General features: G+C 64.1%; 48 protein-coding genes (1 of these 48 cut by a window edge). 19 read left to right on the top strand and 29 right to left on the bottom strand.

Annotated features, from left to right (window positions below):
• Positions 1-286: the 3' portion of a rhamnogalacturonan lyase gene (locus BLQ01_RS12620; protein WP_091552072.1), read on the top strand. The gene continues 1,748 nt to the left of window position 1, outside the view; only the last 286 of its 2,034 coding nucleotides appear in the window; the start codon falls outside the window, past its left edge; it ends in the stop codon at positions 284-286.
• 88 nt (positions 287-374) lie between these two features.
• Here the strand turns inward: BLQ01_RS12620 and BLQ01_RS22360 are convergent, their stop codons facing one another.
• The 4 genes from BLQ01_RS22360 to BLQ01_RS12605 are packed head-to-tail and all read right to left on the bottom strand — an operon-like array spanning position 375 to position 4,064.
• Positions 375-914 (bottom strand): hypothetical protein, encoded by a 540-nt coding sequence (locus BLQ01_RS22360; protein ID WP_175493432.1) that lies wholly within the window; start codon positions 912-914, stop codon positions 375-377.
• 34 nt (positions 915-948) lie between these two features.
• Entirely contained in the window at positions 949-2,181 is a 1,233-nt protein-coding gene (locus tag BLQ01_RS12615; protein WP_091552071.1) for a metal-dependent hydrolase family protein, read from the bottom strand.
• Positions 2,182-2,670, bottom strand: coding sequence for a GAF domain-containing protein (locus tag BLQ01_RS12610; RefSeq protein WP_091552457.1), 489 nt, complete (start codon positions 2,668-2,670; stop codon positions 2,182-2,184).
• A gap of 5 nt (positions 2,671-2,675) precedes the next feature.
• Positions 2,676-4,064: an MFS transporter gene (locus BLQ01_RS12605; RefSeq protein ID WP_091552069.1), complete on the bottom strand. Its 1,389-nt coding sequence runs from the start codon at positions 4,062-4,064 to the stop codon at positions 2,676-2,678.
• Positions 4,065-4,173: 109 nt separating this feature from the next.
• On the opposite strand from BLQ01_RS12605, the gene BLQ01_RS12600 reads away from it, so the two are divergent.
• On the top strand, positions 4,174-5,052 hold the full coding sequence (locus tag BLQ01_RS12600) for a MurR/RpiR family transcriptional regulator (RefSeq protein WP_091552067.1): 879 nt from the start codon (positions 4,174-4,176) through the stop codon (positions 5,050-5,052).
• 107 nt (positions 5,053-5,159) lie between these two features.
• Here the strand turns inward: BLQ01_RS12600 and BLQ01_RS12595 are convergent, their stop codons facing one another.
• Positions 5,160-7,886, bottom strand: coding sequence for an exo-rhamnogalacturonan lyase family protein (locus BLQ01_RS12595; protein WP_091552066.1), 2,727 nt, complete (start codon positions 7,884-7,886; stop codon positions 5,160-5,162).
• A 148-nt stretch (positions 7,887-8,034) separates the two neighbouring features.
• Between BLQ01_RS12595 and BLQ01_RS12590 the strand changes: the two genes are divergently transcribed.
• From BLQ01_RS12590 to BLQ01_RS12580, 3 genes are all read left to right on the top strand, one after another.
• Positions 8,035-8,400 (top strand): ArsR/SmtB family transcription factor, encoded by a 366-nt coding sequence (locus tag BLQ01_RS12590; RefSeq protein WP_091552064.1) that lies wholly within the window; start codon positions 8,035-8,037, stop codon positions 8,398-8,400.
• Positions 8,397-8,885, top strand: a complete 489-nt coding sequence (locus tag BLQ01_RS12585) for an SRPBCC family protein (RefSeq protein WP_091552062.1) — start codon at positions 8,397-8,399, stop codon at positions 8,883-8,885. Before BLQ01_RS12590 ends, BLQ01_RS12585 begins: the two co-directional genes overlap by 4 nt.
• Positions 8,886-8,987: 102 nt before the next feature.
• Positions 8,988-9,566 carry an adenylate kinase gene (locus BLQ01_RS12580; protein ID WP_091552061.1) on the top strand — a complete coding sequence of 193 codons (579 nt, stop codon included), beginning with the start codon at positions 8,988-8,990 and terminating at the stop codon, positions 9,564-9,566.
• Positions 9,567-9,581: 15 nt separating this feature from the next.
• Here the strand turns inward: BLQ01_RS12580 and BLQ01_RS12575 are convergent, their stop codons facing one another.
• From BLQ01_RS12575 to BLQ01_RS12565, 3 genes are read right to left on the bottom strand one after another with little or no spacing between them, the layout of a single operon-like run.
• Positions 9,582-10,349, bottom strand: a complete 768-nt coding sequence (locus BLQ01_RS12575) for a glycosyltransferase family 2 protein (protein ID WP_217638384.1) — start codon at positions 10,347-10,349, stop codon at positions 9,582-9,584.
• Positions 10,346-11,704: a bifunctional PIG-L family deacetylase/class I SAM-dependent methyltransferase gene (locus BLQ01_RS12570; RefSeq protein ID WP_091552059.1), complete on the bottom strand. Its 1,359-nt coding sequence runs from the start codon at positions 11,702-11,704 to the stop codon at positions 10,346-10,348. Before BLQ01_RS12570 ends, BLQ01_RS12575 begins: the two co-directional genes overlap by 4 nt.
• Entirely contained in the window at positions 11,698-12,780 is a 1,083-nt protein-coding gene (locus BLQ01_RS12565; RefSeq protein ID WP_091552058.1) for an acyl-CoA dehydrogenase family protein, read from the bottom strand. The genes BLQ01_RS12570 and BLQ01_RS12565 overlap by 7 nt, the downstream gene beginning before the upstream one ends.
• A 227-nt stretch (positions 12,781-13,007) precedes the next feature.
• On the opposite strand from BLQ01_RS12565, the gene BLQ01_RS12560 reads away from it, so the two are divergent.
• Together BLQ01_RS12560 and BLQ01_RS12555 are read left to right on the top strand one after the other, a co-directional pair.
• A complete protein-coding gene (locus BLQ01_RS12560) occupies positions 13,008-15,305 on the top strand; it encodes a SulP family inorganic anion transporter (protein ID WP_091552056.1) in 2,298 nt (765 codons plus the stop codon).
• Positions 15,306-15,574: 269 nt separating this feature from the next.
• Positions 15,575-16,171, top strand: coding sequence for a DnaJ family domain-containing protein (locus tag BLQ01_RS12555; RefSeq protein ID WP_026541956.1), 597 nt, complete (start codon positions 15,575-15,577; stop codon positions 16,169-16,171).
• A gap of 214 nt (positions 16,172-16,385) precedes the next feature.
• Here BLQ01_RS12555 and BLQ01_RS12550 read toward each other — a convergent pair whose 3' ends face one another.
• Both BLQ01_RS12550 and BLQ01_RS12545 read right to left on the bottom strand, forming a co-directional pair.
• Positions 16,386-17,708 carry an ammonium transporter gene (locus BLQ01_RS12550; RefSeq protein WP_175493431.1) on the bottom strand — a complete coding sequence of 441 codons (1,323 nt, stop codon included), beginning with the start codon at positions 17,706-17,708 and terminating at the stop codon, positions 16,386-16,388.
• A 174-nt stretch (positions 17,709-17,882) separates the two neighbouring features.
• Positions 17,883-19,109 carry an MFS transporter gene (locus tag BLQ01_RS12545; protein WP_091552454.1) on the bottom strand — a complete coding sequence of 409 codons (1,227 nt, stop codon included), beginning with the start codon at positions 19,107-19,109 and terminating at the stop codon, positions 17,883-17,885.
• 159 nt (positions 19,110-19,268) lie between these two features.
• Here BLQ01_RS12545 and BLQ01_RS12540 point away from each other — a divergent pair, with 159 nt between their 5' ends.
• From BLQ01_RS12540 to BLQ01_RS12530, 3 genes are all read left to right on the top strand, one after another.
• The gene (locus BLQ01_RS12540; RefSeq protein ID WP_091552054.1) at positions 19,269-20,000 is read left to right on the top strand and encodes a glutamine amidotransferase; all 732 of its coding nucleotides are present in this window, start codon (positions 19,269-19,271) and stop codon (positions 19,998-20,000) included.
• A gap of 62 nt (positions 20,001-20,062) precedes the next feature.
• Positions 20,063-20,707, top strand: coding sequence for a dihydrofolate reductase family protein (locus BLQ01_RS12535; protein ID WP_091552052.1), 645 nt, complete (start codon positions 20,063-20,065; stop codon positions 20,705-20,707).
• A gap of 93 nt (positions 20,708-20,800) precedes the next feature.
• Entirely contained in the window at positions 20,801-21,568 is a 768-nt protein-coding gene (locus BLQ01_RS12530) for a phosphatase PAP2 family protein (RefSeq protein WP_091552051.1), read from the top strand.
• 68 nt (positions 21,569-21,636) lie between these two features.
• On the opposite strand, the gene BLQ01_RS12525 is transcribed toward BLQ01_RS12530, so the two are convergent.
• The 4 genes from BLQ01_RS12525 to BLQ01_RS12510 form a co-directional block, all read right to left on the bottom strand.
• Positions 21,637-23,265 (bottom strand): FAD-dependent oxidoreductase, encoded by a 1,629-nt coding sequence (locus BLQ01_RS12525; protein ID WP_091552050.1) that lies wholly within the window; start codon positions 23,263-23,265, stop codon positions 21,637-21,639.
• Positions 23,262-24,422 (bottom strand): alcohol dehydrogenase catalytic domain-containing protein, encoded by a 1,161-nt coding sequence (locus BLQ01_RS12520; protein WP_091552048.1) that lies wholly within the window; start codon positions 24,420-24,422, stop codon positions 23,262-23,264. Before BLQ01_RS12520 ends, BLQ01_RS12525 begins: the two co-directional genes overlap by 4 nt.
• Positions 24,423-24,430: 8 nt before the next feature.
• Complete coding sequence (locus BLQ01_RS12515; protein ID WP_026546921.1) at positions 24,431-24,742, bottom strand: YciI family protein; 312 nt, start codon at positions 24,740-24,742, stop codon at positions 24,431-24,433.
• Between the two features lie 111 nt (positions 24,743-24,853).
• Positions 24,854-25,750 carry a LysR family transcriptional regulator gene (locus BLQ01_RS12510; protein ID WP_091552046.1) on the bottom strand — a complete coding sequence of 299 codons (897 nt, stop codon included), beginning with the start codon at positions 25,748-25,750 and terminating at the stop codon, positions 24,854-24,856.
• 91 nt (positions 25,751-25,841) lie between these two features.
• Between BLQ01_RS12510 and BLQ01_RS12505 the strand changes: the two genes are divergently transcribed.
• The 5 genes from BLQ01_RS12505 to BLQ01_RS12475 all read left to right on the top strand — a co-directional run bounded on the left by BLQ01_RS12505 (position 25,842) and on the right by BLQ01_RS12475 (position 34,532).
• The gene (locus tag BLQ01_RS12505) at positions 25,842-26,648 is read left to right on the top strand and encodes an IclR family transcriptional regulator (RefSeq protein ID WP_091552045.1); all 807 of its coding nucleotides are present in this window, start codon (positions 25,842-25,844) and stop codon (positions 26,646-26,648) included.
• Between the two features lie 242 nt (positions 26,649-26,890).
• Positions 26,891-28,303 carry an MFS transporter gene (locus BLQ01_RS12500; RefSeq protein ID WP_254779410.1) on the top strand — a complete coding sequence of 471 codons (1,413 nt, stop codon included), beginning with the start codon at positions 26,891-26,893 and terminating at the stop codon, positions 28,301-28,303.
• A gap of 135 nt (positions 28,304-28,438) precedes the next feature.
• A complete protein-coding gene (locus BLQ01_RS12495; protein ID WP_091552043.1) occupies positions 28,439-29,599 on the top strand; it encodes a Gfo/Idh/MocA family protein in 1,161 nt (386 codons plus the stop codon).
• 2 nt (positions 29,600-29,601) lie between these two features.
• Entirely contained in the window at positions 29,602-32,772 is a 3,171-nt protein-coding gene (locus BLQ01_RS22645) for an FAD-dependent oxidoreductase (protein WP_254779408.1), read from the top strand.
• Positions 32,769-34,532 (top strand): FAD-dependent oxidoreductase, encoded by a 1,764-nt coding sequence (locus BLQ01_RS12475; protein WP_091552041.1) that lies wholly within the window; start codon positions 32,769-32,771, stop codon positions 34,530-34,532. Before BLQ01_RS22645 ends, BLQ01_RS12475 begins: the two co-directional genes overlap by 4 nt.
• Positions 34,533-34,622: 90 nt before the next feature.
• On the opposite strand, the gene BLQ01_RS12470 is transcribed toward BLQ01_RS12475, so the two are convergent.
• The 8 genes from BLQ01_RS12470 to BLQ01_RS12435 form a co-directional block, all read right to left on the bottom strand.
• Positions 34,623-36,818 carry a transglycosylase domain-containing protein gene (locus BLQ01_RS12470; RefSeq protein WP_026546917.1) on the bottom strand — a complete coding sequence of 732 codons (2,196 nt, stop codon included), beginning with the start codon at positions 36,816-36,818 and terminating at the stop codon, positions 34,623-34,625.
• Positions 36,819-36,924: 106 nt separating this feature from the next.
• Complete coding sequence (locus BLQ01_RS12465; protein ID WP_223943705.1) at positions 36,925-37,425, bottom strand: sensor histidine kinase; 501 nt, start codon at positions 37,423-37,425, stop codon at positions 36,925-36,927.
• Positions 37,426-37,909: 484 nt separating this feature from the next.
• Positions 37,910-39,535 carry a carbohydrate-binding domain-containing protein gene (locus BLQ01_RS12460; protein ID WP_091552039.1) on the bottom strand — a complete coding sequence of 542 codons (1,626 nt, stop codon included), beginning with the start codon at positions 39,533-39,535 and terminating at the stop codon, positions 37,910-37,912.
• A 44-nt stretch (positions 39,536-39,579) separates the two neighbouring features.
• On the bottom strand, positions 39,580-40,341 hold the full coding sequence (locus tag BLQ01_RS12455) for a polyphosphate polymerase domain-containing protein (RefSeq protein ID WP_091552449.1): 762 nt from the start codon (positions 40,339-40,341) through the stop codon (positions 39,580-39,582).
• 23 nt (positions 40,342-40,364) lie between these two features.
• On the bottom strand, positions 40,365-41,114 hold the full coding sequence (locus BLQ01_RS12450) for a DUF4956 domain-containing protein (RefSeq protein ID WP_091552038.1): 750 nt from the start codon (positions 41,112-41,114) through the stop codon (positions 40,365-40,367).
• The gene (locus BLQ01_RS12445; protein ID WP_091552037.1) at positions 41,114-42,259 is read right to left on the bottom strand and encodes a bifunctional glycosyltransferase family 2/GtrA family protein; all 1,146 of its coding nucleotides are present in this window, start codon (positions 42,257-42,259) and stop codon (positions 41,114-41,116) included. The genes BLQ01_RS12450 and BLQ01_RS12445 overlap by 1 nt, the downstream gene beginning before the upstream one ends.
• A gap of 2 nt (positions 42,260-42,261) precedes the next feature.
• Complete coding sequence (locus BLQ01_RS12440; protein ID WP_091552035.1) at positions 42,262-43,269, bottom strand: phosphodiester glycosidase family protein; 1,008 nt, start codon at positions 43,267-43,269, stop codon at positions 42,262-42,264.
• A gap of 65 nt (positions 43,270-43,334) precedes the next feature.
• On the bottom strand, positions 43,335-43,922 hold the full coding sequence (locus BLQ01_RS12435; protein WP_091552034.1) for a DinB family protein: 588 nt from the start codon (positions 43,920-43,922) through the stop codon (positions 43,335-43,337).
• Positions 43,923-44,359: 437 nt separating this feature from the next.
• Between BLQ01_RS12435 and BLQ01_RS12425 the strand changes: the two genes are divergently transcribed.
• On the top strand, positions 44,360-44,674 hold the full coding sequence (locus BLQ01_RS12425) for an MmcQ/YjbR family DNA-binding protein (RefSeq protein ID WP_091552032.1): 315 nt from the start codon (positions 44,360-44,362) through the stop codon (positions 44,672-44,674).
• An 86-nt stretch (positions 44,675-44,760) separates the two neighbouring features.
• Complete coding sequence (locus BLQ01_RS12420; RefSeq protein WP_026541939.1) at positions 44,761-45,072, top strand: hypothetical protein; 312 nt, start codon at positions 44,761-44,763, stop codon at positions 45,070-45,072.
• A gap of 103 nt (positions 45,073-45,175) precedes the next feature.
• On the opposite strand, the gene BLQ01_RS12415 is transcribed toward BLQ01_RS12420, so the two are convergent.
• Genes BLQ01_RS12415 through BLQ01_RS12400 form a run of 4 tightly spaced genes read right to left on the bottom strand, consistent with a single transcriptional unit; the run spans position 45,176 to position 50,299 of the window.
• The gene (locus tag BLQ01_RS12415) at positions 45,176-45,988 is read right to left on the bottom strand and encodes a bifunctional allantoicase/(S)-ureidoglycine aminohydrolase (protein WP_091552030.1); all 813 of its coding nucleotides are present in this window, start codon (positions 45,986-45,988) and stop codon (positions 45,176-45,178) included.
• A gap of 14 nt (positions 45,989-46,002) precedes the next feature.
• Entirely contained in the window at positions 46,003-47,265 is a 1,263-nt protein-coding gene (locus BLQ01_RS12410; RefSeq protein WP_091552029.1) for a DUF6986 family protein, read from the bottom strand.
• 1 nt (position 47,266) lies between these two features.
• A complete protein-coding gene (gene aceB / locus BLQ01_RS12405) occupies positions 47,267-48,880 on the bottom strand; it encodes a malate synthase A (RefSeq protein ID WP_091552027.1) in 1,614 nt (537 codons plus the stop codon).
• Positions 48,881-48,898: 18 nt separating this feature from the next.
• Positions 48,899-50,299, bottom strand: coding sequence for an NAD-dependent malic enzyme (locus tag BLQ01_RS12400; protein ID WP_091552026.1), 1,401 nt, complete (start codon positions 50,297-50,299; stop codon positions 48,899-48,901).
• Between the two features lie 221 nt (positions 50,300-50,520).
• Here BLQ01_RS12400 and BLQ01_RS12395 point away from each other — a divergent pair, with 221 nt between their 5' ends.
• Positions 50,521-51,276, top strand: a complete 756-nt coding sequence (locus BLQ01_RS12395) for an IclR family transcriptional regulator (RefSeq protein WP_091552024.1) — start codon at positions 50,521-50,523, stop codon at positions 51,274-51,276.
• A gap of 493 nt (positions 51,277-51,769) precedes the next feature.
• On the opposite strand, the gene BLQ01_RS12390 is transcribed toward BLQ01_RS12395, so the two are convergent.
• Together BLQ01_RS12390 and pucL are read right to left on the bottom strand one after the other, a co-directional pair.
• A complete protein-coding gene (locus BLQ01_RS12390; protein ID WP_091552022.1) occupies positions 51,770-53,278 on the bottom strand; it encodes a nucleobase:cation symporter-2 family protein in 1,509 nt (502 codons plus the stop codon).
• A gap of 196 nt (positions 53,279-53,474) precedes the next feature.
• Positions 53,475-54,389 carry a factor-independent urate hydroxylase gene (gene pucL / locus BLQ01_RS12385; protein ID WP_026541933.1) on the bottom strand — a complete coding sequence of 305 codons (915 nt, stop codon included), beginning with the start codon at positions 54,387-54,389 and terminating at the stop codon, positions 53,475-53,477.
• Positions 54,390-54,759: 370 nt separating this feature from the next.
• On the opposite strand from pucL, the gene BLQ01_RS22355 reads away from it, so the two are divergent.
• Entirely contained in the window at positions 54,760-54,936 is a 177-nt protein-coding gene (locus tag BLQ01_RS22355) for a hypothetical protein (protein ID WP_014922716.1), read from the top strand.
• A gap of 503 nt (positions 54,937-55,439) precedes the next feature.
• On the opposite strand, the gene BLQ01_RS12380 is transcribed toward BLQ01_RS22355, so the two are convergent.
• Positions 55,440-56,390 (bottom strand): type IV toxin-antitoxin system AbiEi family antitoxin domain-containing protein, encoded by a 951-nt coding sequence (locus BLQ01_RS12380; protein ID WP_091552021.1) that lies wholly within the window; start codon positions 56,388-56,390, stop codon positions 55,440-55,442.
• Between the last annotated feature and the right edge of the window lie 538 nt (positions 56,391-56,928).

Here is a 56,928-nt window from a genome sequence, read left to right as displayed (position 1 = left end):
CAACAACACCACCAAGGGCAACCCGTCCATCCAGGCCGACATCCTGGGTGACTGGCGTGAAGAGATCGCGTGGCCCTCAACGGACAGCACCGAGCTGCGGATCTACACCACCACGGCTCCCACCGAGGTGCGCTTGCGGACTCTGATGCACGACACCGTGTACCGGACGGCTGTTGCCCGCGAGAACGTGGCGTACAACCAGCCGCCGCACCCGAGCTTCTTCATCGGTGAGGGTATGCAGGCTCCGGCGATTCCCGCCGTCGTCTATACCGGCACTGCCAAGTAAGCCCGGATGAAGAGCAACGCGGGGTCATTTAAGGCCCGTTACGGCGCCCGGAGGGGGCCACAAGTGACCCCGCGTTGCTCTTGAGGGTTCAGCGTTGGCCGGGAAGCCCGCCGCTCTGGGGCGGGATGAAGCCGAGCCCCGGGCCGTGGTCGTCATCATTGCGCTCCGCGGCGCTGCGGGTGTCGCTTTCGGAGGTTCCGTCCGAGTCCCCGTCCACGTCGGCCAAACCGTTCGTCTGGTCAAAGGGGTGGGTGATGGGGTCGACGTCCGGTGTCTCCCGGGCGGCCGGAGCCGAAGCGGCCGGCCCCGAAGCGCCCGGCCCCGCCGCGGGCCCCGCGGCCGGAGCCGAAGCGCCCGGCCCCGCGGCCGGAGCCGTAGCCGCCGTAGCCCCGGTTGACTCCGACTCCGGCTCCTGGTTCTCGATGTACTCCCTGAACTTTTTCAATTCCGACTCAGCCTGCCTCTCAACAACATGGAGTTTGCCGCCCAGGCATTCCAGGGTGCGTTGAAGCGCGTCCGTTGCCTGCAGGCGGTACTGATCGCAGCGATGACCAGTACCTGGCAACTTCCGTGGCCATGCTGCCCTCCTCGATTCAATAATGATCAGTATGCTTACATTATTGACCATGGCAGAGGGTTAATACAGGCCCGGCAGGAGCGAATCAGCTGATGATCCGGCCGTTCTGGACCAGGTACTCCAAGTGCTCGGAGATGTCGGCCAGCACGGCGATGTCAGCCACGGGGTCAGCGTCCAGGACCAGCATGTCGGCATCCGCTCCGGGTGCAATCACACCGATTTCCCCTACCCGCTCCAGCAGTTCCGCCGCCGTCGTGGTTGCCGAACGGATGGCATCAATCGCGGGCTGGACCTTGCCCAGCAGCCTGAATTGCTCGTTCTGGTGACGGTGCATGCCGCCCAGGAGGTCCGAGCCGAACGCCATCTTGACGCCGGCTTCGTGCGCGCGCTCAATCGCTTCAAGCCCGCTGGTGAGGACGGAATCCACCTTGGCCCACATTTCCTCGGTGAGCCCGAACTCCTTGCCCTCTTCCTTCAGCGCCCAATACGTGACCAGGGTGGGAACCAGGAAGGCGTCCATTTCCAGGAACAGGTTGAGGCTTTGTTCATCCAGGAGGTTGCCGTGTTCGATCGAGCGGACGCCGGCTTCCAAGGCGCGGTTGATGGCTTTGGCGGTGTAGGCGTGCGCGGCGACGTACCGGTTGGCGGCCTGGGCTTCTTCCACCGCGGCCCGCATCTCTTCCATGGAGTACTGGGTGGAATCGATGCGGTCCGTGGGGGAGGAGACGCCGCCGGACGCCATGATCTTGATGTGGTGGGCACCCTTGCGGATCTCGTCCCGGGCGGCGGCGCGGACAGCGTCAACGCCGTCGGCCACCCGGCCAATGCCGCAGCAGCCCCGGCCGTTGGGGTCGTGGTCTTCACCGGGCAGGCGCATGTCGCCGTGGCCGCCGGTCTGACTCAGGGCGTGGCCGCAGAAGTGGATCTTCGGCCCCTCCAGCAATCCCTCCTCCTGGGCCATCGCCAGCCCGAAGTCGGCGCCGGACAAGTCGCGGACCGTGGTGAAACCGCGGCGCAGCATCGCCCCCATGATTTTGGCGGTCTGGGCGTAAACGTAGGACGGCGGCGTGAAGGTCAGCGACCGGAAGTCGGCGCTGGAGGCGACCACATGGACGTGGGCATCGATCAGGCCGGGGATCACGAACTTGCCGGTGCCATCGATGACCCGCGCACCGGCAGGCGCCTCGGCGTTCGGTTCGACGCTGCTGATCTTCCCGTCAACGCTGACGACGTCGGCAGTTGAGTAGCTGCCGGCCGCAACGTCCAGGACGCTTGCGTTGCAGATGATCAGGGGAGTGCTTTCTGGGGCGGTGCTCATTTAGATGGTGTCCTTCGCGGGGGCTTCGGGGACTTCTGGGATTTCCGTGGGATGGGCTTCAAAAGCCTGGACGAGGTGGGCAAGGTTGGAGTTAACCACGTCGACGGCGGTTTCCACACTGTGCTGGGTGTACTTGCCTTCGGCGTCGAGGAGCGCGAGGACGCCCACTACGTTCTCCTGCTGGTCGAGGACCGGCACGTTGATCACGGCGCCGCAGCCGAGTTGCTGGATGAGTCCGGAGTCGGAGAAGACGTTCCGGAGCGCTTCCAGGTCCGGGGCAAGGAAAGGCTTCTTGTCTTCGATGACCGTTCCCAGCCAGCCGGGGGAGATCTCCACTGTCTTCTCACCTCCCACCGGGTACTCGGCCGGGTGGCTGGTGTAGAGCCGCTTGAGGCTGGAGCGCTGCGGAATCCACTGCAGGACTGTGAAGAGGACAACTCCGGGGTCCTGCTCCATGTCGTGGAAGGTCTGCTCGAAAACGGATGTCATGGCGTTCACTTGCTTCCTGCCGCTGCGGGATCGTGTTCGGTGCGGGCGTTGATGTCCTCCAGGGACTTCCCTGCCGTGGAGGCGCCGAAGATCACTACGCCCAGGACGCCAATGGTCAGCACCACGGTGGTCATGGTGAACACTCCGCCGAAGCCAAGGGATGCGGCGAAGATGCCGATGATGGAGGGCGCAAGGATGCTGCCGATGCGGCCCACTGCGCTGGCCAGGCCGACGCCGGTGGCGCGCATCCACGTGGGGAAGAGCTCGGGGGTGTAGGCGTAGACGCCGGCGTAGGTGCCGTTGAGGAAGAAGGACAAGGTTGCCGCGGCTACCAGGATCATGCCGGAATCGTTGGACTGGCTCAGCCAGAAGGCACTGATGGCCGATCCTGCCAGGTACAGGGCGATGGTGTTCTTCCGGTCGATCCGGTCGCACAGCCAGGCCGCGGAGAAGTAGCCGGGGATTTGTGCCAAATAGATGAGGATGGAGAACTCGAAGCTCTTGGTGATGGTGATTCCGCGGCCCACCAGCAGGGTGGGGATCCAGGAGAAGAAGCCGTAGTAGGAGAACGTGATCACGAACCAGATCAGCCAGATCACTGCTGTCCGGCGTCGCATGGCCTTGGACCACATGAACTTCAGGGCGTTCCAGATGTTGATCTTCTGTTCGTGCTTGACGATCTCTTCTTCCGCGGCGGGCAATGGCTCCAACGGCTTTCCGGTGGCCTTGATGACGCTTTGCTCAAAGCGGTCTACTACTTCGGTTGCTTCGGCCACGCGGCCGCGGCTGATGAGGTAGCGGGGGGATTCAGGCAGGCTGCGGCGCCACCACAGGAGAAGGAGGATGGGGATTGCGGTGAGGACCTGGGCCCAGCGCCAGCCGTCTTCGCCCAGGGGAACAACGAACCGGCCGATCAGTGCGGCGGCCACAAAGCCGAAGGAGAAGAAGCCGGCCAGGGTTCCAATGAACCAGCCGCGGCGCTTGGGGGGAATGAATTCGGAGAGGAACGGCGCGATGATGACGCTCTCGGCGCCTGCGCCCAATCCTGCAAAGATCCGTGCAATCAGGAAGATCTCGAAATTGGGGGCCATGGCTGCCACCACGGACATGAGGCAGTAAAAGGCCAGCGCCCACAACATGACCTTTTTCCGGCCGAAGCGGTCCCCGAGCCAGCCGGCCAGGATTGCGCCGAAGAAGAAGCCGAACGGGGCGGCCGAGCCTACCAGGCCCAGGCTGGCGGTGCTGAGACCCCAGAGTTCCTGGATGCGTGGGAGGAGGAAGGCCACCACGGCGCCGTCCATTCCGTCGAAGGAGTAGCCGAGGCCTCCAATGAGGAGAAGCTTGTAGTGTGGTCGACTGAGAGCCAGACGATCAAGGCGTGCTGTGAGAGACATTGGGGATTCCTGCCAAAGTGGGCCAAGTTGTACATTTTTAGGAATATGCACGGATCTGTGCAGAAGCGATGTATCGAAGTTACGGCCAAAGTGTGAGGTAGGTCAATAGGTGGAAGAAGATTTCGACTCGTCAACGTTGACCGAGTGGCTGGACAGCCGTGTCCAAGGACGCAAGCTCGCGGCACGCCAAATGCAGGTCATCGGCATCCTCCGCTCGCAGCCCCGGCTGGCCTCCTACGGCTCTGTCAGCGACATCGCCGCAGTGGCTGCCTCCAATGCCTCAACGGTCACAAGAACCGCGCAAACACTGGGATTCAAGGGGTGGGCGGACTTCCAGTACGAGCTCAGGTCCCGCTTCCTGGCATCCCTCAGCGCCGTCGAAGTCGCGGCGGAACACAACGGCCACCTGAGCAGTCCTGCACAGGCGGCAGTGTCCACGGACAGGGCAAACCTGGCCCATTTTGAGCGCACTTTGGACGCCGGCACGCTGCACAACATTGCGAAGGCGATCGCCGGTGCGCGGCAAACCTTCATTGTGGCCGCGGGAAGTTACGCCATCCCAGGCAAAGCCCTGGAGCACAACGCGATCATTGCCGGCTACAACGTCAGGCTCCTGGATGCCGACGTCGCGGCCCTCACCAATGCCATTGCACGACTCGGTGCAGAAGACCTGGTGATCGCCATCAGCCTGTGGAGGGTTTACGACAGCACCATGCGCGCCGTGGAAATCGCCCACAACCTCGGCACGCCCATCGCATCGATCACCGACAGCGCGGGCTCACCGGTCGCAGTGCACGCCGATCACAGGATTGTGGTGCCCACCGAGGGCGCCGGCTTCTTCCCGTCCCTGACAGGTGCGGTGACCGCGGTCCAGGCGATCGCCGTCGAGCTTGCCTCCCTGGACCGAGAACGCTCCAACCAGAACATCGCCGCTTCGGAGCGGACCTGGGATCAGATGCGCATCATGCACCCGCGCTCAACTTCCTAGGGCCGTGTCTTCCTGACCCTCTTTGGGTCCACCGGGACCAAAAAACAACCCCTTCGGGTTACTTTGCGGCCGCGGCGGCGCCAAAGAAGGTGGGGAAGCAACAGAAATTACGACGCCGGGACCTCCTGGGATGCATCGGCCGCCCCAGGATGGGGCCGTCCCGCCGGCAGGTGGTCACCGACCAGGGCCAGGTTCTGGATGACGGCCAAGCCGAACTGGGCGGTGTCGTTCGTGGAAACCGTAGGTGCTTCATCCACGGGCTGGAGTACGTAAGGCGGCAGGATCTTCTTCAGCGTGAAGGCCTCGGCATGGTTGAGGTTCTCCCCGCCCTCGGCAAAGCTCTCCCATGCCAACTCCGCCAGTTCCGGAGACCCCAACCGGGCCGCCGCATAGGCCGTCAGCCGACTGTGAGCCTGGGTGAGGTAGATACCGGCCAAGGGTTGGCCCACCTCCGCGATCTGTTCCTCCGGGGTGGCCAGGAACAGCCGGCAGTACTGCATCCAGGCCTCCTCGAAATCCTTGTCCGGCACCAGGCTGATCAGTTCGCTGCAGATTTCCACCAAACCGAACACGGCACTCAGGTGCGAGACGCTGATGGCTTCCCTGCCGGCGTCGAACCTTCCCGCATCCAGGTCGTAGAGCGCTTCACCCGTCAGGAAGCCGTACTTCAGGGCGCCGATGTCGGCCATGGTTCCCAGCAGCCGATCGCGGGAGCGCGGGTTGCCGGTCCGTTCCCAATCGGTGAGCCAGGTGGCGGCAAGCGAGCCCCAGTCCGTGCCGAGTCCCACGCCCAAGGCGCCACGGTCCGGGCGGTAGGTCGCGGCGTCGGGCCTGACTTTCCGGACGGGATCCAGGCCGAGGAAATTCTGGTCGCTGTCCACCAGTTCGGTGAGGAGATCGCCCGTGCGTTCGTCCGCGGTCAGGTAGTAGTGGAAACGCCGGTAGGCCGGGGTGCTGATGCGCAACTGCTTGGCGCTGCAGCCCCAGTGCTGGACGTTGTGCCGTGAACCCAGGCCGCGCCAGGGCCCGAGGTGGTAGACGTCCACCTCACCTGTGTGGCGGGTCATGGCCTCGGCGTAGCGGAAAACGTCCGCGCGGCCCGTCCGGAGGTACATGTACCAGAGCCAAAGATCGGGGGAGAGCTCGGAGTTGTCCCAGGCATAACCGCCGACGTCGTAGCGCCACACGTGCCTGTCGGTGTCATAGGTGTGCATGACGTCGCCGTAGTTCCAGAACCCGTACCAGCGGCGCTGCTCGGTCTGGCCCTGGTAGAAGTCGAACAGGAAGTCCAACTTGTCTTCCAGCTCTGCCCTGGCGGGGGTGCTGCGGTCCACCGGAGCCCAATCGCCGAACACGCCAGCTGCGTGCAGGTATGCGGGCGAGGGCTGCAGCATTGGCGGGACGGATGCCGCCTTGGCGTCCGCGGCGAGTGACTCCGTGCTGGGCGTTGCGTCGTAAGCGAAGAGCGTCAGCTCGTGCGTACGGGCGATGCCCGTGGCGTTGCCGAAGCCTGGCTCATAGTCCTCATACGTGATTTCAAGGCCTTCAAGCTGGTCCTCGAACGTGTCCTGGCCCAGGCCGTCGTGATAGAAGCGAAGGTCCATCGGCTGGGCTTCGGGGGAGTAGAGCCATGCGGTCATCTTTGCTTCCGCGGTAGCTGCCCCGCGGATATCCAACTGTCCCGGATGCGATTGCCAGAAGTCGCGGATGCCAACGCCGAAGCCGCCGCGGACATCGCTCAGGGAGCAGAAGCCGGCCGCCCTGGTGCCGCCGGAAACCCCTACCCAGCCGTGGCCTGGGGCCGTCCGTTTACGCAGATCAAAACCGTCTGCGGTCAGCTGCGTGAGGGTGTAGTCGTTCCAACTCGGGATGAGGTGGAGTCGTTTCGAAACCAGCGGACTCCACTCGGCCGCCGGAGGAGTGGGCCGCCCGGCGATCTGTGCCGCGCGTACTTCCTCTCCCGGATCCCGGCGCAGGCCCGTCAAGCCCAGGACTGCCTCCACCAGGAAGCCGCCGTCGGCCCCGGCGATCCTGATGTGCCGGTCATGCAGTTCGCTCTCGAGTGGCACAGTGAACTCGACGCCCAGCCCCGCCAGGAAATCCTGTTCGGCGTCGCCGTCCCAGATGAACGAGTGCATCATCCTGACGCTGCGGGCGCCTGTGTAGAAGTAGAAACGAACGGTGAAGGGGAGCCATTCTTTGCCGCCGTCATCGGCGCGGTGCCGGCCCTCGACCCGGACCACGGCGCGGACCGGACCGTGTTGTTCAATGGTGACCTGTGTGGTGTGGCCGGTGAAGCCCGTGCGGGTGGTGGTGCCTGTTCCCTCCGCCGGCCCGGACTGCAGCAGGCTCACAAGGCGGCCGTCCTTGGCCACCACGTTGCCATCGCGGCGGAGTTCGGTGAACAGGGTGTCGCTATTCCTGGTGATGGCCATGTCCAAGATGCCAGTGGAGACCGTGACGGAGCCTCCGACTTCGGTGACGGTCACCGTGCCTCTAGCGGAGCGTACGGAACCCGGGCCTTCCGTGTCCGGGCGTTCGACGGCGGCTGCCGGACCGGCGTCGTGCGTTTCAGTTGGGAAGCTCACCTGATAGGCGCCGGCGGGTTGATCCGTGGCTCCGATGGCAATGCCGGCCCACTTGAGGGATCCGTCGGGCCAAGTGGCAAGGGGCCATGTTTGGGCGCTGACAGTGCTGCCGCTGGCGTCGTGGACCGTGAGGACACCTGCGTCCTGCACTGTGCCGCGTTGGAACGGCATGCCCCACGTCGTGCCGCCGCTGAGCGCGGCGGGCGGTTCGCCATCGATCCACGTGATCGGGGCGTGCTGAGTCATGGTAAATCCACCTAAGAGTCTGGGAAAACGCTTTCTTTGAGACGTTTCAACAACTTACCCGTGCTGTGTCGCAGTCGCAAGGGGTGGCCGGGTGGTGATCGGATGAACCCCTTGACCTGCCCCGCATGCTGGCGTATCGTACAACCAAATGGTTGTAGATCAGCTCAGTAAAAATCCCTCCGGAGACGTCGAACTAGACCGCCTGTTCCAAGCCCTGGCCGACGCCACCCGCAGGGACATCGTGGCCCGGGTGACGGCAGGGGAGTACTCGGTCTCAGGGTTGGCTGCGCTGTACGCCATGAGTTTCGCGGCCGTGCAGAAGCATGTTGCGGTCCTGGAACGGGCTTCCCTGGTGACCAAGGAGAAGCGTGGGAGGGAGCAGATTGTGCGGGGAAACCATGACGGACTGCAAAAAGCCCGGCATCTGCTGGACCACTTCGAATTGATCTGGCGGCAGCGTGCCGGCCGGATTGCGGACATACTCGCTGAAGAAAACGAAAGGGATCTGCCATGACTGTTGTCAGCGTTAGCAAGGATGCTGAGGCCCTGAGCTTCACCATCGTGGCCGAGTTCGACGCCGATGTGAAGCGCGTGTGGAGGATCTGGGAAGACCCACGGCAGCTCGAACGCTGGTGGGGGCCGCCAACCTGGCCTGCCACGTTTGAAACCCACGAGTTCACCGCCGGGGGCAAGGCCGCCTACTACATGACCGGGCCGGACGGAACCAAAGCCCACGGTTGGTGGAAGTTCACGGCCATCAATGCCCCGGACCACCTGGAATTTGACGACGGCTTCGCCGACGAGCAGGGCGAGCCGGTAGATGACCTCGGCATCACGCATGCCACGGTGAAGCTCGAGCCCCTGGACAACCGCACGCGCATGACCATCACCTCCCGCTTCGACTCCGAGGAGCAGATGCAGAAGATGGCCGAGATGGGCATGGAAGAAGGAATGCGCGAGGCAACCGAGCAGATCGACGCGCTGCTGGGCGCCAACTAGCCACTGAACCAAAAGCAAAAAGAAGCCGACGACGGCGGGTGCCTCCCGTCGTCGTCGGCGTATTGTTTAAGTCCCGGCCGCCTCTCGAAACGGACCAGTGACATGGCGCGACTGATCATCATGGGCCCTCCAGGTTCCGGCAAAGGCACCCAAGCCGAACACATCGCGCGGCACTTCCGGATCCCGGCAATTTCAACAGGGGACCTGTTCCGCGAGCACGTTCGGAAGAAGACAGGGCTGGGTGCCGAGGCCAGCGGGTACATGGACCAGGGCGAGTTCGTGCCCGACCATGTCACCACGGCCATGCTGCGCCAACGGCTTGACGACGGGGACGTTGACGCCGGTTTCCTCCTGGACGGCTACCCGCGGAATGTTCTCCAGATCGGCGCCTTGGACGAAATACTCGCAGCGCAGGGCCGGGGCCTGGAAGTGGTGCTCGCCTTGGCAGCCCCGGACGAGGAATTAGTGGCGCGAATGCTTCGACGGGCCCAGGAGCAAGGCCGGGCCGATGACACGGAATCGGTGATCCAACGGCGGCTGGAGCTCTACCGGGACGAAACGCACCCTGTTCTGACCGCCTACTCGCAGCGCGGGATCCTGGTAAACGTCGAGGGGGCGGGTGATCGGGAGACGATTACTGCGGCTGCGATCGCAGCGGTGGAGGGGATTTTGGGCGGTTAGCCATTCGTCCTGTGGTCAGCCCCTGGCGGCGGCAGGAAGTTCGGCGCCCAAGCCGCGGAGGTAGGCCGCGAAGCCTTGCGGTGCCCGGGCTTCGGTCCTGCCCGAGGTCACCACCCGGATGCTGTCCGTGGACGTTACCGTGAAACCGTGGCGGCGAAGACGCTCCACCAATCCACGGTCCTCGTGGGAACGCACCGAAGGAAATCCGCCCGCCGCGAGGTAGGCCGAAGCCCTGATGCCCAGATTGGCTCCGTAGATGTGGGAGTGGTCCTCGCGGAACGGGTGCAGCGCCAGCCAGCGTCCCAGCACCGCGGGGTCCACATCGGCAGGGTCCGGTTCCACCGAGCCCAGGACGGCGTCGGCGCCATTGCTGGCAAGATCGACCTGTCGTACCAGCCAATGACGGGGGACTGTGGAATCGGCATCGGTATTCGCGAGCCAAACGGTTTCGGGTCCTGCTCCGCTTTCAGTCCCGGGGGGTTGGAGGTCGTCCAGGGCAGTCCGCACGCCATAATCGCGGCTGGCCCCTGCGCTGCGCAGCTTCACGGTGACATTGCGGAAGCGGGGATCGCCGGCGCTGAAGGCAGTGCAGATCTCCTTGGAGTTGTCCGTGCAGTTATCCAGGACCACCGTGACTGAAACGCCCACCCCGGGGTGCTCCACTTCAAGAGTGTCCAGTGCACTGCGCAACCCGCTGAGCGCCCGGCCCAGACGCTGTTCCTCGTCATGGGCGGGCATCACAACGGCCACGTTCCTGATGCCTGCCGGCGGTGCTTCGGTCATGTCGAACTGTCCGGCGCCACCAGGACTTCCACCATGAAATCCTTCTCCTGGTAGAGCCCATGGGTGGGCCAGCCGAGCTGGGTGCGGGCCATGGCGTGCACCGATTCCGCGTCGAGCTCCCAGCCGGAGATCGGGTGCCTCCAATGACACAAAAGCAGTGTTCCGCCGGGCGTAGTTGAGGCCTGAATTCTTGTTAGGAGTTCGCTGAGCTCTTCCGGGGACAGGTAGTAGCCAGTCTCGGACAGAACCACCAGATCGAACCTGCCGTCAGGCCATTCATGCGGCATGGTGAGGTGCTTGACCTCCGCTGACGGGTAGTTCGCGAGGCGCTCCGCTGCCTGGGCCAAGGCCGCTGAGCTGGCATCCACTCCCAGGAAATTCCGGCAGCGTTGCGCCAGTTCCTCACTGAGGGTGCCAATCGAACAGCCGAGCTCCAGCCCGGACTCGTAGCTCTCCTGTGGCAGGGCAGCCATGGTGAGGGCCCTCTTCCGGCGCTCATACCAGCTGGAGGTGTAGCTCCATGGGTCCGTTTCCCGGGTGTGGACCTCATCAAAGATCCGCTCAGCATCCGCGGCGCTGTTGTTCCCCGCCGTTGAAGGATGCCAGGCGAACGTTTCCCACGGCCTGGTGAAGTGCTCCAGGAAGGTCGCGGACAGCAGCGTCTCGTCGCCGGCCTGTTCGGAGAGCGGCCCGGTCTGTGAGGCGTGAGCGTGCATGGCGGTCGCTTTGGCGTGTTGTTCTGCCGGGCCCAGGGGCAGGCGTACCCATTCCTTCCACGCAGAGTCTCCAGTTCCTGCCCACAACCAGTACCAAATGGGGTACTCCAACAGGCCGAAGCCGCGTTGTGTTGCTACGCCGGCGGCTACGCTGCCCAGGGTGTCATGGTCCGTATGGCCGTCCGACCGGTAGGGACCCACGATCACCACGCTCTGGGGCGAATGCCCCGCGGTGCTCTCCTCAACCGCGGCGGCGATCCGATCAGCAGAGGCGGCCAGTTTTCCGTCAGGGAGTTCCAAATACCGCCACGTCGCCCCCGGCGCCAGCCCGGACATCGCTGTGCCGAACTCGGCGAGCCTGACAGCGGCAAGCTGTTCCGGCGTCGTGGTTGGCGAATCCGGGTGCGAGGCCTCGCCTGCGGTGCACAGGATGATCTCTACTGCCGCGCCGGCCGCCTGCAGTTTGGCCAGGAGGCCACCGGCACCCAGTGATTCGTCGTCCGGATGCGCAGCCAGCACCACGAATTTCATGGCTGCGAGCTCTGATGCGTCGAGTGGGAGCTCAGGCAGCGCAGCCACGCCCGAAGCCGCCCAGTCCTTTTCCGGCGTGCCGACGTCAGCGTGCGTGAAAGCTACCATCCGCAGTCCCCTTTCAAGGTCAGGGCGCCCAGCTGGGCATCGTCCCGCATGGCGTGGTGCTGCCTGATGTACAGCGACAGGTCGGCCATGCGTTTGCCGTACGCCTCGTTGAATGCCAGCGGCGCCGGGCCGAGGTTCTGCGTCACTACCGTTTGGACGCGCTCGACGGCGGCCGCAACAGTGCCGCGGACACGGAGGGCTTCGCTCCAGGCGCTGGGGGAGTTGCTGTTGTGGCCGTCCGGGTTCTCCGGCTCGCCGGTGTCTATCCGCTCGGCGGTTTGGGCGAGGTACCCGGTGACGGATGTGAGGATTCGGTCCACCTCACCCAGGGAGGCGAGGGCCACCTGGTCAGGGTCCCTGCCGTTGTCCGCGCCCTTCGCCAGCGCGGTCCTGAAATCGCGGGCAACGGCAACTGCTCCGCCAAGCCAGCACGCGGCTACGCCCATGCCACCCCAAGCGAAACCGGGACGGGCGAAGTACCACCCTTCACCGCCGACAGTGGTTGCGGGGACTTGGTCGAAGTGGACGGTGCCACTGGGGATTTCCTGGAGGCCGCGGCTGGTCCACACCGGTGTTTCGCAGGACACTCCGGGGTGTTTCAAGTCCACGGCAAAGGCGGCCCGACTGTTGTGCCCGGTGTGGGCTGTGATCACTGCCCCATCCAGTTCTGCGGCCAGGGAACACCACGGCTTGGACCCGTTGAGGACGTAGTTTCCGGCGTCGTCGCGCTTTGCCTCGAGCTTCAGGCCGGGGCCTTCGGCGGCGAAGACTCCCCAAGCGCCCTCGGGTGTGGCGGGGCTGTCAGCCTGTTCCAGGATGGCAAGGGCATCCAGGTGTGGCTCAAGCACCCTCCCGGCGGCCACATCCACTGCGGTCACAGACGCGAGCAACTCCCAGAGCTTGGCGGTGTTGCCTTCGCCGGGCTTCGGGGCTGTGTGGCCGATCTCCTTGGCCAATGCCAACAACGCCCGAACGTCACCCACCGCGGCCCGTACCTGTTCCAGCATGGGTTCGAGCGCCTGCAGTTGAACGGGTTCGGAACTGATGCGTACAGGCCTGGCTTCGGGTTGACTCATGGAGCCAAGCCTAAACTAAGGTGCCTTAGGTTATGTGCGCGGAAGGCAAGAGAACGACGGCGACCCGCGAACGCCCCAACGCGCTCGACCCCCACAAAAGTTCCCTCGGGTCTCAAGATGAAGCGCATCTTCACAGCTTTTGTCATGCTTGTCACATCTTGTTGTCATTAACCGTGACAGTTTCCGTAGCTTGGAGGGGTCAGCATTCCCGAGCTCAAGGACCACCCATGCCACAGCCCAACGATTCCGCTACCGTTCCCACCGACTCGCACAGCCCGCCGGGTACCAACCCGGGCAAGGGAACAGCCAAGCCCAGCTTCCTCAGCAACCTCGGCGCGGACCTTCCCGCGTCCCTCGTAGTTTTCCTCGTAGCACTCCCGTTGTCGCTGGGCATCGCCGCCGCCTCCGGAGCCCCTGTCATGGCCGGTCTCATCGCCGCAGCCGTGGGCGGCATCGTCGCAGGCAGCCTGGGCGGCTCCCCACTGCAGGTGAGCGGCCCCGCCGCCGGGCTGACCGTCGTCGTCGCCGGTCTTGTGGACGAATTCGGCTGGGCGGTGACCTGCGCCATCACAGTGGGTGCCGGCGTCGTGCAGTTACTGATGGGTGTCAGCCGTATTGGCCGGGCCGCGTTGGCAGTTTCGCCCGTGGTGGTCAAAGCGATGCTCGCCGGCATCGGCATCACCATCATCCTGCAGCAAGCCCACGTGTTGCTCGGCGGGCAGGCCGCAGGGTCCGCGATGGAGAACCTGACAGCCCTTCCCGCGGCCATCACCAACGTGGAGCTCCACTCGGCGTTGCTTGGCCTTGCCGTGGTGGCCATCCTGATGGCCTGGAAATACTTGCCTGCGGCGGTGCGGAAAATTCCCGGGCCGTTGGCCGCCGTCGTCGCCGTGACCGCCTTGGCCGTTGCAGTGGCACCAAACGTTGAGCGCATCAGCTTCAGCGGCTCCATCTTCGATGCCATCGCACTACCAAGCCTGCCGGACGGCAATTGGCGGGCCGCGTCCATGGCCGTCATCACGGTGGCGCTGATCGCGAGCATCGAATCCCTCCTGTCCGCGGTGGCCGTCGACAAAATGCACGGCAGTTCCCGCACCAACCTCAACCGCGAGCTCGTAGGCCAAGGTTCCGCCAACGTTGTCTCGGGCATGCTCGGTGGCCTGCCGGTGACCGGCGTGATTGTCCGCAGCGCCACCAATGTTGAAGCCGGCGCCAAGAGCCGCTCATCTGCCATCCTGCACGGTGTCTGGGTCCTGGTGTTCTCTGCCCTGTTCGCCGGACTCATCCAACTCATTCCGTTGTCCGTCTTGGCCGGCCTGCTGCTGGTCATTGGCGCGAAGCTCGTCAAGGTCGCCGACATCCGCACGAGCCTGCGCACCGGTGAGCTCCTTGTCTACAGCGTCACCCTCATCTGCGTGGTGGTCCTGAACCTGCTCGAAGGCGTCATGATCGGCCTGGCCCTGGCCGCCCTGTGTGTGCTTTGGCGGGTGCTCCGGGCACAGATCCACGCCCACGCACCCGCAGGTTCCGGCCTGCCGTGGCGCGTGACCATCGCCGGCTCGTGCAGTTTCTTCGCGCTGCCCCGGCTCAACCGCGTCCTGCACTCCGTGCCCGCCGGCCAGGACGCCGTGGTGGAACTGAACGCCGACTACCTCGACCACGCCTTCCGTGAAGCACTTGTGGCCTGGCAGAAACAGCACCGCAACACCGGCGCCTCCGTGGTCCTTGAAGAACACGGAACCACTGCTTTCACCGATGCCGAGGACAACACTCCCCAGCGGCAGGACCTGCGCGAATTCCCCCTGCCGCCGCGCACGTCCTGGTTGCCTTCCGCTGACAAAACAACAGCAGACGACGACGGCGGGCAGCCGCCGCTGCGGTCCATCCTCCTGGGCATCGACAAATACCATCGGCGGCACGCAGACAAGGTCCGTCCACTGGTCCAGGACCTGACGGAAAGCCAGAATCCGGACACCTTGTTCGTGGCGTGCGTCGACTCCCGGGTCAACCCCAACCTGATCACCAGCAGCGGGCCGGGGGATCTGCTCACGCTCCGCAACATTGGCAACGTGGTGTGCAGCGACGGCCGGGACGCCTCCATCGATTCCGCGTTGTCCTTTGCGGTCAAGGCGTTGTCCGTGGATTCGATTGTTATTTGCGGGCATTCCAACTGCGGTGCCATGAAGGCCGTCATCGCTGATGCTGAGGGTTCAGCAGCTGCCCTGGGCGCCGGTTTTGATGAGTGGTTGGAGCACGCGCGGCCCAGTTACTCGGCTTTGCTCGCCGGCCATCCCGTTGCCCGGGCTGCCGAGGTCGAGGGGTACAGCCGGCTGGACCAACTGAGCATGGTGAACATCGCCATGCAGCTCCGCAAGCTGGAGGACCACCCCGTCACCGGTCCGGCGTTGGGTTCAGGCCAGGTCCAGGCCACTGGGTTGTTCTACGACATCTGCACGGCCCGCGTTGTGCTGGTGACGGCGGAGGGCATTGAACAGCTGGATCCGGGCATGGCTGTGCGCGCCTGATTCCGGCTGAGGCTCCACTGGCGGTGCCTCCGGCGGTGGTGCCTCCACCCGCCGCGGCTCCACTGGCGGTGCCTGATTCCCGCCGCACCTCCACCACCTGCATTGGCCTCCGAACGGCCCCCGCCACGCCCCATTTACGGCGTGGCGGGGGCCGTGGCGGTTTCAAAGTGGGTGGTGGGGGTACCTCCTTAAACCAAGCCGACGTGCGGAATACTGGAATGAGGATGTCCGGCAGGCGAGGGGCTGCCGTGTGAGGAGGTGGCGGGAACATGAACGCCGGGAACAACGCCTTCAGGCGCAAGCTTGAGCGCGGCGCAGAACTGCGGGCCGTGCGGTCCTGGGGCGGCAACGCGGAAGAAGACGCCGAGCTCGAAGCCGCCGACGCCGAGGAACGCGAGAAGCGCCGGAAAGTAGACGACGCCGCAAGGGTTGAGTACCTCATCCGCGACGCCATGAGCCAGGGCAAGTTCGACAACCTCAAGTACGCCGGCAAACCAATCCCCGGACTAGGGGAGCATTATGACCCCGACTGGTGGGTCAAAGGCCTCATCCAGCGCGAACGCCTGAGCGGGATCGGACCACCCGCCATCCTGCTCCGCATCGAGGACGGCGAACTCGAGGCCAAACTGGATCAGCAATACACGGACAAGCAGGTCCGCGACATCCTCGAGGACTTCAACAAACGCGTCATCGAAGCCCGGCGGCAACTCCAGGGCGGCCCACCAGTGATCACCAAGCTCCGCGACGTGGACGCCGAGGTTCAAAAGTGGCGGGAGCGCAGGGCAGCTGCAGCCCCGCCTGAGCCTGAGCCGGAGCCCCAGGGCAAACGGACGTGGTGGCAGCGCCTCTGGAACGGCTCCGGCTGACCCAACCAGGCGGCAGCAGAGCGCGTTTTCAGCGCGCTCAAAACGCGCACAACTGCGCCCTACTTGGGTGGGGCGCGGACAAACAGCAGCCGACGGCGGAACGTGAGTCCCGCCGTCGGCTGCTGTTTGTTACGGGTACTGTCCGGCCAGGGAGTGCTGTCCGGCCGAGGAGACATGATCGGGCCTGGGGATACGGTCAGGCCAGAGCGTGCCGTCAGGCGAAGCTGTCTTCCTTGGCCCCCGGAGCTGGAACGGGCTTCCCCCCGATGAGGGCCGAGAGGTGCGCCTGCTGCTGGCGGAAGTGGCCGTGGGCGGTGAGGCCGAACTCGTAGGCGGACTCGGCGTGCTGGGTGAGGTCTACGCCGGTGACTTCGTGCTCGAGGGGAACCCGGAATCCAATGGCCTTGTGAATCATCCGGCCGATGACCAGCGTTCCGATGCCCGAGAGGGCGATGGTGACCAGGACCGCCACGGTCTGTGCGATGAGCTGCTGCGGACCGCCGCCGTAGAGGAGCCCGCCGCCAACGCCGTCCACCGGCAGGGCGAGGAAGCCCAGGGAGAGGGTGCCGATGACGCCTGCGCCGAAGTGGACGCCCACCACGTCAAGGGAGTCGTCGAAGCCGAACTTGTACTTCAGGTCGACGAATACAGCACACGCGGCACCGGCTACGAGGCCCAGTGCCAGGGCAGCGAGCGGGCTGATGTTGGCGCAGGACGGGGTGATCGCCACCAGGCCGGCCACCACACCGGACGCTGCACCCAAGGATGTGGGGTGACCGTGGCGGACCTTTTCCACAACAAGCCAGCTGAGCATTGCCGCAGCAGGTGTGACCAGGGTGTTGATCCAGATGAGGCCGGCCTGCTCCGCTGTGGTGGCGGCACCGCCGTTGAATCCGAACCAGCCGAACCAGAGGATGGCTGCGCCGATCATGATGAACGGGACGTTGTGCGGGCGGTGGTTGGGGTCTTTGGCGAATCCGTGACGCTTTCCCACGATCAATGCGAGGACAAAAGCGGCGGTTCCGGAACTGACCTCAACCACTGCGCCACCGGCAAAGTCGATCACCTGGCCGAAGATCCGGGTAAGGGCGCCGTCTGCGCTCATGAGGCCACCGCCCCAGATCATGTAAGCCAGCGGGCAGTAGACAACGGTGACCCAGATCGGGACGAACAAGGCCCAGGCGCTGAACTTGGCGCGGTCGGCAATTGCGCCGCTGATGAGGGCCACGGTGATGATGGCGAAGGTGGCAGCGAAACCTGCCTTGATGAGGTCCGGCGAGCCGATCAGGTCCTGCAGGCCGAAGTGCGCGAAAGGGTTGCCGAACAAGCCGAGGAAGCCGTCGCCGGTGGTCATCGAGTAGCCCCACAGGACCCACACCACGCCAACGATGCCGGCCGAGATGAAGCTCATCATGATCATGTTCAGTGCTGCCTTGGCGCGGGTCATGCCACCGTAGAACAGGCCGAGGCCTGGGGTCATGAACAGCACCATTGCCGCCGACAACATCATCCAGACGTGTTGCGCAGAGATTTCCACCTGCGTTCCCTTCTCATTGAGCCTGTCCGAAACGGGGCCGTTGTTTCCGGCCCACATCAACCCCCCGATCAATATTCGGTGAGCTATGTTTCCGACTCAGAAGAGCTAAGTTGCAGGTAAGTTACAGAAATCGTCCGTTCGTGAAGATCACGTCACTGGCGTGTTTCGAGAATGTTAACGGCGCTTCTCCCGACCCCCGGCAGGGTAGCCGCCGCGACGACTCGCAACGATGATCACCAGGGCAATCGCGGTTGGCACTGCGGCAGCCAGGGGCACCAGCTGTGCGCCCACAGTGGTCAGGGCGAATGCTCCGTAGACGGCGCCCACGGCGATACCCAGCTGGATGGTCACCACGGTGAGGCCGTTGGCAGCATCCTTGTGCTCGCCGCCGGCGCGGAGAATCGCAGCCTGGTTGTAGATGCCCACAGCGCCGAACGCGATGCCCCAGAGCGTCATCAGTCCAAACGCACCCACCCACGTGCCGCCCAGCGCCGGCAGCAGGGCGAAGGCAACAACCAAGAGTCCGACGGCGGCAATCACCGAGGTGCGCGGCCGGGAGTCCGCTGTCATGCCGGCAATCCAAATTCCCACCAAGCTGGCGATTCCGACCACGGAAAGGGACAGGCTGGTAGCCGATTCGGGAAGCCCCGAGGCCAGGAGGAACGGAGCAACATAGGTGAAGAGGGTGAAGTGCGCCAGCAGCAGGAGCGGCCAGGCAATGGCGATCGCAACCACGCCGGGGAGTTTCATGGCCGCCCGGAGGGACGGGGTCTTTTGGCTGGCCTGGTCATGGGCGCCGGGGAGCAGCCACAAGGCCAACAATGCCAGCAGTACACCCACCCCGGCCAGGACCAGGAAGGAGGTCTGCCAGCTCATGAGGGAACCCATCAGGGTTCCAATGGGAGCACCGACGGCCAGCGCGATGCTGTTGCCACTGAAGACCACGGCCATGGATTTACCCACGGAGTGCGCAGGGACAATGCGGGCCACATATGGTGCCATGCTGGACCACAACATGCCGTGGGCGATGCCGCCAAGGAGCCTGGCGCCAATGGCCCATCCCAAGGTGGGGCTCAGGGCGAGGAGGACATTGCTCAGCGCAAATGCCAGCACCGTGGCAATGAGGAGCGTCTTCCGCGGCAACCTGCCCGCCAGGAATCGGGACAACGGGAGTGCCGTGAAGACGATGATGGCCGCATAAACCGCGGTCAAGGAACCCACGGCCGACTCGTCCACACCCAAGTCACGGCTGATTTGGGGGAGCAGGCCGGAGGGCAGGAGTTCAGTGGTCACCGCGGTGAACCCCGCGGCAGCAAGGACCAGAAGCCCACCCCAGGGGATCTTCTTCGGTTGCTGCGTTCCAGCAGTCGACGCCTTGGCTGATGGCGTTCCGACGATCACGGGGTCCTGCGTCAAGAGATGGCTCCTCGGGGGATGGTTATTTCATGGGGTTCCTACAACGTTATGCAGCGCCGGCGATGCGAGGGAGTCTCTGTCAGAAACCCCCTCCAACCAGCAACACACTTTGTCAGGCAGGCATTCCTCGCGCAGACTGGGCGTGTGAAGCCCTTCCTCTTGCTGGCCACCCGCGCCGAAGACGCCGCAGCCGATGACGAGTACCAGGCGTACCTGCGCTACTGCGGCCTGGAACCGGAAGAACTTGTCCGCGTGCGCTTGGAATCCGAGCCGTTGCCGCCCCTTGATCTCGCCGACTATTCCGGAGTAATTGTTGGTGGCAGCCCGTACACCTCCAGTGATCCTGTGGAGGAAAAGAGCGCAGCCCAAGTCCGGGTGGAGGCGGAACTCTCGGAGCTGTTGGACAGGATTGTGGCCCAGGATTTCCCGTTCCTGGGCGCTTGCTATGGAGTTGGAACGTTGGGCGTTCATCAAGGAGCCACCATCGACCGGCGCTTTGGCGAACCTGTGGGGCCAACGGAAATCCAGCTCACCGCTGAGGGTGCGCGTGACCCCATGCTTCGCGGCGTTCCCCAAACCTTCGATGCTTTTGTGGGCCACAAGGAAGCATGCAGCGAACTCCCCGGACACGCAGTGCTGTTGGCAAGCTCGGCTGCCTGTCCTGTTCACATGTTCCGCATCAAGAACAACCTTTACGCCACGCAGTTCCACCCTGAACTGGATGCCGACGGCCTCATCACGCGCATCAACATCTACAAGAACGCCGGATACTTCCCACCCCACGAGGCTGACGAACTTATTGCCGTCGCCCGGAACTCCGGGGTGACTGAGCCCATGCGGGTGCTCAGGAACTTCACGGAGCTCTACGCGCGCTGAATCCGGTGGTGTCGCCGGCGCCACACCATACCCCCGCTTCACCGAACCGAAGGAATGACGACATGACCCGCGTTCGCATGGATCTGTTCACCTCGCTGGACGGATACACCCCTGCCGATCCCACTCCGGACCAGCCCATGGGTGCTGACTGGGGGCGCCTCACTGAGTCCTATGCCGCCACCCGGACCTTCCGGCAGAAGGTGTTCGGCGATACCAGCGGCGCTGGAACCGCAGGACTGGATGATCGCCACGCAGTCTCCTTCTTTGAGGGCGTCGGTTCCGAGATCATGGGCGCCGGGATGTTCGGACTTCACGCGTTTGCCGATGACCCGGACTGGAAGGGCTGGTGGGGCGACAATCCGCCGTTCGGAACCCCGGTCTACGTCCTCACCCACACAGCACCGCGTCCGTCGATCCCGATGTCGGGAGGAACCACCTTCCACTTCCGCAACACCGCAATCGAGGAGGTGCTCGCGGAGGCCAAGGAGGCGGCAGGTGATCTGGATGTTCGCGTTGGCGGTGGTTACGGGACGGCCCGGGACTTCCTGCGTGCCGGCTTGGTTGATGAGATCCACCTGACGATCGCTCCCATTTTCCTGGGTCGCGGCAACCGGCTGTGGGATGACCTGCGCGCATTCGAGCTGACCCACAAAGTGACATCCGAAGTGGCCGAAAGCGGCACCATCCACGTCACCCTGACCCGCTAAAACCACCTCCCTGGTGGAACGGGAAGGGAGTATGTTGAACACGCGGGCTTCGTATGTCCAGGATTTGGTATCGCGTGCACTCGTGGAGGGTCAATGAGCGGTAGTCGTCACAGTGCAGGGATACTCAGGCTCCTGGACCGAAAGCTCACCGTTCAGGAACGGGAGATCACCGAGCCCACACGGAAGCGGCTGTATGTTGCCGCTTTGGTGCTGGCGATGGTTGGTGCCGGGTTCTTCTTGCTCCTCCTCACCGGGGTCCAGCAGAAGACGTTCGTGGCCGGCGTCGATGGTCCGGTCAATTCGTGGTTTGACAACCAACGGTCCCCGGCGATGACCGTCACCATGGCCGTCCTTGCCACTGTTTTTGGCCCCGTTGCCATGCCGATCATTGTGGTGGCCTCCACAGTGGTCTGGATGTTCCGGGCCCGTCACGCCTGGCGGCCGTTGTTGTTGGCCGGCGCGATGCTGACCGGCGTGATCCTTGCCCAGGTCATTTCCCGTCTGGTTGACCGGCCCCGGCCACCGGTGGAACAGATGCTGCTGGGTGGGGACACCACGTACTCGTTTCCCTCCGGTCATGTGCTGGGGGCCTCGGACTTCCTCTTAGTGGGCGCGTTCCTCGTCCTGTCCCGCGGCCGCCACGGGCCAGGGGCCGTAGTTGCCGGATTCAGCATGGCCGTTGCGGGGATCCTCACCCAGGCAGTGAGCCGGCTGTACCTCGGCTACCACTGGCTAACGGACACCCTGGCATCCATATCCCTTTCACTGGTGGTCCTTGGTGCAGTTATTGCGCTGGACACCTGGCGCACCACCCGGGTGGCACGGGCTCCGGCCACCAAACCCTCAACCGAGGACCCCTGACCCCACCCCCAGCGGCGCCCACCCCGAGCGGCGCCCACGTCCAGCGGCGCCCACACCTACACCGGGCGCTACGCCAGCCGGGCCGCGAGATCTTCCCCCACGGCGAAGGCGCGGGTGATCGCAGAGCCAAGGGTTGCCCCGCCGCCGGGGTAGTTGTTGCGGAAGACGCCGGCTGAGACGTTCCCCGCGGCGTAGAGCCCCGGGATCGGTGATTGCCCGTGGTCCAGGACCCGGCCACTGAAGTCCGTGGCCAACCCGCCCGATGTCCCCAGCACGCCGGCCCGAATGGGAACGGCATAAAACGGGGCAGCCAGCAAGGGGGCCAGGCACGGGTTGGGCATGTTCCCGGCGTCACCCAGGAACCGGTCTTGTGGCGATGCACCGCGCCCGAATTCGGTGTCCACGCCAAGTGCTGCGTCTGTATTGAACCGGGCAACCGTGGCATGGAGGCCGGCCGGATCGATGCCCAATTCCCTTGCCAGGAGTTCCAGGGTGGGTGCGGACGCCATCCACTCTGCGGGTTCGCCCGGCACTGAACCCGCCACCGGATACTTGCCAAGATAGTCCGCATCAAACACCAGCCAGGCCGGATTGTTCTGCTGCCGTCCGGTGTGCGGGTTGATGGATGCAAAGACCCTGCCGGCATCGTGGTAATTGAGGGCCTCATTGACGAATCGTTTGCCGTCGCTGTTCACCGTGATGGAGCCCGGAAGGGTCATCTCCACGTTTCCCATGCGGCCTGACCGCTGCCCGTCGTACTGATGGGCCGGCGTCGAAATGACCGGAACTCCCCACACCGCGGACATGTCCTCCACAGCGGCGCCGGCCTTGAGGCCGAGCACCAAGCCGTCGCCCTCATTGGACGGGGCACTGATGGGGGTTACCGGATACGGCAGGAACGCGCTGCGAAGCCGCGGATTCCATTCGAAGCCACCAGAGGCAAGCACGACGGCGGTCGCTGACACCCGCGCGCCCGCGGAGGTTCCGCCGAGGCCCACCTCCCACCGGTCACCCGTCCGCGACAAGTCCTCCACAGGATTGGACACCACGATCTGCACGCCCCGATCCAGGGCGCTCGCCGCCAGGCTCCCCACCAGCGCGCCACCCATGGTCCGGATTCCCGCAGAGGCCCGGTGTTCCAGCAGCGCGGGATCAGCGGCGCGGCCGTTGAGCTGATCCCGTTCGGTCATGGTGAGCAGCGGAAAGTACGACGACGGCCGGACCAACTCCGAAAGCCCGGGGTAGTCCCGGGGGTCGAACGCGTTGTTGTCCAGGCCCCTGCCACCATTGGCAGCCCCTTTCCACTCCATGTGGTAATCCGGGCGGGCAATGGGAACCATGGAGACTTTGGTCTTGCGGTTGAGGAACTCCACAGCCCGCGGCGCAGTGGCCACATACCACTGGATTTCCCCGGCCGTCATCACATGGCCCGCTGCCTCGGTCAGGTACGCGACGCCGTCGGCCTGGCTGTCCTGGTACCCGGCAGCTTTGGCGAGGTGGTTGTCCGGCGCCCACATCACGCCGCCACCAGCAGCGGTGGTGCCGCCCAAAAGCGGGGCCTTCTCCACCACCAGGACGCTGAGCCCGGCATCGGCGGCGCGGACGGCGGCAACCAGACCGGCGGCGCCGCTGCCCATGACCACGACGTCGTAGCGTCCGTTGAGCTGTTGGGGCGCGGTGATGATTGAGGTGCTCATGCGGTGCTCCCAGCAGGCATTTCGATCAGGATCTTACCGATCTTTTCTGTCCGGCCCTGCAGGAGTTGGTAGGCGTTCTGCAGCTCGGAAAACGGGAAACGGTGGGTCATGAGCGTGCGGGCCTGTCCGGGGTGCCGGGCCAGCAGGGCGAGCCCCTCCGGAATGAGGTTCAAGCTCATCCGGCTGCCCAGGAGATCCAGTTCCTTGTAGGGAATGTCCTTCATGGAGACGTTGGCCAGACGTGGCGAGATGCCCACCTGGACAATCCGGCCCGCGCTGGCGACCAGCCTGATGGCATTCTCCAGGGAGGAAGGAACCCCCGTGGCTTCAAGGACCAACTGCGGTCCGTATCCGTCGGTCAGAGTGTCCAGGCGATGCGTTTGGTGCACATCCGGGAAGTCGGTTCCCGGGGTCACAAGCAGGGTGTCCGCTGCGCCGAATTCCACTGCAAGATCCAGTCGGTGCTGCTCAGTGTCGGCACAGATGACCTTGACGCCCAGTTCCGTCAGATACAAGGTGGCCAGCAGCCCAATGGGTCCGCTTCCCAGCACCAGCGCGGTTTCGCCGGGCTCGGGTCGCCCACGGTTAACGGCCTGCATGGCAATCGAGGCAGGCTCGCCCATGGCGGCGATGTCCAGCGGAAGATCGTCCGGGACAGGGCACAGCTTTTCCACCGGGACGCTGATCAGTTCGGTAAATGCCCCATTTGAATAGCAGCCCAGGCAGCCCACGTTCTGGCAGACGTTGTACCGGCCTGTGCGGCAAGGGCGGCACTCACCGCAGTAGATGATGGGGTTGACGGCTACGCGGTCGCCGATGCTGAAAGCGGGCCCGGTGGCGGTGGCGCTGCCGGTGACTCCCGCGGCGCCGGCTGTGGAAGCGGCGCCGGCTGCGGCCCGTCCCGAGGTGCCGGGGACGCCAAGTGCGGTGACACCAGGATCGGTGACCTCCGGACCAAGGGCTTCGACTATGCCGGAGAATTCGTGGCCTTGGATCAACGGGAGTTCGGTGGGGTAGTCGTCCTCCCAGATATGGAGGTCGGTGCCGCACAGCGTGACGTTGTGGACCCGGACCAGGGCGTGGCCCGGTTCAACGGTGGGATCAGGGGAGTCCTGAAAGGAAATGGTCTCTTTGGCGACTGTGATCGCGGACAACACGGCTGGGCTCAGTTCTGCGCGGTTGCAGGCTCAGGGGCATCCGCACCGAAGAATATGTTCCACTGCTGAACTGTCCGTTCCTCAATGAGGCCGGACTGGTGGAACGGGTCCTGGTCCATGAGGGCTTCGACGTCCGCTTTGGTTTCGCCGGCAAGGATCAGCAGCGCCCCAGGTGATTCCTCCGGGCCGAAAGGGCCGCTCTTGAGGAGGCGGCCGCCGTCGAACTGGGCCTTGAGGAATTCCACATGGGCAGGGCGGACGGCATCCCGGCGGGCGGACGTAGCGTCGGAGTAGGTGTATGTAACGGCAAACGTGGGCATCGGGTTGTCCTCTTCATTGAGTGGTGGTGGTTTCCCTCAATGCTGGGCAACTCATTAGGCCTTGTCCAATACTTAGTTTGTCTAAAACTATGTGTAGAAACTACATAGTCCCTAGTCCTTCGGAGTGGGGAGCACGTCCTCGGCCACAGCGAGCGCAGCCCGGACCGCGGGCGTCGTTGCTCCCGGGTTCCAGGCGAGCCCGGAAAACAGCAGCACGTCGTCGCCTTCCAAAGGCAGGAATACGATGCCGGCGGGCATGATCCCCTCGATGGAGGCGGGCATGACGCTGATGCCAACGCCACCGGCCACCAGCGACAACGCAGTGTAGGGATCGGAGACTTCCTGGCTGATCCGGGGGCGGAAGCCAGCGGCGGCACACGCTGCGAAGGTGACTTCGCGCAGGGTGGAGCCTTGGGCGGCGGGCATGGTGATGAACGGATCACCGGCCAGCTGCGCCATGTGCACGGAGGCCTCTCCAGCCAGGGGATGGTCCGCGGGCAGGGTGACCCCCAGCCGCTCTGTGGCGATGCGACGGGTGGCCAGCGCGGGGGCGTCGATGGGGAGGCCGATGAAGGCCAGATCCAAGGAGCCGTTGCTCAATTGCTGAAGGGCTTCCTGGGTGAGCAGGCCTCCATGCAGCGTGACGTCGAGTTGCGGGTAATGCTGCCGCAGGGCCCGCATCAGTGGGGGCAGCGTGGCATGGTTCAACGCGCCGGAGAAGCCGATGGCGAGTTTTCCGTAGATGGTCCCGGTCCCGGCGCTGACGGCCCTCCGCGCCAAGTCCACTTCCTCAAGGATCCTGCGGGCATGCGGCAACAGCGAGTGGCCTGCCGTGGTCAGGGTGACGGACCGGGTGTTGCGTTCAAACAGCGGTGCGCCCAGACCCTTTTCCAGCTTCTTGATGGTCTGGCTCAACGGTGACTGTGCCATGCGAAGCCGCTCTGCCGCCCTGCCAAAGTGCAGCTCCTCAGCTACTGCCAGGAAGGCCTCAATTTGCCGCAGTTCCACGTTGCCTCCCGGATTTTGCGCTCCAGTGCAAGGCTATATTGGGTTTCGAGGTCCGCGATGCAGCCGACCGGAAAAGCACTACGGAGGCATCATGGCCAACTCGGCGTCGGGGGAGTCCGTGATCGAACGCGTCGTGAAGATCATGGACGCGTTTTCAAAGGGCCGTCCTTGGCTTCCCTTGAAGGACATGGTCCGGATCACCGGTTTGTCCCGCAGCACCGTCCACCGCCTGGCCATGGACCTGGCTGCCAACGGACTCCTGGAGCGCAATGCCGAAGGCGAGTTCGGCGTTGGAATGAAGATGTGGGAGTTGGCCTCCCGCAGCAACCCCCTGGAAGAATTCCGGCGCCGTGGTTTGCCGTTCCTGGAAGGTGTCCACGCCGCTGTGCAGGAGCACGTTGCCCTCTCCATTCCGGACGTGGAGACCAATAGCGTGCTCTATCTCGAACGCTTGGACCGGCATGGGACCGTCATGAACCTGGCACAGGTGGCAGGCCGGCTGGATATCCACACCACGTCCTCCGGAATGGCCATGATGGCGCACATGCCAGGCTGGGTGCAGGATCGTTTCCTTGCAGGAAAGCTGGAGAAGACAACGCAGGCCACGGAGATCGACCCGGTAAAGATCAGGAGCCACCTGGCCCTGATCCGTGAGCGCGGCTACGCCCGGTTGGTCGGTGTCCTGATCGAGGAGAACACGGCCTATTCCGTGCCGGTCTTCGGCCAGGGCCAAACCGTCATAGGTGCCATTTCCGTCGTCGTGCCTTCTGTTGAGGAGGACGCCGGGCTGATCCTTCCGGTCCTGGTGGCCGCAGGCCGCGGTTTGTCCCGGACCATGGGTGCTGAACGGCGCCCCTACGGTTCCCGTCCATGGTTGTCACACCCCGGAGCTGAATAGCCAGCGAACGGGACCTGTCCCGTTCAACGGGAAGTTGCACCGCGCCATGTGACCTGGGTCCTACAGTCGATTCCAGAGGAACAATCGCCTGTGATCTGGAGCACAGCTACGGGAGTCGTTATCAACGGCCACCGGGCGGGCTGCACAACAAAGCAGCAGCCGGCGACGAGGCCTCGTCCAATTCTTTGCCGGGCAAGGCACCATGGCGGTGCCACTCCCGCGGCACTCAATGAGGAGACAGTATGGGACACGTGCAGCAGCACACGCCCTCGGACGTCAACAACGCGGCCTCGCCGCTTGGCACACAGCCGGCCGGAACAGGCCGGGATGGCACACAGCCAGCCGGAACAGGCCCGGATGACCACGTCAAAATGCCCAAGAAGGCGGCGCTCGCCTCCTTCCTTGGATCCACCCTGGAGTATTACGACTTCTTCATCTACGGCACCGCCGCAGCCCTGATCTTCCCCAAGATCTTCTTCCCCGGCGGGGACCCCGTGGTGGCGTTGCTCGGAGCCATGGCGACGTTCGGCGTCGGCTATCTTGCCCGGCCATTGGGCGGGCTGGTGATGAGCCACTACGGTGACAAGATCGGCCGGAAGCAGGCGCTGATGGTCACTCTCGTGATTATGGGTATGGCCTCGATCGGCATCGGATTCCTGCCCACCTATGGACAGCTGGGCTATTGGGCAACTGCGTTGTTGCTGCTGGGCCGGCTGGCCCAAGGCTTCTCTGCCGGTGCTGAAGCCGCAGGCGCCTCTACCCTCACCATGGAGCACTCGCCCGAAGGCCGCCGCGCCTTCTTCACCAGCTTTGTGATGACCGGGTACGCCTCGGGAATGGTGTTGTCCACCATCGTTTTCATCCCGCTGGCAGCGCTGCCCGAAGACCAGCTCCTGAGCTGGGGTTGGCGCGTACCGTTCTGGCTTTCGGTAGTGGTCCTCGCCGTCGCTTACTGGATCCGAACCCGGCTGGATGAACCACCGGTGTTCGAAGAAATCGTGGAGAACGAGAAGCCCAAGGCCATTCCCGCCGTCGCCGTCATGAAGACCCAGTGGCGCGATGTCCTGCGCGTCGGTGTGGTGATGCTGTTCTCCGTCATGCAGACCACCTTCACTGTGTACGCCCTGGCCTACGCCACCGGTCCCGCCGTGGGCATCGACCGCACCCTCATGCTCACCGTGAACGCCGTAACCATCGGACTGTCCATGGTGACCATCCCGATCTCGGCCATGATCTCGGACCGCATCGGCCGCAAGAAGGTCCTCCTGGTAGGGGCGCTCGGTTGCGCACTGACCACCATCGGCTACTTCTGGGCCATCAGCGAGCAAAACATTGCCCTGATCTTCCTGTTCGGTTTCCTCAACATGACCGTCTTCTACTCCTGCTGGAACGGGGTGTGGACTGTCTTCTTCCCGGAGATGTTCCCGGCAGCGGTCCGCTACTCCGGCATGGCGATCGGCAGCCAGATCGGCCTGATCCTGGCCGGCTTCGCACCGGCCATCGCAACCCTCCTGGCCCAGCCCGGACCGAACGGTTGGTGGCCCGTAGCGGGCTTCACCATCCTGTGCCTGGTGGCTTCGGCCATCGCCATCATGACGGCCCGCGAAACCTACAACGTTCCGCTGGAGGACCTCGGCAAACCGCGGATCAAGTAGGCACTCCCCGGCAGAACAGAACGCACGACGCCGGGCGGCGGCTCCCAGCCGCCCGGCACCGCCCCTTACCAATACATCCAAGCAACCAACTCGCCCAAGCAACCGACTCATATGTCCCGAAAGTTGGATCACCCCATGATTTCGCCAGCACCGGCACCCCGCATCTTCCGCGTAGGAATCGCGGGTTGCGGCGCCATTTCCCGCAACCACCTGGAAGCCTTCAGCGCCTTGGACAACGTCCGCATTGTGGGCGTCTGCGATGTGGATCCGGACCGGGCCTCGGCTACGGCAGCGAGCTGGGGAGTCCCGCACGCAGTCACCAGCGTGGACGAACTCCTGGCACTGGACCTGGACATCGTCTCCGTCTGCACGCCACACCCCACCCACGAGGAAGTGGTGCTCCAGGCTGCGGCCGCAGGAGTGAACGTCCTCTGCGAAAAACCCATTGCCACCAGGCTGGACTCGGCCGAACGCATGGTGGCTGCCTGCAATGAAGCCGGGGTCCAGTTGGGGGTCCTGTTCCAGCGCCGCTTCTGGCCGGCGTCGCAGAAGATCCGCGCCGCGATCGACGACGGCACTCTTGGCAAAGCGATCATGGCCCAGTGTTCAGTGATGCTCCACCGCGCACCCGACTACTACAACCGCGACGCCTGGCGTGGCACCTGGGAGAGCGATGGAGGCGGGGTCCTGATGTCCCAGGCCGTCCACCAGATCGACCTCCTCCAGTGGTACCTCGGGGACGTCGCCGAGGTCTACGGGAAGGTCAACACCTACCGCCACGGCGACTATATAGAGGTGGAGGATTCCGCGACGGCGGTGATCACCTTTACTTCCGGGGCCATGGCAACCCTTCAGGCATCCACAGCGGTATCGCCCAACCTCGGGATCCAGCTCCGCATCACCGGTGAAACAGGCGCCTCGGCATCCCTCACGGAATTCCCGGAAGGCAGCGATGGCCGCCTGGACCTGTGGGCGGCGGATGGGAGGATCGTCGTCGAGCCCGTACATCCCGAAGGCGTGGAGCCCAACGTGGACCTGTCCATCATCAACGGCCAGCTCATCCCGTTCCACAAACTGCAGGTGCAGGACTTTGTCCAGGCCCTCGAGAGCGGCACCGAGCCGGCCATTACCGGCCAGGATGCGCTGAAGTCGCTGCGGATTCTGCTTGCTGTTTACGAGTCCTCACGCACGGGCGAGCCGGTCCGCTTTGCGTCGGCCCACCCCGCCCACGCAGCCATTCCCTCCGCCCGGCCAGCGATCAGCCGGCTGGGAAGTCCCGTGAAGGTGGCGGGCTGACCATGGAAACGTCACCATCAGCAGCGTCACCATCAGCAGCGTCGCCCCTGACCCTCGGCCGCAACGGCCGCACACCAAGGACCCTCCGCAACCGGCTGGCTTCGGCTCCCATGGAACGCAATTACGGAACCGCGGATGGTTACATCACCGAGCAGTACATCGACTACCTTGTGACCCGCGCCAAGGCGGGCCTGGGCATGGTCACCACCGAAGCCACCTATGTTCGCGCAGACGGCAAGGGTCGGACGCACCAACTTGGACTGCACACCGACCAGATGGTCCCGGGCCTGCGCCGCCTCACCGACGCCCTGCACGCCCAAGGTGCCCTAACCGCCGTCGAACTTAACCATGGCGGCCGCACCGCGCAGTCCGCAGTTTCCGGGTTCCAGAACCTCGCGCCGTCGCCGGTTCCGTGCCCGACGGCGGGTGGAGAGGTTCCGCTGGAACTCACCGCTTCCCAGTGCTACGAACTCGTTGACGCGTATGCTGCTGCGGCCCGCCGTGCGGTTGCCGCCGGGTTCGACGTCATCAACCTCCATGGCGCCCACGGGTACCTGATCCACCAGTTCATGTCGCCGATTTCCAACCACCGGACGGACGAGTTTGCTGCCCCGGAGTTCTTCATGAACTTGGTCATTGACGCTGTTCGAGAGGCCGTGCCGGATACGATCGTGGGCATGCGCGTCTCCGTGGTGGAAGGCCCCGCCGACGGCATCAGCGCCGAACAGCAAGTTGCCATCATCGCCAAAGCCAACCTCGACAAGCTCGACTTCCTGGACCTTTCCGCGGGCAGTTACGACGCCGGCGAATGGATCGTCCAGTCGGGGGAGTGGAAGCCCGGCATCCTTGCCGGTTACGCCAAGGCCTACCGACGGTTCGGACTGCCGCTGGGGATGGCCGGCCGGCTCAACAGTCCGGAAATCATTGAAGAAGTCCTTTCGGAGGGCACCTGCGATTTCGTCAGCCTGGCCCGTGCCATCCATGCAGATCCTGCTTTTGTTGGCGGCGTCCTGCGGGGCGAACGCTACCGGCCATGTATCGCGTGCAACGTCTGTATCGACAACCTCGGACTCGGGCAAGTCACCTGCACCGTCAATCCTGCTGTCGGCCGGTCCCGGGTACCGGTTCCCACCCCGGCCGTCCGTCCGGATTCCACAGTGCTGGTGGTCGGTGCCGGTCCTGCCGGGCTCACCGCCGCCCGCGAACTCGCCCAAGCCGGTGCCCGTGTGACGCTGGTGGACCAGGGGTCGCGGACCGGCGGGCAGTTTGCCCTGGCTGAACGCATGAGGTCCACGCCGGACTTCCACCGCTTTGCCGACTGGTCAACGTTGGAAAACGAGCGCCTGGGCGTGGACGTCCGGCTGGGTTCCCGCGTTGACACCTCCGACGCCGGTGCGTTGGCCCGTGACTTCGGAGCCGACGCAGTTGTTATCGCCACCGGGGGTCGTTTGCCGGCAGCCGGGTTTGCCGGCGGAGATTCACCCCGCGTCCTGGATATCCGGGAATGGCTGGCCGCTCATCCGGAAGTACTCGACGGCGGTGCTGCCGCTGCGGGGGGTGCGACCGTTTCGAATGGCTCGGCCTTTTCGGGTGGTCCGGTGGCTCCGGCCGCTTCGGGTGGTACGGCCGATTCGGGTGGCTCGGCCGCTGCGGGTGGTCCGGCCGCTGCGGGTGGCTTGGCCGCTTCGGGTGGTCCGGCCGCTGCTGGGGGCTCGGTCGTTCCGGAGGCAGTGACCATCTGGGGTGCCGATGCTGTGGCGATGAGCGTGGCCGACACCCTGGCTTCCCTGGGAACCGCGGTGACGATCATCGGGCCCCAGGAGTCGTTGGCCCCGGAGTCAGGCCGCCGGGCCAAGATCCTGGCAGTGCCGCGACTGGAAGCCAACCCGCGGGTGCGGATCTTCCTGTCCAGCACCATCGAGGAGTTTGACGGCAACCGCGTCCGCATCAGCCGCGAAGGTGTTGAGGACCAGTGGGTCGAAGCCCCGGGTGAGTTGCTGGTCTCACGATCCGTACTTCCCGTGGAAGGATCTGCCACTGTAGAGGCATGGGAATCCGGGGACAGCGTGGCCGCCATCCCTGTAGCCATGGCCGGGACCGTCGTCGATCCGTCTCCGGCCATCGTGTCCAACGCAGTCAAAAGTGGATACGACGCTGCGCAACGGATTGCTGCTGCTTTGGCTGACCGTCCTGGCATCGATGGTACCGAGGTCGCTGGAAACGTGCCGGTTCGCCGGAGCTTTTCGGCGATCTCGCAGCGTAGCGGCGATCCCGGTGCCGCAGAGTCCCACCCAGCCGGTGACTCTGCCCCCATTGCCCTTCCACCCCTTGGCACACCGATACGCAGGCTCGGGCTCGCCCAGTTGTCCCTGGTGGGAACCGCGCCCCCGGACTTGGTGACCATCGCCGGCCAGGCCGGGTTCGACTTCATCGGAGCCCGCGTCCGCCCGGTGACCGCCACCGAACGGTCCTACAACCTTCAGCCGGGCTCGCCCATGCTAAGGGAAACCCTGGCGCGGATGGCTGACACCGGGATCACTGTGGAAGACATCGAATTCCTGCTCCTGGACGGAACGGGCCTGCAGAACGGCGTTGACCAACGCGAAGCCTGGTTGCGGATGATGGAGGCAGGCCAGGCTCTGGGCGCATCCACGCTGACTGTTGCCTGCGCGGATCCTGATTTGGACCGCTTTGGGGACCACCTCGCGCAGATGACGCAGGACGGCACCGCGTATGGGATCGTCCCCACGCTGGAGCCCATTTCCTACCAGAAGGTCCAGTCAATCCCGCAAGCCGTGGAGCTCGCCGATTTTGCCGACTGCAAAATCGTGGTGGACGCGCTCCATTTCAACCGCTTCGGCGGCACATGGGCAGAACTCGAAGACGCTGCAGACCTGGTTCCCATGATCCAGCTCTGCGATGGACCGGCCACCCCGCCGCCGGGCAAGGAAGGGCTGATCCTGGAGTCCCGCTTGGAGCGGGGCGTACCGGGGGAAGGCGAATTCGATCTCACGGCCATGCTCGCCTCCTTCCCCCCAGTGGTCCCCGTCAGCGTCGAGACCCCTTCCGGAAGCAGGGTGGCCGCCATGGGCGAACTCGCCTGGGCCAAACAGCTGAAGGCAGCAGCGGACTCTGTCCTCAATACCCCCGCATTTACCTGGAGTACCTCATGAACAGCACCCCCTCCCTCCCCACCCAGGACTGCGATGTCCTCGTCATTGGCTCCGGGGCAGGCGGCCTCGCTGCGGCTGTGACAGCGGCCTATCACGGACTGAAAGTCATCGTCGTGGAAAAATCCGATGTTTGCGGCGGTGCCACGTCATGGTCCGGCGGATGGGCTTGGGCTCCCGGTAATCCGCTGGCACAAGCCGAAGGCGTCACCGAAGAGAAGGAAACCTTCAGGACCTACCTCCGGGCAGTCCTCGGCGGAGATTACCGGGAAGGGAACGTGGAAGCCTTCCTGGAAGCGTCACCACACATGGTGGGATTCTTCCAGGACAAGACGTCCCTGCAGTTCGTCCCCGGCAGCAGGATCAACGACATTTACGGCAAACTTCCCGGCGCGGGCACAGGCCATCGCTCCGTGGGTCCCAAACCCCTCAATGCCCGGGCCATCAAACCAGCCCTGCGTGCCAAGATGCGTCACCAGCTGTACGAGACGTCCTTCCTGGGCATGGGAATCATGGCCGGTCCGGACCTCAGCAAGTTCCTCTCGGCATCGAAGGGCAACCCCGCCGGGATCTTCCACGCGGGGTGGCGCTTCGCTTTCCACCTCCTGGATGTTCTGGTCCACCGCCGCAACATGCAGCTGGTCAATGGCACGGCCCTTACCGGCAGGCTCATGAAGTCAGCTGATGACCTGGGTGTCGATATCCGCGTTTCCACTCCTGCCACAGCGTTGCTCAGCGACGACAACGGCAAGGTGACCGGCGCCGTCGTGCGTTCGCCTGAAGGTGAGCTTCACATCAAGGCTGGACGCGGCGTCGTGCTGGCAACCGGCGGCTTCCCCAACGATGTCCAGCGCCGCAGGGAACTGTTCCCCAAGACCCCTACCGGCCGGGAGCACTGGACCTTGTCGCCGCATGAAACCACGGGCGACGGCATCAGCCTGGCCACCTCCGTGGGTGCCCGTTTCAGGACAGACGTGAAGTCGCCCGCCGCATGGTGTCCGGTGTCGCTGGTGCCGTACCGCAACGGCCGGACCGGAGTGTTCCCGCACATCATGGACCGTGCCAAACCGGGCAGCATCGGGGTCCGTGCGGACGGAAAACGGTTCGTGAACGAAGCCAATGGCTACTACGACTACGTGGAGGCGCTCCTGGCAGCGACGCCGGAAGGTGCCACCGTTGAATCGTGGCAGATAGCGGACAGCCGGTTCGTGCGCAGGTTCCCGCTGGGAATGGCCAAACCGTTGCCCGTCCCGCTGTTCCCCTACCTGCGATCCGGGTACCTCATTAAGGGCCGGACGTTGGAGGAGCTTGCCACGAAATGCGGGATCGACCCTGCGGAGTTGCGCCGCACGGTGGCGAGGTTCAATGCCAACGCGCGCGACGGCGTCGACCCTGACTTCGGGCGCGGCGGGACGGCCTTCAACCGCTACGGCGGTGATCCCGGCAACCAGCCCAACCCGTCACTGGGCACCCTGGAGAAGGGTCCGTTCTATGCGGTGCGGGTGGTTCCGGGAAGTTTCGGCACGTTCGCCGGGATCGACACAGATGGGACGTCGCGCGCGCTCACCAGCGACGGCGACCCCATCCCCGGTCTCTACGTCACCGGCAACGACCAAGCCAATGTCATGGGTGGCCACTATCCAGCCGGCGGCATCAACCTTGGCCCGGCGCTGACGTTCGGATACATCGCAGGCCGCCACCTCGCGGGCGTGGACAACTACGAAGACGACGGCACGCGCGCGGCCGCCGAGGTCACGCTGTAGCGAGACGTTGTGAGGCCTGCTGTGCAGGGTTTGGCACGCGGATTGCGTGCAGAGCAGGCCTCGCAACGCGGGGTGATTGCTACGTACTTCCTACCCTCCTGTCAGGCGCGGGACGGCCGGAACAGTAGTCACAGGCGCCGGTGCCGGCGGGGGAGCGGGCGCCGCGAAAGGACCACTCGGGTACATTGCGGTGGCTTCCATCATGTAGTTGGCCCACTGCGGACCGGCGATCATGTAACCGTCCAAGGACTTATAGAACTTGCCGTTAATGGTGACATTTTGTCCGGCGCGCTGCTGTCCCGCCGTCGTGTCCCCAAAGAACGACGCCGTAGCAAGGGTGGTGGTGTAACCGGCAACCCAGGTGGCGCCGTTGTTGTTGGACGTGCCGGTCTTGGCCGCCACGGGTACTTGGCTTTGGACCTTTGGGTTGATGTAGACGCCGGAGCCCATTTTTAGGACGTCCTGGAGGACCGCATTGACACCGCGGGCCACGGCCGGTTTCACGGCCTCCCGGCACTCGGGTTTCTGGGCTTCGAACTGGCGGCCTTGGGAGTCACTGATCCCGGTGATCGCGATGGGTGCGCAGTACGTGCCGTCATTGGCGAAGGTGGCGTACGCGCTGGCAAGGACCACGGGTGCCACTCCTATGGAGCCCAGCAGGTTTCCAATCTGGTGCATGTTCACCGGAGCGTTGTCGAGACCGCTGTGAAGACCCACTGTGTCCACCATTTTTTGGATGCCGCAGAAGTCCAACTGGGCTGCGGTGGCGAAGGTTGCAGTGTTAATGGAGTTGTAAAGGCCGTAGTTGATGGGCATGGGTCGGTAATAGCCGGCGTCATTGTTTTGCAGGTCATCGTCGGCGCCCAGGTTCTGTGCTTTCTGGGCGCTGCTGTAACCTCCCATCACCTTGCCGCAGCTTGAGCGCCAGGGGAAACCCACCGGGTAAACCCTTCGCGAGGCGTCAACTATGGCCGTGGGGTTCTTGCCTTCGTTGAGCCATTCGGCGTAGATGAACGGCTTCATGGTGGATCCCGGTTGGAATCCTCCCGCGCCGTTGAGGTCGTATCCGTTGGCGTCCTTGGCGTCCACGTTGAAGTTCAGCTGGGTATCGTACTTGCCTTCCTGGGGTACAAACACCGTGTTCTGGGCCATGGCCAGGATCTTCCCGGTGCCGGGCTGCACGGTTGTCATGGCCGCACCCCATTTGTCCGGATTGTCCCCGGCCGAGGCGTCGACTTGGGCTTGGGCAGCGGCCTGGAGCCTGCTGTCCAGGGTGGTGGTGATGGTCAGTCCACCCCTGTAAAGCAGGCGCTCGCGCTCGTTGACGGTGGAACCATAGGTCTCGTCGTTGAGGATCAGGTGGGAAACATAGTCACAGAAGTAGGTGGCGATCGCGGCACCCGCGCAGCCTTGACGCGAGGGTGTGACGTTCAGTTCTATGGGCGTTGCCACTGCCACGCCATGGTCCACTGCCGTGATCTTGCCCTGTTCCAGCATCCGGTCCAGGACAAGGTTGCGGCGCTTCATCGCGGCATCGGGATCCACTGTGGGGTCGTAGATGCTGGGGCCGTTGACCAGCCCGGCGAGCAGCGCGGCCTGCGGCAGGGTCAGATCCTTCGCGGACGTGCTGAAGAAATAGCGTGAGGCAGCTTCAATGCCGTAGGCGTCCCGGTTGAAGAACACGATGTTCAGGTAGCCCTCAAGGATCTGGTCCTTGCTGAACCGCTTTTCCAGTTCGAGGGCAAGCTTGATCTCGCGGAGTTTGTCCCCCATCGTTTTCTGGCCGCTGAGCACCACATCTTCAGGGCGCCCTTCGGAAAGCCGGGACTCGTTGAGCACGTTGGTGACGTATTGCTGGGTCAAGGTGGAAGCACCTTGCCGGGTGCCTTTGGTCAGGTTGGAGGTCAGTGCACGGATGATGCCCTGGGCGTCCACACCGGCGTGCTCGTAAAAGCGGTTGTCTTCAATGGCCACGATCGCCTCGCGAATAAACGGCGACATCTGGTCCAAAGGGACCTTCACGCGGTTCTCGGCGTAGAACGTGGCAATGTGTTGGCCATCGGCCGAGACCAGCGTGCTGGAAAGGGAGGGGGAATCGACGTTCAGTTCGCTGGGCAGGTCTTCGTAGAACCCGATCGATCCACCCACGGTAGTGCTGGTGAATGCCACCACAGGGACTACCAGCCCGGAGATCAACACCCCGCAGAGAATGCTCACGAAGAAGTATCCGAAGACCCTCAGGAGGACCTTGCCGAGACCTGATTTCGGACTCTGGTTGTTCGCCATTTTCGTGCCAATCCGTCGGGATGTCAGGCTGAAAAGTAGCTACAGAATACGTCCGGCAACGCTATTGGGCCATGGTTGGAAGTCCAAAAAAGGTCCCAAATCGGACTCAATCCAGCGGCAGGGTGACCCTCACACTGGTGCCCCGCCCAAGGGCGGAGTCGATGTCTACTGTCCCGCCGGCGTCGTGCACTGCGATGGACATCAGCAGCAGGCCGAAACCGTGCCGCCGGCCACTGGGTGCTGCGTGGATTTCGAATCCGCTGCCGTCGTCAGTGATAGTGATCTGGATTCCGTGGTAAACGGCGTTGAGGCGAACGGTGAGTTCCGTGGCGTTGGCGTAGTTGAGGGTATTGCTGAAGGTCTCCTGGGCCACGTGGTAGAGCAGGGCGGCGGCCGAAGAGGAGATCTCGATGCCATGATGCGGGGTCTGCCAGTGGACGGCGATGCCGGTCCGGCGCAGCGGCGCGGCAAGGCGGTCGATGCATCCTGCGACGCCCAGCGCGTAGAAATCCACGGGGTGCTGGTCCTGGATGATGCCCTTGACGGCAACTACCTCACTGAGTGCTGATGACTGCTCCATTGCGTCCCCCACATCGTTGTCTTTCATACTTGGAATTCGTTGCCGAAACCCCTCGGTATGGGTGTTCCGACTGATTCCAGCGTGGCGCCGCTTTATCAAGGAACGTTTCCGTTTGGCTCAAGTTCGCATCAAGTTTGCGGGGGGGGGGGCTTGGGGGGGCCCGTCTCCTCCTTTCGCACGAACCAAAACAGCGCCCGACGACGGCAGGCGGGTGTCGTCGTCGGGCGCTGAAGGGTGTGGGCTACCTCCTCTGGTCCAAGGCGGTGAGCATCAGGCGGCACGCACTTGGGACCGGAAGTTCATCCCTGCCGAACGACGTGTGGCTTCGCTACCCACTTTCGCCGTTCAGCTCGCTCAATGAAAACCAAAAAGGTTGATTTCATCCAGCAAAACAGTGAAAAGGGGTAACGAAGCCACAGAGTTCCACCAGGGCCAGCTCACTCAGGCAGAAAGAGGTGCTTCCCTCGAATTCACAGGTCGTATGCCATCGGCCACTGGTGGGGAGTCGGGCCTACCGGCGGCCGCCACCTCCACCAGGGCCCTGAGCCTGGGTGTACTGGCCCGCAGTCACCGTGCCCTGCTTCTGGGCTCCGTCAGTGGAACCCGTGGTCAGGCCGGCCCCGGCATCGGCGCTGCCCCCGGTGTACACCGTGTAGCTCTCACCGTCGGTGATGGCCGGGGAAGAGAAGACCAGCGATGCAGTGGTCTTTGTGGTCACGAATGTGGCAACCACAGCACCGGACGAATCAACAAGGTGCACCGGAGTGCCGGCCGATACGGACGAATCGAAGGTCACTTGCACCCCTGACTGCGTGGACGAGGTGCCAGGGGTGACCGCCATGCCTGCACTGCCGGCTGCTGCGACGGTTCCGCCACTGACTACCAGCTCGCCGTTCACATCCAAAGCCCCGTTGCCGTCGTTGGTGGGGCCGTTGACCACCACTGTTCCTCCCGAGATGGTGGCGCTGCCGTTGGAGTCCAGGCCGTCGCCCTCGGAGTTGATGGTAAGTGTTCCACCGGATACGTCCACGGAGTAATCGCCTGCCGCCATCTCGCCGCCGCCCATGCCGCCACCCATGCCCCCACCAGCTGGTCCGCCCATACCGCCGCCCATGCCACCGGCGGCGCCGGCGTCAGTGGACGCTGAGGTGGACGAACCGCCCGAGGCGTTTACGCCGTCGTCGTTCGATGTGACGGTGACCTCGCCGCCGGAGATGGCGATGTGCTGGGCCTCGAGTCCCTCCTCCGACTCGGCCACGGTGACGGTTCCGCCGGAAACTGTGAGGGTGTTGAACGCCTTCACGCCGTCGTCGCCTGCATTGCTGGTCAGCGAGCCGCCGCTGACCAGCAGCCAGCCGCGGCCTTCATCGGCGTCGTTGTCCGCTTTTACGCCGTCCCCGCCGGTGGTCACCTGGTAGGCGCCGTCCAGCAGGACGGTGTAGTCCTTGCCGCGGATGCCGTCGTCCACCGCGTCCACGGTAACCTTGCCGGCTGCCATCACCAGGCCGTCCTTGGACACGATGCCGTCGTTGGATTTCCCGTTGACGGTGAGGGAACCGGTGCCGGCGATGGTGAGGTCGGCCATGGAGAAGAGCGCTGCGTTGGGGGCGTCATCCCCTTGGTCGGCATAGGTGGTGGCGTCGGTCAGGGTGTTGGTGCTGCCGGCTTCCAGATACACGATCGCCTCATCCGCGCTCTGCACAACAAACGGCGAACCTGCCGAATTGCCCAGCTCGACGCCATCGAGGATGATCCGCACGGTGTCTTCCTCGCCCGCCGCTACGACGATTTGGCCATCGCTCAATGAGCCACTGAGGCGGTACGTTCCTGCCGCGCTGATGGTGACGGTATTGCCGTCTACGGCCACGCCGGTGGAGGCCGACGACGTCACTTTGCTGCCGTCGTCGGCCAGGCTCACAGCCACTTCAGTGGCGGCATCCCACGTGAGGTCGTCGCTGTCGTAATGGGTGTCTTCCTCGATGGTGGCGGCGGAGACTGCCTGCTGAGAAGAGGTGGTGCCGGTGTTGCTTGAGGTGGTGCCGGTGGACGATGAGCTGGTGGCGGCTGTGGAGCAGCCTGCCAGTGACACGGCCAGGGCTACGGCGGCAACGGAGAGGGCAGTACGGAAAGAGCGCATGGTGGGTTCCTAAGTCTGTGGAGGGAAGGTCAGCGGACGGGATGTCAGCAGGCGGGACGCAGGGGCATCCTGTGGCGGAGTGTTTGGTTCCAACGGTTGGCCGGAAGCCCTGGATGGAGTGCTGCCATGCCGGTGGCGAACTTCGAGATGCGGCAAGGCCGGACGCCGTGCGCCCAAAGGTGCCGGTCCAGCGGACCAGGGGCGGAACCGGATTTCGTCTCCACCACCACAGCGTTGTCCAGCATCCAAGGCTGGCCATCGGGACTCTGCCAGGTGACGTCGGAGTCGATGGTGGCCCTGCTTCCGGACCCGGGGAGGAACAGTGTGGTGCGGTCATAGCGGGTGGACAGCACAGGGTCCAAGGGTCCAAACCCGGCATCGCCGATCGTGGCGGCCAGAGTCTCATTCACGTACGCCAAACCTTCGTCGGTCAGGCGCTCGCGGTCGCTCAACTGGTACGGAATCCGTTCCTTGACAGTTGCCTCGCGGGCACCTTCGGTTTTCACTTCCAGGAAGCTGACTCCGCTGTCCAGGTAGGTTCGGGTGCGGATCTTGAACCGCCGCCGCCGGCCACGGGCAGCCAGCATATAGCTGTCCAGCGCCGGGGTGTCGAAATAGACGGAGTCGTAGGCGAAGGTACGGTTCCCGTCCATTTCCAGCACCCGGGCCTCCGTGGTGAACGTACTGAGGATCGCCCGGGCCGTCGCCGACGGCACCAGATACTTGCGGTCAACCCGGGTCAGCAGCCCGGCTTCCGTGGTGAGTTCTTCAAGTCCGACGGCGGGTAGTTGGCCCAGTTGCGGCATGACCGGTTGGGCCTCGACGCGGCTCACGCTACACCGGCCGTAGTGGGTGCGGACGGAGTGGGGGTGGACAGTTGGCCCGGTGCGGGCGGAGTGGGTGTGGACGGCTGGGTGGGTGCGGACGGTTGGGTGTGTTGCGCCCTGTGTAGGGGCTGCGCCGGCAGTTCCCGGGGTGCCGGAGAGAGCGCCCCGGAGGGCTGGTCGAAGCCCAGATCCGAGCGTCGGGGCTGCTGCGGGCGCACCGCGTACCGGACATCAACGATCGTCTTGTCGTTGACCATGTCCAACTCCTGGATGGTGGCCGAATGCACGGTGCCGTGGAGGACTTCCTCCAACCGGGCGTAGAGCTCGGGCTCGCTATTGATGGCCCTGTCCAGGACCACTGTCTGGTGCCGGTAGGCGGGCAGTACCCGTGGGTTGTCTCCAACGAACATCACCAGGAGGACCAGTGCCATGAGGGCCAAGGTGAGCCAGAGGGGCTCCACGCCGATGCCCGCGATCAGGCCGAGGGCCAGTGCCGAGAAGTAGTAGGCCACCTCGTGCTGGGCCAGTTCCGTGGAGCGGAGCCGGATGATGGAGAGAACACCGAACAAGCCAAGTCCCAGGCCAACGCCGGCAGCCGAACCGGACAAAGCCGTGGCCACTGCCAGGACGCCCACGTTCATGCCCAGGTAGGAGACCACCAGGTCACGGCGTCGGTGGCGGCGCAGGTAGAGGGCCAGCGTCAATATGGTGATGGCGGCCAGGTCTGCCGCGATGAGGATGATGGTATTCATCAGTTGCTCCGGAATCTCTTGGGGGATTGATCTCCACTTTTCCCGGGCATGCTGTGCTGAAACTGTGCCCGGACCAAGGCGGGGATATGTGTTTCGGTGCCATCGGTTTCCGATGCTGCGGTGCGGGCCCTGCGGATGAACAGGAATCGCTGCTGAACGCCGTAGCTGACGCCCAACAAGGCCGCCTCGGTCAGCAATTTGGCCGGCACATCCGGGAGGGCAAGGGAAGTGAGGGTGGCCATGGCGGCGTAGTTGGCCGACAACAGGACAACCACCAGGGCCACATAGCCAGCAGCCGCGGCACGCAACGAGGTGTCTTTGCCGTGCTCAAAGACCAGCCGACGATTCACCAGGAAGTTCACCGAGGCACTGACCAGCCGGGCACCCACAACTGCCAGCAGCAGCGAATCCGTGACGGCGCTCAGCACCAGGAACATCACCGTGTCCACCACGAACGCGGATAACGAGGAGCCCAGGAACTTCAACAGCGGCGCATAGATCCGCAGGGAGTCGGCCACGGGCCTGAAATGCGATCCGGAGTTGTGGTCCAGATAGACAGTGGCGATTTCCACGGACTCGATGCCGTAACCTGCCTGTTTCGCTTCCAGCAGCAGGTTCAGTTCGTATTCGTAGCGTTGGCCACGGACTGTCAGCAGCCAAGGGAGCATGTCGGCCCGGTATCCGCGCAGGCCCGTTTGTGTATCAGCAACCCGTTGCCCTGTTGCCAGCCTGAACAGGCCGCGGGTAACTGTGTTGCCGAACCTGCTGCGGGCCGGGACACTTCCAGCGAAGTTGCGGCATCCAAGGACCATCGCCGCTGTGACATGACGGACACGATCGGCCACGGCCAGGATGTCGGCCACGGCGTGCTGGCCATCGCTGTCCGCGCAGACAACGTCCTGCCCCGGGAACCGTTCGGCTATGAAAGCGAACCCGCTTTTGAGGGCGTGTCCCTTCCCGCCGTTCACGGCGTAACTGAGCACATGGCACCCAAGCCGGGCGGCGTCGTCGAACGTTTGTTGGTAGTCCGGTCCGGAACCGTCGTCCACCACCACCATGGTCAACCAGGGATCGGCCGCTTGGAGGTTGCGGATCAGGGCAGTGAGCTGGTGGTCCGGCTCGTAGGCCGGTATCAGGATGATCATGGCTACTGGGCGATGTAGAGGATGTCGGAGGTGCCACGCTCTTTGTTCTCTCCAAGCGGGTTGTTCACCAGGGAGCCGTTGAAGTACATGGTGGAGGAACCGCCGCCGTCGATGTTGTAAGCGGTGCTGGCGCCGAGGTCCTTCATGATCCCTGCCAGTCCGGTCATGGTCACGCCTGCTGAGTAGCCGGGGCTGCGGCCGTCCACCACCACGAACACCAGATGGTTCTCATCGATGACGCCGACGGCGGTGCGGGGCTGCTCACCCTGGATGGAATGGTTGCCGAAGTTGGTATCAACCTCCACGTCCTCGATCCCGGAGGCGATCTCCCCGTTGTCCAGCAGCGACGGCCCGAACGAGAGCGTGTTCCACACGCCGTCGGCGACGAGTTGCTCAGCGCTGGTGGTGGTCTCGTCATAGACCTTGACGGTCCCGTCCTTGTAGAAAGCCAGGCCCTGCCGTGCGCCCTCATCCCGGTACACCACGCCGTTGCGGATCACGATGCCCGTGTCCCTGAAACCGTAGTAATCGCCGTTGATGGCGAAAATGGCGTTGTGGTCCTGGGCGATCGCGGAGGTGGTTTCGGTGATGTTCTCGCCATAGGTGTCCTCGGCGAACGCCGACTTCAGCGTGGTTGCATCATCAAGCACGACGTCGGCAACGTAGTAGGTGACGGTGTCGTCGCCGCTGCCGGTGGTCACCGTGGAGACGGTGACGCCGGTGTCGCCCGAGGTGTAGGAGGTATCGGTGACCACGGCGGCCGCAGACGACGCATCAGCAGAGGTGGCGTCCTCAGCAGAGGTGGCGTCCGTCGTCGAGCCGTTTGTGGTGGTGCCGGTCTGGCTTGCCTCGTATTCGGAGACGTTGGTGATCTCAGCGTGCGGAACCACGAAGCGGTCCAAAGCCCAGGCTGCGGCACCCCCGGCAGAAAGAGTGACCGCCAGAACGGCGGAGATGACGGCGCGCCGTGTCCGGCCGCCCTTACGGTGTTCAGTCTGTGGAGGAGTCATGCCTCATTTCTACGGAGCAAGGCTACGCAGGAGGTTTGCTCGACTTATGCGTGGGCTGTGAAGGTTCAGAAGCCGCGGCGGTCGGCCTCCCGGGCTGCTTCCTCGATCCGGAACCGATGCGCAGCCCACTCCTCGGAGTTACGCGTGGGAATGTTCGGATCGCCCGGCCTTTGTCCTGCGGAGCCGTCGATGAGCTCCCTGATGATGTCCGCGTGCCCGGCATGCCTGGCGGTTTCAACGCACATGTGGACAAGTATTTGGTGGAGGGTCACGTTCTTCTTCTCCTCCGACCACCAAGGCACAACGCCCGGCGCATCCAAAGGAAGGGACTCGATGGTCTCATCGCTGTGCTTGGCCGAGAAGTGGTGCAGCTCCAGGATCTCCTCCCGGGTCTCGGTAACGGGCACCCACATATCGGAATCAGGCTCGGCGTCCTCCGCCAACCACGGCAGCTCCCTGCCGCTGGGGCGTCCGAACGTCACCCCGAAATAGTCCAGCTCCACGCTGGCCACATGCTTCACCAAGCCCAAAAGGTTGGTTCCCGTGGGAGTCAAGGGCCGCCTGGCGTCGTACTCGCTGAGGTTCTCCACTTTGCCCAGCAGGTCCGCGCGGCGCAGGCGCAAGTAACCGAGCAGCATCGCTTTGTCATCCATGGGGAGCACTCTACCGAAGGGGTGTGACGGTATTGGGGCTCCGCCTCCAGATGGAGGGGCTCCGCCGCGACCGTGGGTTCGTGCTCGACCGTGGGTTCGTGGGAACCCTGCCGGATCGCCGGAACTTACACAGGGCTGGCAGCCTCCCCGGGGACCGCGCACGTTTCCCGCGACTTGGCAGGCCAGCCGAAGGATACGACGCCGGTGCTAGCGCGGGTTTTTGTCGATGACCTTGAGGGTCTTACCTTGGGCATGGGCATGGGGATGGGCAAATAGCGGACTTCGGTGTCATCGCCGGGTTCGCCGGGCTCTCGTGTCACCGCCGGGCTCGCCGCGCTCGCGGGAAGCGCGCAAGGTCGCATGGAAGCCTACGGCCATTTCGCAGCATTCCCGCGAACTCGCTTGTCGCAGCCAGCATGACGATGCCACAGTGAACCATGGCCACAGAAGACGACGTCCGGCGCATCTGCCTGAGCATGCGAGGCGTAACAGAGCGGCCCAGCTGGGGGCAACCCGCATGGTTCGCCAAGACCCTGATGGCACGCATGTGGGAAGAGGGCGTGGGCACGGTGAAGAGCGACGAACGCGAAGCGCTCGCAGCCATGAATCCCGACACGTTCTTCTGGACCCCGCATCATGAGCAGTCACCCCAGCTCATGTTGGTCCGGCTCGAACGAATCGGCACGGACGAGCTCGACGAGTTGCTGCAGGAGTCGTACAGAATCGCCGGCGGCCCGGGCAAACCCAACTGAGTGACAGCAAACGTCCCATTGAAGCGCTCAATGGACCATGTGCTGCGACCCAGTTGGGTGCACGCACGCAGGTTAGACTCGGGCGCATGGGGGATAACAACACACTTGGGGAACAGAACCAACCGAAGCCGGGACGCAAACTGGCAACCGTCGTCGTGCCTTTGCTGGGGCTGGCCGCGGTGATCGTGGGGCTGATCGTGGCGTTCAGCAACCAAAGCACGGACTTTGGCTTCGTTGCCTATGCGCCGTTGAGCGACACGCTCTTCCTGGGCAACGGTGTGACGATGGTGAGCCAAGCCAGTCAGGTGGGGCTCGCTGTGACGGTCCTTGGCCTGCTGATGCTCGCCTTCTGGGCCGGGCTCAGAATCGGTCGACGCGGAACCCACCAAAACAGCTGAGTTCGCCGGACCCGCACCGAAACCGCCGGAAAACGACGAAATCGCCGGAGAGCTCCAGCGAACTGGCAGCTTTCCGGCGATCTCGGCAAACCCAAAGCGAAGACTAGGTGAGCTTCACCTGGCGGTTCATGTCCTTGTACAGCAGGTAACGGAACTCGCCCGGACCGCCCGCGTAGCAAGCCTGCGGGCAGAACGCGCGCAGCCACATGAAGTCGCCGGCCTCCACCTCAACCCAGTCGTTGTTGAGCAAGTACATGGCCTTGCCTTCAAGGACGTACAGGCCGTGCTCCATGACGTGCGTCTCCGGGAAGGGGATCACGCCGCCGGGCTGGAAGGTGACGATGTTGACCTGCATGTCGTGCGCGAGGTCGCTGGAGTCCGTGAAGCGCGTGGTCTTCCAGACGTCGTCGGTGTCCGGCATGGAGGTGGGCTCCACGTCCTTCTCGTTGGTGACGAAGGACTTGGCTTCGAAACCTTCAAGGCGCTCGTACGCCTTGCGGATCCAGTGGAAGGAGACGATGTCGTCGGACACGTTTTCCAGGCCCCACTCGGCACCGGCAGCGAGGTAGGCGTAGCCGCCCTCTTCGAGGTGGTGCAGTTCGCCGTCGAGGGTCAGGTTGACCTGGCCCTTGGTGACGAAGATGACGCCTTCAACGCCGGACTCGAACTCCGCCTTGGGAGCCCCGCCGCCCGGTGCGATCTCCACGATCAGCTGGGAGAACGTGGTGGCGAAGCCGGAGATCGGCCGCGCGATGATCCACGAGCGCGTGTTGGTGAAGCCCGGCAGGTTGCTGGTGACGATGTCCGTCATGACGCCCTTGGGGATCACCGTGTACGCCTCGGTGACGATCGCCCGTTCCGTGGTGAGGTGGGTCTGAGGCGGCAGGCCGCCTTGCGGGTAGTAGTACTTGCCCATGCGAAATGCTCCTATCAGTGGGAAGTCGGTTGTGCGAGCCGCGGGTGCGCCAGTGCGGTCAGCTGTGAAAGTTCGACGCCGGCAAGCGCCTTGACCTCGTCGGTCCCCACTGCGCCGCATTGGACGCCGCGGAGGACGAAGCCGGCAAGGGCGCGGGCGGTGGCGGGCTCGTCCATGACGCCGCCTTCGGTGCGCTCAACATAGTTGCGCAGGCGCAGTGCGGCGGCGGGCAGGCCTTCGCGGTAGAAAGCATACGACGCCGAGAAACGGCTCGGCAGCTGGGCGGCGTGGAGATCCCAGCCTTGGTAGTAGCCGTTTTCCAGGGACCTGCGGACCAGTCGGCCGTGCAGCTTCCAGGCGTCTTCCACGGCATCGCCCACGGGGATGATGTTGGTGGAACCGTCGGACAGGCGAATGCCCGTTCCAGCGACCGCGAGCTGCATGACTTCCTTGGCGAAGTCGGCCACGGGGTGCTCCATGGACTGGTATTCCGCGGAGATCCCCAAGGAGGCGCTGTAGTCGTAGGTCCCGTAGTGCAGGGCGCTGATGCGGCCCGGAACAACGTGGGGGAGCTGGGCAACAGGTGAGGTTCCGTCAGCACCGATGATGAGCTGCGGGGTTTCCACCTGCACTTCAAAGCGGAGCCGGCCGGTGGGAAGTCCGTGGACTTCCTCAAGGCGGGACACTGCGAAGTCCATGGCCTGCACCTGGGCCACCGTGGTGACCTTGGGCAGGGTAAGGATCAGTCCGGCCGGAAGTTCGCCGGCCTGAGCCAACGTGGAGACGAACAGGTCCAGCGTCTTCAGGCCACGGGCGCGAGTGGGGGCTTCGAAGCACTTGAAGCGGATGCCGATAAAGGGGGGAGCTGTCCCGGCCGCAACTGCTGCGGCAACGGCGTTGGCGGCAGCCACGGCGTCGGCGTCTTCTGCCTCATCGCCGCGATCGCCGTAGCCGTCTTCGAAGTCCAGCCGAAGGTCCTCAATCGGTTCAGCAGCCAGCTTGGAAGCTACCCGGGAGGCAACAGCGGCAGCCAGGTCGGGTTCCTGGCCCAACAGCCGGCCCAGCTTTTCCAAGCCGCCGTGGGCTTCCGCCGTCGAAAGCGCCTGGGCGCCCCAGTCCGCCACGAAGGTGGGCGTGAAGCGGTCGGCCGGGATGTAGACGGTGTGGATGGGCTGGCGTGAGCCGTCGTCGCCGGGGTAGTTGCGGTCCAGCAACTGGTCCGTCGCTTCAAGCTGCGACTCGATGTGGGCCAGGTCAGAGGAAGAGAATGAGCCCATCTCAGCCCACCAGCTCGTAGGCGGGAGTGGTGAGGAAGTCCGTGTAATCGTCGGACAAACAAATGTCCTCGATCAGCTTGGAGGCAGGCTCGTAGTACTTCGCGAAGTTCTCGTCGCCGAATTCGATGCGCAGGCGCTCGGTTTCCTCGCCCAGGATGCGGGTAACCAGTTCGCGGGTCACGGTGTTGCCCGTGTCCGCCAGGACGGACTTGTTGCGCAGTTGCTGCCACACCTGTGAACGGGAGATCTCCGCGGTTGCGGCGTCTTCCATGAGGTTGTGGATGGCAACCGCGCCGCTGCCGGAAATCCAGACGCCCGTATAGGCGACGGCGACGTACAGGTTCAGCCGCAGGCCGGCTTCGGTGACGGTGCCGCCGGCGGAGGCGACGTCGATCAGCTGCTCCGCGGTGACGTTCACCTCGGGGCGTTGCTTGTCCAGCTGATTCTTTTTCCCGCCGTTGGCAGGGTCACCCAGCACGGTGTCGAAGACTTCGCGGCAGGTGGGAACCAGGTCCGGGTGGGCAACCCAGGAGCCGTCGAAGCCATCGTTTGCCTCGCGGGTCTTGTCGGCGCGGACCTTGTCGAAGGCTGCTGCGGTGACGTCCGGCTGCTTGCGGTTGGGGATGACGGCGGCCATGCCACCCATGGCGAAGGCGCCGCGCTTGTGGCAGGTCTTGACCAGGAGTTCGGTGTAGGCGCGCATGAATGGAGCCGTCATGGCAACGGTGGCGCGGTCCGGGAGGACGAACTCTTCGCCGGCATCACGGAAGTACTTGATGATGCTGAAGAGGTAATCCCAACGGCCGGCGTTCAGGCCCGAGGCGTGATCGCGCAGTTCGTAGAGGATCTCGTCCATCTCGAAGGCTGCGGGGATGGTCTCAATGAGGACCGTGGCGCGGACGCTGCCCTGCGGAATGCCGAGGAAGTCCTGGGCGAAGACAAAGACGTCGTTCCAGAGGCGGGCCTCCAGGTGGCTCTCCATCTTGGGCAGGTAGTAGTACGGGCCCTGACCGTTCAAGAGCAGCTGCTTGGCAATGTGGAAGAAGTGCAAGCCGAAGTCCACCAAGGCACCCACGGCGGGTACGCCGTCGATCAGCAGGTGGTTCTCCTCCATGTGCCAGCCGCGGGGGCGGGCCACCACAACGGCCAGGGGAGCGTCGGTGCGCAGGCGGTATTCCTTACCCTCGGGCGAGGTGTAGGCCAGGGTTCCCTGGGCAGCGTCGCGGAGGTTGAGGATGGCATCGATGACGTTGGGCCACGTGGGGGTGCTGGCGTCTTCGAGGTCCGCGAGCCACACCTTGGCGCCGGAGTTCAGGGCATTGATGGCCATCTTGGCCGGGGTTGCCGGGCCGGTCATCTCAACCCGGCGGTCCTGCAAAGCTGCCGGTGCCTCGGCGACCTTCCAGTCGCCGTCGCGGATTTCCTTGGTCTCCGGGAGGAAGTCCAGGCGGCTGGTGTCGGCAACCTTCTGGCGCTTGACGCCACGCGCCTTGAGGAGCTCGTTGCGGGTGCCGGCGAAGCGCTTGTGCAGTTCTTCGAGGAAGGCCAATGCCTTGGGGGTAAGGATTTCCTCGGCGCGATCGATCGGCCGGGGATCGGTGACTGTGATAGCCATGTGAGCGGATTCCTTTTTCTAGAGTGCGCTGGCGGCGTTGGCGTGCGCAGCATTGGCTACGGCGGTCGCAACGTCGGCGGCAACATGGGGATCGAAGACGCTGGGGATAATGTAACTCGCGTTGAGCTCATCGTCAGCCACCCGGTTGGCAATCGCCTCGGCGGCGGCCACCAGCATGTTCGGGGTGATGTCTGAGGCCCCGGCGTCCAGCAGCCCGCGGAAGAAGCCGGGGAAGGCCAGCACGTTGTTGATTTGGTTCGGGAAGTCGCTGCGGCCGGTGGCCACCACGGCTGCGTGCTTGGACGCAACTACGGGGTCGATCTCCGGCGTCGGGTTGGCCATGGCGAACACGATCGAGTCTTCGGCCATGGAAGCAACCTGCTCTTCGCCGATCACGTGCGGGGCGGAGACGCCGATGAAGACATCCGCACCCTTGAGGGCGTCGTGCAGGGTTCCGGAGAAGCCTTCTTCGTTGGTGTTCGCTGCGATCCAGCTGCGGTGTTCGTCGCCGTATTCCTCACCGGAGTGGATGGCGCCGGAGCGGCCTGCGGCGATGATGTGCTGCGCGCCCTGGGCCTTGAGGAGCTGGATGATGGCCGAGCCGGCAGCGCCGACGCCCGAAACCACGATCTTGACCTCGGAGAGCTTCTTGTCCACAACACGGAGGGCATTGACCAGGGCCGCGAGCGTGACGATCGCGGTGCCGTGCTGGTCATCGTGGAACACCGGGATGTCCAGCTCTTCGCGCAGGCGGTTCTCGATTTCGAAGCAGCGCGGCGCGGCGATGTCTTCGAGGTTGATGCCACCGTAGACCGGTGCCATGGCCTTGGCGATCATGATGATCTCTTCGGTGTCCTGGGTGTCCAGGCAGACCGGCCAGGCATCCACATTGGCGAACTGCTTGAACAGCGCAGCCTTGCCTTCCATGACGGGAAGGGCGGCGGCTGGGCCGATGTTGCCCAGGCCCAGAACGGCCGAACCGTCAGTGAGGACGGCGATGGTGTTGCGCTTGACCGTCAGGTTGCGGGCAGCGGCCGGGTCTTCCGCAATGGCCATGCAAACACGGGCGACGCCGGGAGTGTAGGCACGGGAGAGATCGTCGCGGTTGCGCAGGGCTACTTTGGGGACGACCTCGAGCTTGCCGCCAAGGTGCATGAGGAAGGTGCGGTCCGAAACGTGCTGGACGGTGACGCCGTCGAGCGCGTTCAGGGCATCCTTCACGCGGGCTGCGTGGTCGTCGTCGGTGGTGTTGCAGGTGACGTCAACAACGATCGTCTCGTGGTGGGATTCCGTGACGTCCAGCGCGGTGATCGCTGCACCGGCTGCGCCGACGGCTGCTGCCAGTTCGCTGGTAGCGGTGAAGCTCGACGGTGCGGCGACGCGCAGGGTGATCGAGTTTCCGGGGCTCGGATTCGCCATTGAAATTCCTCCTGTAAGGCCCGTTCCCGGGCCGCCGTTCCAAACTGAATGTTTTCGTATTATGGATATTATTATCTACAAAGTGGAAACACAACCCCCAGCTTGGTCATGATCGGTGTCATCGCGCAGCTTGGCCCTGTGCTGTATGTTGGGTGTTCTAAGCAATTCTTTTCACGATGCGGATAAGAGTTGTCGGAATCTGAGTCATTGGAGACAAGGGAATGGCTGAAAAAGCCTCCGGAGGCGTGCAGTCCGTTGAGCGCGTCTTTGAACTGCTGGAACTGATCACGGATGCGGGCGGCGACGTCACACTGAGCGAGCTCTCGTCATCCACTGACCTCCCCCTGCCCACCATCCACCGTCTTTTGCGGACCTTGGTGTCCCTTGGCTACATCCGCCAGCTGCCCAACCGCCGCTACGCCCTGGGCCCCCGGCTCATCCGGCTCGGCGAAGGCGCCAGCAAGCAACTCGGTGCCGTGGCACGCCCGCAGCTGAAGACCTTGGTGGAACGCCTCGGTGAAACTTCCAACATGGCTGTGTTGGATTCCGACATGGTCATCTACGTGGCCCAGGTCCCCTCCATGCACTCCATGCGCATGTTCACCGAGGTTGGCCGCCGCGCCCACACGCACGACACCGGCGTGGGCAAAGCCATCCTCGCCCAGCTGGAAGACGAAGTTGTCCGCGGCATCGTGGCCCGCACCGGCATGCCCACACCCACGGCCAAGAGCATCGGCGACATCGACTCCCTGCTCGCGGACCTGGCGTTGATCCGTGAGCGTGGCTACTCCATTGATGAGGAAGAGCAGGAGCTCGGCGTCCGCTGCTTCGCCATGGCCGTGCCCAACGCACCCACGCCTACCGCGATCTCCGTCTCCGGCCCGATCACCCGTGTTGACCAGAGCTTCGCCGACCGCGCCGTGCCCATGCTGCGCGAGGCCGCCATGGCGATCTCCGCGGAGCTCAACCAGAACTAGGCTGTACCACCCGCGCCCCCTGCGCGAGATGGCAAAAGATGGCAATGTTTCCCCAAAACATTGCCATCTTTTGTTATCTGGGAGTGGGTTTTGAGCCGGCGGTCCTCGTCAGCGTGGAGTTCCCCACGGGCGGATGCGCAGGCCGTTTCGCGCCGAGGTGCGGCTTCCCGCACCACACCTTAAGCTCGACGGCGGTGGTCACCCGGGTCGGTCGGCTCATGCGGGTCAACTCCGACGGCGGTGATCGCCCGGATCGGTCGGCTCACCCGGGTCAAGGTCGACGGCGGTGGTCGCCCGGGCGGGGCGGCTCACGCGGGTCAACTTCGACGGCGGTGGTCACCCAAGTCAACTGCGGCGGCCCGCGCAGGTGGGCACCAACCAAGGTGAGGGCCGCCGCAGAGGCCGGTGCCGGCGTCGTACGTTTCATCCAAGCCGACAAAAGGCGGCAACGTCCCCCAAGGAAACGTTGCCGCCTGCTGTCGCTGCGGAGGTGCTAGTGCTCTGACGCGCTGGAGGTCTTGAGCGGGACTTCGTTGCCGTCGGCGTCGATCAGCTTGCCGTTCTCGAACCGGTCGTCCTCGCTGAGGCACTTGATGTCCTCTTCGCTGACGATCCTGTCCGTGCCCGCGACGAACACCGACTGGTTGTCCGAGTTGCCGGCCTTGAAGTGGTTGAAGAGGATGTTCAGCAAAATGGCCATGACCGCGGCCGAGCTGATGCCGGAGTGGAAGATCGTGGCGAACCAGGACGGGAACTGGTCGTAGAACTTCGGGGCGGCAATCGGGATCATGCCGAAGCCGATCGACGCCGCCACAATGATGAGGTTCATGTTGTTCTTGTACTCGACCTTGGCCAGGGTACGGATACCACTGGCTGCCACGGTACCGAAGAGAACGACGCCGGCGCCGCCCAGGACGGGGGTCGGAACCGCTGCCACAACCCGGCCCAGAATCGGCAGGAGGCCCAGGATCACCAGGATCAGGCCGCCGGCGCTGACGACGAAGCGGCTCTTGATGCCAGTGATGGCAACGAGGCCAACGTTCTGGGCGAAGGCGCTCTGCGTGAAGGAGTTGAACAGCGGGGAGATGGCGCTGGAGAGCATATCTGCGCGAAGGCCGTCGCCGATGCGGCGTGAATCAACCTTGGTGTCTACGATCTCGCCCACTGCGATGATGTCTGCCGAAGTCTCTGTCAGGGTCACCAGGATGACGATGAGCATGGAGATGATCGCGGCGATTTCGAAGGTGGGAGCACCGAAGGCGAACGGCGTGGGGAATGCGACGATGTCGCCCTGGCCAACCTTGGAGAAGTCAGCCATGCCGGCCACCAGGGCAATGATGGTGCCGATAACCATGGCCAGCAGGATGGAGAGCCGGGAGATGGCGGCGTTGCCAACCTTGCTCAGGAGAAGGACGATGCCCATGGTTGCTGCTGCCAGGCCGATGTTGGCCATGCTGCCGTAGTTATCTGCCTTGGCGTTGCCGCCCATGGCCCAGTTGGCGGCCACCGGCATCAGCGTCAGGCCGATGGTGGTGATCACTGTTCCTGTGACCACTGGCGGGAAGAACTTGATGATCTTGGAGAACAGGGGAGTGATCGCCAGGCCAATCAGCGAGGCCACAATGACTGAGCCGAACACCGCCTGGATCCCGCCGCCGCCTTGGACGATCGCCACCATGGTGGAAACGCCCGCGAACGACACGCCCTGGACCAGTGGCAACTGCGAGCCGAAGAACGGTATGCCCACGGTCTGCAGGATGGTGGCCAGGCCGCCAACGAACAAACAGGCGGCAATGAGGAGGCCGATGTCCTGGGAGGACATGCCGGCCGCTGCGCCGATGATCAGCGGCGGGGCAATGATTCCGCCGTACATGGTCAGGACGTGCTGGAAGCCGTAGGCGAAGGTGCTGCCAATGGAAAGGCGCTTGTCCTCCGGGCGCTCGGACTGATGTTTCTGCGAAGAGGTGGTATTCGCGGGGCGGGACTTCTTCTTGATGTTCATGGCAGACTTTCTGGGTTCATGGCAGACGTCTTCGTCTGGCTAACTGTGTCTGGCTAACAAAATCTTGTGGTTTTGGGGTTGGCTGTGTGCAGGTCCGGCCGTCACGGGGCGCCGTTGGGAGGGACCTGCACACAAACCCGTTGTTGGTGCGGTTTGTTGCGGGGTTACTGCGGGTTGGTGCGGTGTTTCTGCGGGTTTAGCAGAAGCCGGCGATGCCGCTCCACGCAACCGGTGCAGCCTCGATGTCCTCGCGCTGGACCGTGGCTTCGATCAGGCCGTACGGGCGGTCAGCCGCGAAGAAGACCTCGTTGGGGTTGTCCAGGCCGAACGGGCTCAGGTCAACCAGGAAGTGGTGCTTGTTGGGCATGGAGAACTTGATCTCGTCCACTTCGCTGTGTGCTTCCAGGACCTTCTTGCCCATGTCGAACAGCGTCTGCTGCAGGGCGTGGGAGTAGTTCTCGGTGAAGCCTTCAAGCAGGAGGGCCTTGATGTCCTCGTAGCTCTTGTTGAAGTCCGTGCCGGCGAAGTCCAGGTTGGTGTTGTAGCGCCAGCGGGCGGAAACGTCGGTGGCCAGGATGCGGTCCGTGGTCTCCGGCAGGGTGGTGTACTTGTCGCGCGGGTAGCCGACAAAGCCGGACTGCGTGGTCTTCAGGACGGTCAGGTCCTTGAGGCCGCTGATGAGGTGCGTGGTTGCGCCATCACGGACGACGACGGCGGTACGCACCTCTTGTCCGTTGCGGACGAAGCTGTGGTCATGTCCCTCGCCGTGGGCCTGGATACGATCCCAGCTGTAGGCTTCGGCTTCCCAGCGTCCGCCGGTGACCCAGTCGAATCCACCGGTGAAGTGGTCTGCGAGGCGCAGGAGGAAGGACTCGGGGGAGCCGATGCCTTCACGGGCGAACGCGTAGACCGTGTTCTTCTGGGTGTCGGTGGCAACGACGTGGCCGTTGTCGCCCTGGAGGTGTGCGGCCTGGAAGTCGCCACGCAGCTGCGAGGTGACGTTCAGGTCTTCGATGTGGTGGCGGTCCGTATCCCGAGTGACCTTGACGACGCGGACTTCTGCTTTGCCGTACTGGTTTTCGCCGAGGACGATGTTGTTGCTCATGGTCATATCCCAACTTCTGTGAGGTGGAACCTACGTTCCATCAATGAAATTAAGCGCGTGTTTCCACCGCGTTTCTGGTGGAGCTGACCCAACAAAAAAGAGCCAGCATCCATGGATGCCAGCTCATTACGACCCTGCCTGCTGCTCTCAGGTTACGTGACCTACGCCACGAACTCATTCGAGAGTAGCGCATGATTTCGGCCTGTGTATATGGGTTGCCAAGGATCGTTATGAACCAGCCAAATGTGACCGGGGCAACTTGGTTGGGGTGTCCGTGGGTCTTGACGGCTGCTTTCGCCGCTGCCTACACTTTCCACATAACAATAAAAGATTTCCGAAGAGCGGAAACTGTGTGCATAAGAAAGAGGAGGAACAGATGGACTCGAAGGATACGAACAACGTCGTGGAATTCCCGGCGCCGGGCCAGGAGCTGTACTTGCCCTTCGGTGCAACAGATCCGGACTTCTACATTCCGGCCGACTGTGATCGCAAAGCCGGCGGGTTCTCCCGTTGGCTGCGCGCACTCCCGGTGTTCGGTCGGCAGCGCCCCTAGGATCTTTCCTGCATCCAAGGGTGTGCGGACTCTGCGCAACAGAGCCAACGAGGCGGGCGATACCTGGGGAGGTGTCGCCCGCTTTTCCGTGCTTTCTTCCTCCTGCGCCCCGCCCTGTATGCTGTGGCCGCCCGTTTCGATGCTTCGCTGCGGGGTGTGCCGTGCGCCCGGCATGGTGTGCAGCGAACCCCCGTGTTGGCGGACCGGGGCGCCCCAGCCCTGCCGCCCGTTTGTTGCCCGGCCGTTTGCCCGGCTGCCGTTTCGATGGCTTGCTGCGGGGTGTGCCGTGCGCGTGGCATGGTGTGCAGCGAACCCCCGGATTGGTGGGCCGCGTCGCCGCAGCTCTGCCCGGTCGTTTGCTGCCCGGCCATTGCCGGCTGCCGTTTCGATGCTTCGCTGCGGGGTGTGCCGTGCGCCCGGCATGGTGTGCAGTAAACCCCCGGATTGGCGGGCCATGGCGCCGCAGCCCTGCCCGAGTCAGCCGCATCCCTCACCCGGAGCCTCTACGGAACGCCCTGGCTCGTGGTGCGCAGAACCCCAAGCACGGTTGCTTTGAACTCCTGTTCCTGAAATAGATGCTTCCACTGGACCCGGATGAATTTCCAGCCCTGCGCCATGAGGGCCTTTTCACGCTGTCGTTCCTTGTAGATGACCTCGTCGGTGGGCGCGTATTCGAAGTACTTCACCTTCCCGTCGAACTCCAGGGCAACTTTCTTCTCCCGCCACGCAAAGTCCAGCCGATGACGACCCTCGACGGAAGACACCTCCACCTGCAGCTCGGGAAGTTCGATGCGTAGCCGTTGGAGAAGTTCACGGCTCAGCGTTTCGCCCGGTGATTCTGACCTGGCATCGGCGTTTTCCAAGGCCCTCCGGAGAGTCCGGACTCCGCTGCGTCCGACCATCGATGCGCACATTTGCTGCATCTTCGCCGCGTCGGCACCCTTTCTGAGCGCGTGATCCATCAGCACCAGGGCCTGTTTGTAGTTCAGCAGCCGGCAGCAGTCCACCACCGTTTGTTCCAACGGGGTGCACGGCATGCCCTGGATGAAAGCAATTGCACCCGTCAGGTTCAGCCGGCGGGTATGCGCAACTACGTCCCCGCCGTGAGAAGTGGAAGACGCTGTGGTTTCCGTAGTGATGTGGACCTTGTCATCGACGTCCCATAGAAACAATCCGTGAAGGCGCGCAGCCGAGGTGTGGCTGTAAACCGAGCCGCCGGCCGACGTCGTAAGAGTCCCGTGTGCGTGCGCGGCAACGAGCTGCAGACTGCGGATCCACGGTTTCTGGGGCGTCCACGTGCTGCCTCTGATATAGCAACCGCGGCGTAGCCGTACCAGCTCCCCGGAGCGGACCAGCGCAGCAATTCGTCGATCGTGGATCCCCGCTTCGTGCAGTTCGCTGGTCCGCCACAAGTCCATTCCCGGGGGCAGCTGGGCACCGATTCTTTTCGTCATGAGTCAAGCGTCGAAGGTACAGGAGAGTCGGCACAGGGGAGGGTTGGCGTATGTGGAGAACCGGCGTCGATGGTTCCCTGCCGAACGTGCCGTGCGCGCGGCACCCTGATCAGGGAACCCTCGAAGTGGGCGGCGTGGCGGATTTCGACTTACCGTATGCTGGGCCGACGACCACCTACGGGTACCTCAAGGTCGTGGCGGCCCTGACCGGACACGGGCCGCAAACTCCCGCTCGACCGGGCCGTCTACAGGCGGCATGCGGCAATGATCGGGAATCCGACGCGCATCGCCGCGCCGTGCCGGGCGATGTCCCGGCTGAAACCCTGCCAAGGCAGGTGGCGAAAGAGCCGGCTGGGGAGACGGCATCGAGGCAGCTTCACTGCGGCTGCAACTCAAAGGAATGCAAGTCATGAAACTCAAGGTCTCAATTTTCGTGGCGGTGATGGCGTTGGCTCTTTCCGGGTGCACAACTCCTGAGCCACAGCCAACACCAAGTGCCACTGCGACTTCGACGGCGACGCCGACTGAAACTGCGACG

The organism is Arthrobacter sp. UNCCL28 (genome assembly GCF_900102805.1).
Classification (GTDB): domain Bacteria; phylum Actinomycetota; class Actinomycetes; order Actinomycetales; family Micrococcaceae; genus Arthrobacter; species Arthrobacter nicotinovorans_A.
Note: the sequence above shows the minus strand (reverse complement) of the source record. Positions and strands in the feature narration are given on the sequence as shown.

Excerpts from the sequence above, each read along its gene's own strand:
- BLQ01_RS22360 (WP_175493432.1), bottom strand. The coding sequence starts at position 914 with ATGGTCAATAATGTAAGCATACTGATCATTATTGAATCGAGGAGGGCA.
- BLQ01_RS12615 (WP_091552071.1), bottom strand. The coding sequence starts at position 2,181 with ATGAGCACCGCCCCAGAAAGCACTCCCCTGATCATCTGCAACGCAAGC.
- BLQ01_RS12610 (WP_091552457.1), bottom strand. The coding sequence starts at position 2,670 with ATGACATCCGTTTTCGAGCAGACCTTCCACGACATGGAGCAGGACCCC.
- BLQ01_RS12605 (WP_091552069.1), bottom strand. The coding sequence starts at position 4,064 with ATGTCTCTCACAGCACGCCTTGATCGTCTGGCTCTCAGTCGACCACAC.
- BLQ01_RS12595 (WP_091552066.1), bottom strand. The coding sequence starts at position 7,886 with ATGACTCAGCACGCCCCGATCACGTGGATCGATGGCGAACCGCCCGCC.
- BLQ01_RS12590 (WP_091552064.1), top strand. The coding sequence starts at position 8,035 with ATGGTTGTAGATCAGCTCAGTAAAAATCCCTCCGGAGACGTCGAACTA.
- BLQ01_RS12585 (WP_091552062.1), top strand. The coding sequence starts at position 8,397 with ATGACTGTTGTCAGCGTTAGCAAGGATGCTGAGGCCCTGAGCTTCACC.
- BLQ01_RS12580 (WP_091552061.1), top strand. The coding sequence starts at position 8,988 with ATGGCGCGACTGATCATCATGGGCCCTCCAGGTTCCGGCAAAGGCACC.
- BLQ01_RS12575 (WP_217638384.1), bottom strand. The coding sequence starts at position 10,349 with ATGACCGAAGCACCGCCGGCAGGCATCAGGAACGTGGCCGTTGTGATG.
- BLQ01_RS12570 (WP_091552059.1), bottom strand. The coding sequence starts at position 11,704 with ATGGTAGCTTTCACGCACGCTGACGTCGGCACGCCGGAAAAGGACTGG.
- BLQ01_RS12565 (WP_091552058.1), bottom strand. The coding sequence starts at position 12,780 with ATGAGTCAACCCGAAGCCAGGCCTGTACGCATCAGTTCCGAACCCGTT.
- BLQ01_RS12560 (WP_091552056.1), top strand. The coding sequence starts at position 13,008 with ATGCCACAGCCCAACGATTCCGCTACCGTTCCCACCGACTCGCACAGC.
- BLQ01_RS12555 (WP_026541956.1), top strand. The coding sequence starts at position 15,575 with ATGAACGCCGGGAACAACGCCTTCAGGCGCAAGCTTGAGCGCGGCGCA.
- BLQ01_RS12535 (WP_091552052.1), top strand. The coding sequence starts at position 20,063 with ATGACCCGCGTTCGCATGGATCTGTTCACCTCGCTGGACGGATACACC.
- BLQ01_RS12530 (WP_091552051.1), top strand. The coding sequence starts at position 20,801 with ATGAGCGGTAGTCGTCACAGTGCAGGGATACTCAGGCTCCTGGACCGA.
- BLQ01_RS12525 (WP_091552050.1), bottom strand. The coding sequence starts at position 23,265 with ATGAGCACCTCAATCATCACCGCGCCCCAACAGCTCAACGGACGCTAC.
- BLQ01_RS12515 (WP_026546921.1), bottom strand. The coding sequence starts at position 24,742 with ATGCCCACGTTTGCCGTTACATACACCTACTCCGACGCTACGTCCGCC.
- BLQ01_RS12505 (WP_091552045.1), top strand. The coding sequence starts at position 25,842 with ATGGCCAACTCGGCGTCGGGGGAGTCCGTGATCGAACGCGTCGTGAAG.
- BLQ01_RS12500 (WP_254779410.1), top strand. The coding sequence starts at position 26,891 with ATGGGACACGTGCAGCAGCACACGCCCTCGGACGTCAACAACGCGGCC.
- BLQ01_RS12495 (WP_091552043.1), top strand. The coding sequence starts at position 28,439 with ATGATTTCGCCAGCACCGGCACCCCGCATCTTCCGCGTAGGAATCGCG.
- BLQ01_RS22645 (WP_254779408.1), top strand. The coding sequence starts at position 29,602 with ATGGAAACGTCACCATCAGCAGCGTCACCATCAGCAGCGTCGCCCCTG.
- BLQ01_RS12475 (WP_091552041.1), top strand. The coding sequence starts at position 32,769 with ATGAACAGCACCCCCTCCCTCCCCACCCAGGACTGCGATGTCCTCGTC.
- BLQ01_RS12470 (WP_026546917.1), bottom strand. The coding sequence starts at position 36,818 with ATGGCGAACAACCAGAGTCCGAAATCAGGTCTCGGCAAGGTCCTCCTG.
- BLQ01_RS12465 (WP_223943705.1), bottom strand. The coding sequence starts at position 37,425 with ATGAAAGACAACGATGTGGGGGACGCAATGGAGCAGTCATCAGCACTC.
- BLQ01_RS12460 (WP_091552039.1), bottom strand. The coding sequence starts at position 39,535 with ATGCGCTCTTTCCGTACTGCCCTCTCCGTTGCCGCCGTAGCCCTGGCC.
- BLQ01_RS12455 (WP_091552449.1), bottom strand. The coding sequence starts at position 40,341 with ATGCCGCAACTGGGCCAACTACCCGCCGTCGGACTTGAAGAACTCACC.
- BLQ01_RS12450 (WP_091552038.1), bottom strand. The coding sequence starts at position 41,114 with ATGAATACCATCATCCTCATCGCGGCAGACCTGGCCGCCATCACCATA.
- BLQ01_RS12445 (WP_091552037.1), bottom strand. The coding sequence starts at position 42,259 with ATGATCATCCTGATACCGGCCTACGAGCCGGACCACCAGCTCACTGCC.
- BLQ01_RS12440 (WP_091552035.1), bottom strand. The coding sequence starts at position 43,269 with ATGACTCCTCCACAGACTGAACACCGTAAGGGCGGCCGGACACGGCGC.
- BLQ01_RS12435 (WP_091552034.1), bottom strand. The coding sequence starts at position 43,922 with ATGGATGACAAAGCGATGCTGCTCGGTTACTTGCGCCTGCGCCGCGCG.
- BLQ01_RS12425 (WP_091552032.1), top strand. The coding sequence starts at position 44,360 with ATGGCCACAGAAGACGACGTCCGGCGCATCTGCCTGAGCATGCGAGGC.
- BLQ01_RS12420 (WP_026541939.1), top strand. The coding sequence starts at position 44,761 with ATGGGGGATAACAACACACTTGGGGAACAGAACCAACCGAAGCCGGGA.
- BLQ01_RS12415 (WP_091552030.1), bottom strand. The coding sequence starts at position 45,988 with ATGGGCAAGTACTACTACCCGCAAGGCGGCCTGCCGCCTCAGACCCAC.
- BLQ01_RS12410 (WP_091552029.1), bottom strand. The coding sequence starts at position 47,265 with ATGGGCTCATTCTCTTCCTCTGACCTGGCCCACATCGAGTCGCAGCTT.
- aceB (WP_091552027.1), bottom strand. The coding sequence starts at position 48,880 with ATGGCTATCACAGTCACCGATCCCCGGCCGATCGATCGCGCCGAGGAA.
- BLQ01_RS12400 (WP_091552026.1), bottom strand. The coding sequence starts at position 50,299 with ATGGCGAATCCGAGCCCCGGAAACTCGATCACCCTGCGCGTCGCCGCA.
- BLQ01_RS12395 (WP_091552024.1), top strand. The coding sequence starts at position 50,521 with ATGGCTGAAAAAGCCTCCGGAGGCGTGCAGTCCGTTGAGCGCGTCTTT.
- BLQ01_RS12390 (WP_091552022.1), bottom strand. The coding sequence starts at position 53,278 with ATGAACATCAAGAAGAAGTCCCGCCCCGCGAATACCACCTCTTCGCAG.
- pucL (WP_026541933.1), bottom strand. The coding sequence starts at position 54,389 with ATGACCATGAGCAACAACATCGTCCTCGGCGAAAACCAGTACGGCAAA.
- BLQ01_RS22355 (WP_014922716.1), top strand. The coding sequence starts at position 54,760 with ATGGACTCGAAGGATACGAACAACGTCGTGGAATTCCCGGCGCCGGGC.
- BLQ01_RS12380 (WP_091552021.1), bottom strand. The coding sequence starts at position 56,390 with ATGACGAAAAGAATCGGTGCCCAGCTGCCCCCGGGAATGGACTTGTGG.